Below are 42,449 nucleotides of genomic sequence, written 5' to 3' on the forward strand. Positions count from 1 at the left end.
GCGGCTGTTCTAGCAGTCACTTCAGCTGTGAAAAACTCTAACAGCCTTCGCTGTACTTTTTTACTTATTTTACAACGGGTTATCTTCATAAAAGTAGTCTAACATAGTGCTTATCTACTACAGCCCCTAGAATATTACCACCAAATGGGATCATCGTCTTCTATCATGGTTCGCCTTGTCGTCTCAACCGTGACCTCATCCGCAGATAGCTCAGCGATAAAACGTGACGGTTTGTCAAAGTATCCAGAATAACTAGAGAAGTAGTTTGGTGCCGTCAGATATAATTGCGTCTTTGCACGACTACAGGCAACATAAAACAGCTTACGCTCTTCTTCTAATGCTTCAAAGTCATCCAAAGAACGATGATGCGGCGTGATGCCATCTACTAAAGAATTCACAAACACGACTGGCCACTCAAGCCCCTTAGCACTATGAATGGTCGAGATAGTAACTTTGTCATTGCTACTGTCTTGTCCATTATCCGAATTGCCCATGACAGCCACCGAGTCATTAGGTGGGTCTAAAGCGAGATTTTCTAAAAAGCTATCAAGGCTTGTGTGCTCTGTCGCTAAATTCTTTAATACCCGAAAATCTTCGGTACGCTCACGCCAATTTTCTTCAATCAGCTTTAATACTGGAATATAAAACTCAAGAATATGTTCAATAGCTGTATCAACCGATTCAGCTTGCTGTGCCTTGGTAAGCGCATGATATAGAGGTTCTAGCTGATCACTTTTTTTCGAAAATGGCGCTGCCAGTAAAGATTCAAACGCATTATTGTCAGCAGTAATGGCTTGGGTTAAGCGCGTCGCCGTCACTGCACCCACCCCTTTAAACAAGGTTAAAATACGATGCCAAGCAATCGTGTCATTTGGGTTATAGAGTATTTTGACAAAGGCCAATACGTCTTTGATATGCCGTCTTTCAATGAACTTGATACCGCCCACCACGATAAAGGGAATATTGCGCGCCATAAACTCTAGCTGTACGTAATTAGACTGAAATGACGTACGGCATAATACCGCAAAGTCGTTGTAGTCATACTCTGGCTTAAGCGCGACAATCTTATCAGTGATATAGCCCGCTTCTTTTGGCTCATCACTGAGTCGTCGAAATACTGGTTTGTGTCCTTCTATCGGCGCATCAGAATACAGCTGCTTTTGATAGCCTAGCGTGATTTGCGCTGACAACGCGTTGATATAGTTTAAAACGGATGGCGAGCTGCGATAATTTTGCTCAAGCTTAATAAGTTTGGCATGAGGATAAGTTTCACCGAACAGAAGAATGTTTTCATAATTGGCACCGCGAAACGCGTAAATACTTTGATTGTCGTCACCAACTACCATCAGCGATACCGAGTCAGGCTCACATATTAAGTCGATTAGCTGCTTTTGCGGAATATTGGTGTCTTGGTATTCATCAACCATAATGTAACGATATTGGCTTTGCAGCAGCTGTCGAAAAGTATCATTGGTTTTTAAGTGGCGTACGACTTGGCTGATGATGTCATCAAAATCATATAAGTGATTGGCGCGCTTATACTCATGGAAATCAACTGCCAGCTGCTCGATAATAGGAATATGTACGGCAATATCTGGGTAGTTACTTTCGATTAAGTCGCGAATATGTATACGTCTGTTTCTAGACGTCGAGATGATATTTTGCAGCGTTTTTTTACGTGGAAAGGCTTGTGACTTGGTCTGATTAGGATACTTTTTTTCTTTATGCACTAAGTCGATAGCATCTTCACTATCACCAGTATCCAAAATCGTAAACCTTGGATTGATACCGAGTAGCCCTGAATACTGACGCAGTAGCATATTGCAAAACGAGTGGAACGTGCCACTAGTGATGCTATTTAATGCTTTATCAGTTGGCAGCTTATCCTCAGCCAGCTCTTCATCTGATAGTTCTTGATTTGAAAGACTGCTTGCCAGCAAGGACTTAGCTCTATCTTTTATTTCATTTGCAGCTTTACGCGTAAAAGTCAGTAGCAAAATCTCTTTAGGCGACACCCCGGTTTCTAATAGATAACTGGTCCGATAGGTCAAGGTTTTGGTCTTGCCCGAACCTGCACCAGCAATGACCAATACTTTGCCTTCGATCGTAGTCGCGGCCATTAACTGGTCAGGATTTAGCTCACTGGCATAATCGACCTTTAACCCCAATCCACTATCTAGCCTCTGACTTAACAATTTAAGGTTTGTCGTCTCAGCAGTATCGATTAAGTTCGCTTCTAGTTTTTTAATAGCCTGCTCAAGCCGAGTCAGTTTAGGCTTCATCTCAAGGAAATTCTGCGGGTATTTATAGTGGCGTGTGTCAAAAATCGAGGTTGTCATTGTCTAAAATTGCCTTACATTTTATTTTGGCGATATTATCAGCTTATGTCTGACTGTTTCTAGCTTTAGAATAAGTATGATTTGCTAAAATTGGCAGAATATCTGTGCTGAATTTATGTGAACTTTCAGCCCTTATCTATGAGTGACAGTTTAGCATATTAAAAAATAGGGTTTATTAGCTCACATAAACTATGTGTCACTCGTATTGATTCGCCTTATTCATTTTTAAGCTCCTAATATGACCTGCTTTTATCATAAAGCTGCTTATTATTATCAGGTAAAAACCTGAGCATATACCGTAACAACCTCACCCCTATTCAGGTAAATTTGCTACAATGTGCCCAATTTTGATTTATCATTTAACCAAACTTTATACCAACTGATTTTATTAATACATTGAGAGAATGTTATGGGTTTTAATTGCGGCATCGTCGGCCTACCAAACGTGGGTAAATCCACCTTGTTTAATGCGTTGACCAAAGCGGGTATCGCCGCTGAAAACTTTCCATTTTGTACCAAAGATCCCAACACGGGTATCGTACCAGTACCAGACCCACGCCTAAAACAACTGGCTGACATCGTCAATCCTGAGCGCGTATTACCAACGACGATGGAGTTTGTCGATATCGCAGGTTTGGTTGCAGGCGCGTCAAAAGGCGAAGGCATGGGTAACCAGTTCCTAGCGAACATCCGTGAGACCGATGCAATTGCTCACGTTGTACGCTGTTTTGATGATGACAATGTGGTACACGTTGATGGCCGCGTTAGCCCGATTGATGATATCGAAACTATCAACACTGAACTGGCACTTGCAGATTTAGAAGCTGTTGAGCGCGCAATCCACAACCAAACCAAAAAGGCTAAAGGTGGTGATAAGGACGCGCAAGCATTGCTTGATGTGTTCAAAAAAGTTGAACCATTATTAGCAGAAGGTAAAGCGGCTCGTGCAGCTAATCTAGACGCTGATGAGAAAAAACTGATCAGAAGCTATGGTTTAATTACGCTAAAGCCAACCATGTATATCGCTAACGTCGCTGAAGATGGTTTTGAAAATAACCCATACCTTGATGCTGTTCGTGACTATGCCACTGGTGAAGACTCTATCGTAATCGCGCTATGCAATCAGATCGAATCTGAAATCGCCCAACTTGATGAAGACGATAAAAAAGACTTCCTAGCTGAAATGGACATGGAAGAAGCCGGTCTTGATCAGGTAATCCGCGGTGGTTATGACTTGCTTGATATGCAGACTTACTTTACCGCTGGCGTAAAAGAAGTACGTGCTTGGACTGTCGCTATTGGTGCGACAGCGCCGCAAGCAGCTGGCGTAATTCATACTGATTTTGAGCGTGGTTTTATTCGTGCTGAGGTCATTGCTTATGAGGACTTTATCGAATATAACGGTGAGAAAGGCGCTGCTGCTGCTGGTAAATCGCGTCTAGAAGGTAAAACTTACATCGTACAAGATGGCGACGTGATGCACTTTAGATTTAACGTATAACTTTAAATAGTATAGCTTGTTTAAAGTTAATTAGCCGATGTTGGATATTCTCCATCATCGGCTTTATTTTATCTATCAATTGTTATATTATAACATATCTTTATTTTTCTTATTTGAGGGTTCATACTGTGACTAACTATTTTTCTAGACTTGCAGGTATTACGATATTAGGAACTGTGATAGCAGGCTCTTTACTGGGCTGTCAGCCAAACAACGATACCGATGCAGTGGCATCTGAAGAAGCACCAATAGATAATCACGCCGAGCATGAACAAGGTCATGAGATGCATGACGATAAAGAGCATGAAGAGCATGAAGAGCACGGCCACGAAGAACATAGCGATATGGAACATGGTCATGAAGGGCCTAATCATGAAGGACACGATCATGAAAGTCATAATCACGAGGAACATACGTACGCAGGTCATGATCATGCAGCTCATACCAGCAACAGCACTCCTTTCTCTTGTGAGCCTACTGCTACTATTGGCGTTTCTTATCATAGCGACAGTACACCACAGACAGCGCATTTGCTCATCGATGGTATCGAATACGATTTAACAGCTACTGCTAATAGTGAAACTGATGCTGATAAGGGCATCTATACCAGCGATATTGGATTAGACGATACCCACGGCATCATATGGCAAGTAAATGGAGACAAAGCCACATTGCTCAATAAGACACTGGACAGCGATATAGCTATCGACAAAGAAGACGTACTTTTTAGCTGTCAAAAGTCTTAATATAGTTAATTCAATATAATTTGAATACAAGCAAGGCGAGTGAAAGCACTACCAATAGTAGGCTAAGCAAAACTGGCACCGTACCCAATTTATAGGGCATCAACTCTAGTCAAAGAAGTCTAAAACAGGTACAAGGCAGCCGACTGCAGATTGTACAAATAGTAGCTCTAAGAAGGGGAACGCCGTAGCCGTTTAGTAGTTCTCTGACTATATAGCTGTACCAAGGGCGCTATTTTGCTATGCTAGAGGCTCCCTTGGTTCCGGATGTTTCAATATGCTAAATAAACCAACTTCCTTGTCGTCCCCTACCACACAATGGCCACATCTCCTAAACTCACAGCGTCTTGGTGCTTCCAAAAAATTTAACGCCAATACCAGTACTCGTTCTCAGTTTCACAAAGACTATGACAGACTGGTATTTTCTCACTCTTTTCGCCAGTTAAATCAGAAAACCCAAGTCCATCCATTGACCAATCAGCTCGGTATTCATACGCGTCTGACTCACTCGTTAGAAGTGTCTTCTATTGGTCGCTCTTTGGGAATGATGGCTGCCGAAAAAATTCATGATGCACTAGGTAGCGGCCTACCAGCAGGAGTTTCACCTGCAGACGTCGGTGTGATCGTACAAGCAGCTTGTCTCGCTCATGACATTGGCAATCCGCCTTTTGGCCACGCTGGAGAGTATGCGATTCGTGATTGGTTCAGACAGCCTGAACCGCAAGCAGTTTTACAAAACTTAAGCAGCAACGAGCGACTGGATTTACTGGCATACGAGGGTAATGCTCAAGGGTTTCGCCTATTGGCACGTAATGAGCATCATCCTGACAAGGGTGGTATGCGGCTCACCTGTGCCACGCTAGGCGCCTTTATGAAGTATCCGTGGTTGGCAACTCACAGTAACGATGTCAATGACAACCATTATAATGTGCAAAAATTCGGCTGCTTTTATAGCGAGGCGTCTCAACTAGAAGAGTTAGCTGCGTGTTTGCATTTACCGCGCTCAGAGCAACATGATGGCTTTGCGCGCCATCCATTGGCTTACCTACTAGAAGCGGCAGATGACATCTGTTATGCGCTAATCGATTTAGAAGATGGCATCAATCTGAATATGCTAACCTATAGCGAAGTTGCCACGATATTTTATGAGCTGATTGGTGAACGTCCAAGCAGCGTAAACTTGCCAGCGCATATGTCTGTCAGACAAAGCCTAGCCTCCCTGCGGGCACGAGCCATGATGCGTTTGGTCAATACCGTCACCGATGCTTTTGCAGCCAATAGTGATGCATTGCTAACTGGAACGCTGCAAGGCAGCCTATTTGCCCATTGCGATACCAGCGTACAAAATGGTATTAATCAAGCTAAGCAGCTGGCACGCGAAAAAATATTTAACCATCCGAGCAAAGTAAGAATGGAGCTAATGGCCAATCAGTGCCTGCATAGCCTATTAAATGCCTTTATACCGCTCGCTTGGACTGGCTCTGAACCTGCTACTATGCAGCCGCCGATGTCTTTTGAGCAGCAACGTCTGTTAAGATTACTACAGCCCCATCTTGACGAACATCGCCGCATCTTGTCTGACGATATCTATCATAATGTCTTAAATATTTTGGATTTTATTACAGGCATGAATGACCATGAAGCTTATCGACTGGCGCAAGAATTGCAGGGTCATTGGGGCACAGTGGTTTAAAAGACCAGTACAAGTTTAGTAAATTAACACGAATGGCGTATTTCAGTCGTATTTATGCGTTGAAATGAGTATGATAAACACCTACCGGACAATTTTGAAATATTATGAGCAGTCGCGAACAAAAGAAACTTCAAACTCGGCACGCCTTTTTTAATGCTGTGCTCGATTTATGTATGACAGGGCAATCTTTTAGCTCTATCAGTCTTAGACAAGTAACACGCGAGGTTGGTGTTGTGCCGACTGCGTTTTATCGCCATTTTGATGATATGGAGTCACTCGGGCGCGCTTTGGTCATTGAGGAATTAGGTGGTACGTTAGCCACATTAAGTGATAGCCTACAGATTGGCCGCAAGCGTAGTTTCGATCGTCAAATCGCAAAAAGTATTCAGCTATTCTTGTACATGGTCAGCGATCAGCCTTATTACTGGCAGTTCTTGGTCAGTGAGCGTTATGGTGGGTCAGAAGCAGTACGAAAAGCCATCAATGAGTTGATTAAGATGCACGCTCAAGGTTTGGCCGACGACTTAGCGTTGCAGCCAGCGTTTACCCATATCAATGCTTATGATCGTCGCCTATTGGCTGAGGCTGGCGTAAATATGTTCTTCTCTTGGATTATTGATTGGCTAGAGCTGACCTATACAGAAGATCATGATGATGAGATTGATCTAAACGAAATCGAAGAAAACAAACAGCTGATGCTGCATAACTGTACTCGTCAAGCACAGATGCTTTTTTACGGGGCTTATAATTGGAAGTCTAGCGAAGAAACACGCCTCAAAGACTAAATACGATCTCAATACCATCTGCTAAAAGCTCGGACGAAATGCCCATAGTCGCTGTGTCACTACTTTGACTTCCTTGGGCATTTTACCGTTTACCCCACTACTGTTACTCGCCTGATTATTACTAGCTGTCTGACTACTATTAACTGCTTGATTATTATCAACGACAGTTTTACTAATCAAAACAGTGGCAAAACGCTCTCTCGCTTGACCGACAGTTGCATTATCAGTCGCTGTGATAAGCGCCATAAATGCTTGGCTATCAACGGCCAGTATTGGCATTAACGCTTTTCGTTGCTCATCATTTACACTGCCGAATATCGGCAATTGCCATACTGCATCAATAGACGTCAGCGCCTGTTGCGCACGCATATCTACCAGAGCCTGCATCTGTTGGCTGTTAGCACCATCAACTAGTGCGGCTAACAATACGGGACTGGCAGTATTGATATTAATCGGCACATAATAAGGCACCGCAGTAAGATAAGGTCGTAATACGGCTAGAGTTTCAACGCTCACTCCTTTCACTTCTAGTAGCTGATCGATACTGACAAAAGGCTGATTTGGCAGAGCATCTGTTGCTACAGCATTTGACTGGTGCGCATATACCGTACTTTCATCACCGCCATCTTGATATACCTCGCCGTCTGCATCTTGCCAATCAAGTACGGCAATAGCAATATCAGGCTCTAGATTTAGTTGCGTGAGTAGTCTTTGGAATACTGCTAAAGCAGTGGTATTTGCCGTCCCATCTTGATACAAGTTATTAATATTAAAACGACCAGACTCATCGCGTAGCTCAATGCTGATACTGTGACTAGCCAATACATAAGGTGGTATAGGCTGCGCCCAGATATCTTGCGCACTATCCGTATCATTGAGGTTGCCATCAGCGCGAAGCATGGTCACTGCCAACTGCTGACCTGCATCGATATCTTGCAGCAACTGATTTTGATCGAACAACAGCCCACTACGCCTAATTGCAATTTTTTGGCTAGCAAGCATTGATCCTGCAACCACAGTAATACTCACTACCAGTAATAAGATAGTCAGCAGCGCAACACCGCGTTGAGAGTTTGCAGTCATCGACATACATAGCCTTTGTTATTGAGCAATTGATGCATTTTAACTACTACCTTCTCAATTATTCGTTCCTAAATTGCTATTATCCGCACTACTATTATTGTCACTACCGCTGTCGTCGTTATTAGCGTTATCATTGCTGCTACTATCTGTATCATTGGCCATGCTTTGACTATTGCTAGGCGATATCGGTTGCGGGGCGAGTGCCCATTGCCAAGTGATTGGCATATCTTGGTATGTAAAGCTAACCGCGACTCCTTTCGGTAATAAAACAGCTGTTGGCTTAGGACTCGCTGTATTTGTACTACCGCCACTGTTAGCGTCATCGCTCGGAAATCTGGTACTTAGCTCTGGTAGATATGCTTGCCAGCTCCCTGCTGTGACACCTTCGAGCAATACGCTGTCCAAGCTGACGCTATCACGCCCGCCTTCCATACTGGTATACTGGCGACGTATCAAACGCTCATCCGCAAAAATATATTCGATACGTTGGAGGCTATTGCTACTCTGATATCTTGGATCAGGATCGGCAAAGCGTACAAAGCTGACATGCTCGCCATCTAAGCTCATAAATGGCTCAGGTGCCATTTTGTTTATTTGCTCGCTTGATTGGGAGCTAGTGTTCGCGTTAGTACTATCGCTTGGACTGTTATTCGCCGCACTGACACTTTGAGTAGTCGGCGCTTGATAAGGGATAATTTGACCCATGTCTTGCTGTAACTGTAAATAAGCGTACTGCAGAACAGCCAGATTGTCAGCATGAAATTGCGCGCGCTCACGGGCACGGTTGACCCCATCAAATACCTGCCAGCCTGCAACGGCTAGCATCGCAAATATTGCCATCGCAACCATTAGCTCAAGCAGTGTAAAACCACGCTGACATTTCACAGACCGCCCCCAGCCTGCTCGCTATTGCCTGTTGTGCTTAGACCACTTAAATCCAAACTGCCCGTATCTTGCTCAGCATTACTTAGCATCACAGTGATATCAGTGACCGATGTGCGCGTCTGTCCATCTATAATAGGCGAAACTTCGATATTTACTTCTTTTAGAGCAGGTGTAATGGCGTCACCGACTGTCATTGATATTTGCCAATCACGCCCTTGAGCGTTCACGGTTTGGGTGCGGTTGGCTGTCAGCCACGTCTCTTGAATACGTAAATCAGCGGCGGCATTTTGGGCAACGAAGTGAGCAAGCGTACGAGTACGCAATATATCAACCGAACTCAGATACGCACTACTGGCACGGCTCGCCGCGACTGCTACTACTGCCAAAATAGCCAGAGCAACCATCACTTCGATAAGGGTAAAGCCGCTCTCGCGCCCACACTTGAGTGATATGGATTTTGATGACATAGGCTGGCTTGTCATAGGAGGTTTATATAATTTAGTCACTATACCCCCTGTCCGATTCGCATACTGCCATCTGGCATTATAGTAATCACCTCGCCCACTAAACGCGAATCATGAAGCACTTCAATGGTGACAGGCGTTGCTTGTCCCGTACCAAACCACAAGACTTGTGGTACGTTTTGGTCGCTAAACCAAGGCTGTAACGTTTGGGTTCGTCCCATATTTTGTAAACTACTAGAATCTAAACTTTGAACTCTAATACTTACGCCAGTAGGCGGTTCAGGCAAATTGATGCCCAACTCAACCTCCCAACTTGGCGTTGGTTTTTTCTCATTAGTAGAGCCTGATAGACCAGCCACCTCTGCCGACAGCTCCATAGCATTCTTAGGCTGACTGTCGGTGCTATCTGACATCATCTCTGTTGTCTGGTACGCGACATATGGATTTGATAGGGTAACAATGACTGGCTCTACTTGACCTTGCTTATCTGCCTGCATACGCAAACCCATCGGCTGCATACGTTCAGCCGATAATAGGCGAACGTAGCTCAACGAATCGGTCAAATGCTCATAAAAAGCGCGGTTTTTGCGGGATTCACTGCTACCGACAGACAAACTCATTATGCCAGCAAATATAGATAAGATAACCACTACCACCACGATTTCTACCAATGTAAAACCAGTCTGTGTCCGACTGTTTATTGGTGAGACTGATGATAAGAGATGAGTATCAGTTGATATGCAGGCACAGCTACGACAATGGTCTGTAGGTCTTGTATCTAAGCAGATTGACTGAGACGTTTGACTAATTAAAGTGAAAGAGCAAGTAGCCGCTGAACTGGACTGAGTCTTGACAGTGACCGGCATATTGCACCTATAAGCCCAATTTTAATTGTCGCAGAATGAGAAAGGGTTTTAAAGAATGTAGAAGATATATGAATTCGTGCTGCAATAGTAAGCATTACAACACGATTTATTAAAGCCGAAAAAGGTTCACAACCCAAAAATTACTTGCTACTTTATTAATAACTACTTTAGTAGTTGGTATTACGGTGCTCTTCTGATTCAGTATCGATTTGCTCTACCAGCTCTTGCATATCTTCATCCATGACCTCTTCATCGTCAGCAGGATAATGACTTGGCAACTCTAGTACTTGCTGAACAAAGGCGTAACGCAGCGTATCACGACGACCTAAATAGCGTTGGTAAAAGCTTGAGTTTAGTAGTCCCGCACCGCCCTGACCAATCGCCCAAATAGACGATAGATAATCACGAGTACTCAAATTACTGTGCTCATCTTTTAGGTATGCGCTGATGATATCAATCAAACGCTTCATGCGCTGGCGACGGATATCATATAATTCACCAAACAAACGATTGAGCCCAGTCACTGATGCTGCCAGACGCTCTTCAATTTGGTTCAATAGCATCGCTTTTTGCGGGTTGAATAACTGTTGGAAAATCATACGGGCAACGCCTGCCGAAGGGCAGTCATCAATACGGTTAATCTCAAACAATTGCTCTTCGTAACGAATAATAATACGCAGATAAAGCTCATCTTTACTGGAGAAATGCTTGTACAGGGTGCCTTTAGCCAAATCGAGCTGATCTGCCAAACTGTCTAAAGTGATATCACCATCGCCTGACTCAAGTAGCAATTGTTCTGCCATCGCTAAGATGTTCTCTTCTCGTGCCTTGAACTGGTGCTGACGACTCATAATCTCTCCTAAAACATGACAAGATTAAGCATATGACCATCAATTATGTGCGTACATTTGGCAATGAGCGTATAAAACTATACAAGAACTGCTGAAATACCATAAAAGGGATATGCTTATATTTACAAATAGTCATTGATAATCATATAGTTACATTTAGTAAATCAAATACTAAAGGGGATTGAACTATACGACTATCACATAAATGACTGACTGGTCATAGCATAACCATTTTAGCGATACTGTGCCAGTAAATTTTCAAAGTTTTTTGCGGTTAACGCTCCGACCTCGTTACTATCACAACCATACATATCTGCGATAAAGCTTGCGACGTAGGGTACGTAGGCGGGCTCATTGGGACGACCACGCTTAGGCACAGGCGCCAAATATGGACTGTCAGTCTCAATCAAGATCCTATCTCTAGGCATGTGCCTTGCAGCGTCTTGAATATTTTGGGCGCTTTTAAAGCTAACAATGCCTGAGAAAGAGATATAAAATCCTAAATCTAAAGCACGTTTTGCGGTCTCCCAATCTTCAGTGAAGCAATGAATAATACCATGCTCAGCACCTTCACTCTTTAGGATATCGATCGTATCTTCTTTTGCATCGCGCATATGTATCACAAGCGGTTTTTTTAGTTGCTGACTGGCATGGATATGACGTGCAAGACTGGCTTGCTGCTCTTTTTTATTTTCTGTAGACCAGTAGTAATCTAGCCCTGTCTCGCCTATTGCCCATACATGCTCTTTATCAGCAGTCTCGATTAGACGCTCAACCGTCGCTGATTTCAGTATATCGATATCCTCACAAGGATGAATCCCTACACTCATCCCTAGATTTAGCGTCTCGTCACCATAGGTGCTCACAATATTGGCAATCTCGTCATACTCCGCAAAATCACACATGATTGCCATTGCACGGGTAACATTAGCAGTTTTCATGGCGTCAATCGCGCCAGATAATTTACCATCGTATTTCGTCAAATCTAAACGGTTAAGGTGACAATGAGTATCTGTAAACATAAATAATCTCGTTGTTAAAAACTTTCTCAATTAAAAGTCTGGGAATTAAAAATTTGAATCTTGTTTGCATTGATTGCTGTGAAGGAAGCTGTTTTCAAGTATCGTTTAACGGTACACTACATTAATGGCTATCAAAAATACTCTAAATAGAATTTATTCTAAATAAATAGATGATACGAGCTTAAGCAATACATCATAACAGTCTTTTAAGAGCCGAAGCTTCAAAACCTTTATTACCTCTCATAAGTGCCATAATATGAATCATAAAAAAACTATCACTTTACCGCATATATTCAAAACATTGTTACCGAAGCAACTCTATAGACAACGGTTTTTACTACAAGATAAAGGCCATAGTAATTACATTGAAATAGCTAACGACGTACGTATCATTGGCAACTCCACAATTACCATTCGTAAAGGTGATAACAATCGAATTACCATTGGTAGTCATGGGAAACTTAATAAATTAAAAATCGACATTAATGGTAATCACAATCAAGTCACTATCGCAGAACATGTTAAATTCTCTGGTCAATTATTAGTCGTTGGTAATCATTTACGCATTCATATTGGTGAGCATACCACTGCCATTGATTGCTATATCTTGGCACGTGACAAGAGTGTAACCATTGGTAAGTCTTGCATGATATCGCGTGGTATTGAAATTCGCGCTACCGATGTGCACAAGGTCTACGATATAGATACTAACGTACGAGTGAACAAAGCACATTCTGATGTCATTCTAGGAGATCATATTTGGATTGCGGCTAATGTGACTATTTCAAAAAACGTCTCTATCGCTGATGGATGTATCATCGCAGCAGGTGCCTTCGTCAATAAACCAGTCACTATACCAAACTGTATGGTAGCAGGCACACCAGCAAAAATTATTCGCCAAAACGTACGTTGGGAACGCTAAACACGACTTCAAATACAATAGTTAATTAAGAGGCACGACTCGCATCACCTCTTCTATGGTTGTCACGCCTTCACTAATACGTTTTGCCCCTGATAAACGCAATGGCTGTAGACCTTCACGATAGGCTTGTTGTTTGAGCACATCTAAATTTGTATCGGCTGCGACCAGTTTTTTTAATTCGTTAGACAACGGCATGATCTCGTATAGGCCGACTCGTCCCTGATAACCAGTGTGTCGACAATGCTCGCAGCCTTGAGCCATATAAATTTGTGCTGGGGCAGGCGCACGCCAAGGTTGTACCAACTCCTGCCATTGAATGGCAACCTCGCTGTCTGGCACAACGTCTACCGCTTTTTTGCAATGCGGGCATAACGTACGTAATAAACGCTGTGCCATCACACCTAAGATAGTCGCTGATGTCAAAAACGGTTGAATACCCAAATCATGCAAGCGAGTGATTGAACTTGGCGCATCGTTAGTATGTAGTGTCGAGAGCACTAAATGCCCTGTCAATGAGGCTTGTACTGCCATATTGGCTGTTTCAGCATCACGAATCTCCCCTACCATAATGATGTCAGGATCTTGACGCATCAAGGAGCGAATGCCGTCAGCAAAGTTTAAATCGACACCTGGATTCACTTGCATCTGATTAAATGCAGGTTCAATCATTTCAATAGGATCTTCAATGGTACAGACATTGACTTGTTCAGTCGCTAGCTGCTTGAGGGTACTATACAAGGTCGTGGTTTTACCCGACCCTGTAGGCCCAGTGACCAAAATAATCCCGTTTGGATGAGCAGTCAATTCATGCCACGTTTCAAGCTGCTTGCCGGATAGACCAAGCTGAGCAAAGGAACGTACCAGTACTTCAGGATCGAACACCCGCATGACCAACTTTTCACCAAAAGCGGTTGGCATAGTCGATAAACGAAGCTCTGTCTCTAGTCCCTTCGGCGTTCGCGTCTTTAAACGACCATCTTGCGGCTTACGCTTTTCTGCAACGTTTAGTCGCCCTAGAATTTTGATACGCGCGGTCACCGCGACGATGATTGCCAATGGCATCTCATACACCGTATGGAGCACACCATCGATACGGAAGCGCACCTTACCTGTTTCACGGCGTGGCTCTAAATGGATATCACTAGCTCGTTGCTCAAAGGCATATTGCAACAGCCAATCAACGACTCTAACAATATGTTGGTCATTGGCATCGGGATTAGTATTGTCGCCCAATTGCAATAATGCTTCGACATTGGTCACGTCGGCAGCTGCACGCTTATGGACACTATTTGCGCCTGCAATCGCTTGGGTAACTTGATAGAACTCTTGCCGGAAGCGTTTGATCTGCTCAGGATTGATATAGACTGTGCGATAGCTTTTTGACTTGATCAATTTTTCAATACTTGAGTGCCAGTCAGTATAAAAAGGTTGATCTGTTCCGATAACCACTTCGTCTACAGCGACCTCAATCGGTAAAATATGCTGTGAACGTGCATATTCAAATGACATCAATTGCGTCACTGCAGGGACATCGACTTTTAGAGGGTCAATACGAACGAAAGTCATATCTGCTTTAGCCGCCAACCACTGGTTGAGCCAAGCCAATGTTAACTTGTTTTCAGTGCTATTGTCCGTCGCATGGCCATTAGGCAAGCCGAATTCACTAATCGTTAATAGAGGATGCTGCGCTTTGTCACGACGGCTAGTGATGACTAGGTTATAGCCGCGTTGGTCAATCACTTTATCTGCCAATAGCTCATCTAGACACCAACGCAAATCAATTACTATCGAGTACTGTTGAGCAGACATATCTCTCTTCTTCTATTATTTTAAAATGTGTTGTCAAAAACGCTATCGATGCAAGCCAGTTATATTGCAACTACAGCGATTATCTGTAGGTGTCCTGATTTCATCAACTGAAAACTCACATCAACCGATTTATAACGCATAAAAAATGACGTAGCGATCTCTGTCCGTCGATAAGCTGGACGCGGGTCTTGGGCAATTAATTCTTTAATAATGCTCATATCTGAGCCTACTAATTGATTTTGTATACGATGAGTCGTAGATGCAACTGTCGCATTACTCAATCCAGTGTTTGCATCTTTGATACTTGTATCATCATTATTATCATTACTAGGCTCGCCTGCGCTTACTAGCATCATAAACTGTTCGTTAGCAGCATCGGTCATCGTCACTTCTAATAGCGTAGGAGCCGTAGGTGCAAAGCCACTCTCTGTCTGAATTAACGCATCACTATAGGCCACATATGGCTTTATATCGATGATTGGCGTGCCATCTATCATATCAGCACCTTTGATAATCAATAATACACGACCTTGAACTATTTTGACTTGCTCGAGCTTGACGACAGATAGGCCTAGTCCCGAAGGACGATACATGCTTCGACTGGCAAACACCCCTATTTTTTGATTACCACCCAATCTTGGTGGGCGTACTTGAGCGCGAAAACTAGTACTGGTTTCATTGTTATTTTTATATCGATAATTATGATGAAACTGCCAACTCACCCATATATGACTAAACTTGTCCAAACCAACAAATGCAGCTGGCGTATCATATGGCGCTAACATCTCAATGACACTAGTCAAAGCGACTAGGTTTGGCTGGCGCGGCACACCGAATTTTTGTGAAAGCGGGGCACGGTGATAGCCAATAACAGGAGCTTGATGGTAGTTATCTAACAGGGAATTCTCGTCAAGCATATACCAACTCCAGTAATACAAAACTGCCCTGATAAGGCAGTTTTGTCAAATGATACAAAATTACTCACTAACGATATTCCATTTTATCATGCTAGACAATCACTGCTAGACGGATTTTTATTTTAAAGTTTGGTATTATGAGCAAGAAATTTGATGAGAGTCATTTACATTTGGGCGATATGACCAGTAATGCTGTCATCGTTGACGCAAATCTACTATGTCTAATGCCGTAATAGATAGCTGTATATAAGCTGATAAACCAGCTGTATTACGCTTACTCATCATTTACTCGTTCATAAAAATAGCAGTTTCGACAACGATTAAAAGACTGATACGTTTTTACAATGTTCAATTTAACATTGTAAATTCTGATTTAATACTTATTCAAACTTAACACACAAATAACAACTTATTAACGAGGACTTTATGTCAAAACTTCGCACCGAAACGGTAACAGAGGTTCATCACTGGAATGACTCTCTATTTAGTATCAAAACCACTCGTGACGATGGCTTGCGCTTTCGTAATGGCGAATTTGCGATGATTGGACTTGTTGTTGATGGCAAGCCACTACTACGCGCTTATTCAATTGCTAGCCCTAACTATGAAGATCATTTAGAATTCTTCTCTATTAAAGTTCAAGATGGTCCGTTAACTTCACGCTTACAGCATATCAAAGTAGGTGATGAGCTGTTAGTCAGTAAAAAGCCAACAGGCACACTAGTATTGGACGATCTGTTACCAGGTAAGAACCTTTACATGCTCTCTACTGGTACTGGTCTTGCTCCGTTCTTGTCACTAGCACGTGATCCTGAAGTGTATGAGCGTTTTGACAAAATCATCTTAGTACATGGCGTACGTCATGTTCATGATTTGGCTTATCGCGAGATGTTTGAAAATGAGCTGCCTAATGATGAAATCTTTGGTGAATGGTATCGCGAAAAATTCATCTATTATCCAACCGTTACGCGTGAAGAATTCAGAAACCAAGGTCGTGTCACTGATTTGATGAAATCAGGAAAATTGTTTGAAGATATTGGTTTACCGCCAATGAATAAAGATGACGACCGTGTCATGCTTTGTGGCAGCATGCCATTTAATGCTGAGGTTTCTGCTATTTTAGATGATTTTGGCTTGACTGTTTCACCACGTATGGGTGTGCAGGCAGATTACGCAGTTGAGCGTGCCTTTGTCGGCTAGAGTGATGCTATTTAGTATCATTAGAACAAATGAAAAATTGTATAAAATAATGCTTGACGCAAGTAAATAGGCTGCTATAATACGCAGCCTATACAGTCAACACTGTAGCCCAATTAGATAATATTTAGTCAATAACTATTATCACCTAACATGCCAGTGTGATGGAATTGGTAGACATGACGGATTCAAAATCCGTTGCCTTTAAAAGCGTGTCGGTTCGAGTCCGACCACTGGTACCAATATTTAGTACAAACTAGCCTCCTTTATCGGAGGTTTTTTTGTGCTTATTATATTCGCCCTATCAAACTCTTAATTTATTTATATCGATACTTCAAATGGCATGACAGCGCTTATCTTAATCGGTACCGCATAACTCCATGGCATGCCAGCACTACAATAAAAATATCCATCATTAAACGACACAATATAGGCTGTAAAATCATTACCACACTGATCCATCATCGCTTGTTCATCGCTTTCATCACACACTGCGCACCATATTTTTTTATCACCCCGCGCTAGCATTGCTCGTGTCAAATCGCTCCCTTTTAATTCATGACTCATCATCAGCTCCTTAATTATCTTGAACTTTCTCATTACTATTTTTTTAGAAAGTTAATTTACCAGTACTCAATTCATAAGTTTGGTATGAGCTATAAACAATGTCTTATCAGGTAAATAAAATTCCTATAAAAAACTATTTATTACTTTCATAACTATTGATTATCGTGGTTAATATATTGTAAAACGATAGCATTAGAACTGTAACATATAACTATAATATTCATGATGGAAGGCTATTATATTCAGACAGACGGTATAGAAAATCTGAAAAACTTGAGGTATGCGCCATACAGAATATATATTAGTGAACATATGTTAACCATATTTAATTTATTAGTATTTTAACGCCATATATCTCTGACTATTAACCTTACACTATATTTAATTATTGATATATAAATTATTCGCATATTGCCATATTTTTATGGTTCTATATTCGAAAAATCTCTTTATAGTTTAATAATCGATACTGAAACAGAAGTATTGAGTGATGTAAAATATTAATCATGAAAACTCCTACAGCATCCAGTCCACGTAAAATCATTCATATAGATATGGATGCGTTTTATGCCAGTGTAGAACAACGTGACTTCCCAGAATTACGGGGCAAACCACTAGTGGTTGGTGGAGACCCAAATGGACGCGGTGTTGTAGCAGCGGCTAGCTATGAGGTTCGTCAGTTTGGAGTGCGCTCAGCTATGTCTTGTTATGAGGCTCGCAAACGTTGTCCAGAAGTCATATTTGTCAGACCACGTTTTGAAGTATATCGAGCTGTTAGCAGCGATATTCGCAATATTATGTACAGCTTAACGCCTCATGTTGAGCCGTTATCGCTAGATGAGGCTTATCTCGATGTCACTGGTCTTACTGTACATAAAGGCTCAGCGACATTAATGGCAAATTGGTTAAGAGCACAAATATTGCAACATACAGGATTGACTGCTTCTGCTGGCGTGTCCTTCAACAAGATGTTGGCCAAGATTGCCTCTGATATCAATAAGCCTAACGGCACCGCTATTATCACACCAGAAGACGCTGATGCTTTTATTAGTACACTGCCTATTGAACGATTTCACGGGATAGGTAAAGCAACGGCAAGACGATTACATGCGATGGGCGTGACTAACGGTGCTGATCTACGCCGTATGTCAGCCGAAGTATTGATTAATGAGTTTGGTAAGCGAGGACAGTTTTATCATGATATCGCTCATGGTCGCGATGAACGCGCTGTCAAGTCTGAGCGCCTGCATAAGTCTGTTGGTTCGGAGACTACTTTTAGAGAAAACCTAAACGATGACACGGCGTTACGTATACAAATCTATGAACAAAATGCGGATGCCTTCTCGCAACTGCACAAAAAAAATCTCATCGCTCATACTATAACGCTCAAGGTTAAGTATGCCGACTTTACTCAGATTACCCGTACGCACACGCTGACTACCGCTTTTAGTAGTGCTGAATCTGCTCATTACTGGTTAGACAAATTATTCTTAGATATTCCGCGCCAGCTCCCTATCCGATTAGTCGGGGTCACTTTTTCGTCATTGACACCTGCAGCTCAACTATTGCCTCAATTAAATTTATTTGAGTAAAATAAACAAAGACTAACGTAATAAACATGAGAACAGTTAAAAACTATTACTTTTGCTTAGGCTATTCAAATATGTTTTGTGCACGGTGACTACTTAGTAAAGCAACCTTTTATAGCAGTATTTCTGCTACAATTATGCCAAAATTTCTATCCATTTAAAGACTAATTATGACCAACACTCACACTGCATCTTCCGATTCTAATGCCCCACTTACTACCAATAACAACAGTGACGTCTTAGATTATCTAAGCGTGGAAGATTACGACTATGACCTACCAGATCGTTTGATTGCGCGATATCCATTAGCGCAGCGTTCTGCTTCAAAACTTTTGTACTTGCCTGCTCACACTGACACAAATGCTACGCCTGTAGAAGACTGTTTGTTTTCTGAGTTGCCTGATTTATTAGATGCTGGAGACCTGATTGTATTTAATGATACAAAGGTGATGAAGGCACGCCTATTTGGTCAAAAAGATACTGGCGGTAAACTTGAGGTTTTGATTGAGCGATTGGTTACTGTCTCAGACTTAGATATAACGACACTGCATTTAGAAGATTCAAATAATGAATCAGTCAACCAAGAACATATTGCCCTTTGCCATGTAAAAGCCAGCAAAGCACTGAAACTTGGTCAACGTTTTCAACTGGCCGATAGTCATATGAGTGGCGCGATGATTGGTCGTCAGGACAACTTGTTTATTTTAGCCTTTGATGCGCCAATTTTGCCTGATTTAGAACTTTACGGCGAGCTACCTATCCCGCCTTACTTTGAACGTCAGGCCGATGACACTGATACTACTCGTTATCAAACGGTGTTTCATGATCCCGCTAAGCTTGCAAGTGTCGCTGCACCGACAGCAAGTTTGCATTTCGATGACTTGGTGCTCAATAAGCTGGTGGAAAAAGGCATCAGTACTGCTTTTGTGACATTGCATGTTGGCGCTGGTACCTTTGCGCCAGTTAAAACAGACAATCTACTCAATCATACTATGCACAGTGAGTATGCACATCTGCCACAAGCAACTGCTGAGCTGATTAATCAGACGCATGCAAATGGCAATAAGGTTATTGCTATTGGTACCACGGTGACTCGCGTCCTTGAAACGGCGTATCAAAAAACAGCTATCAATGGGCAAGCACTTTCTAGCTGGTCAGGGGACACGGACATTTTTATTTATCCAGGGTTTAAATTCGGTGTCATTGATCGACTGTTAACAAACTTTCATTTACCCAAATCGACGTTGCTAATGTTGGTATCAGCTTTTTCTGGCAAAGCATCGATTGAACATGCCTATCATCATGCTATTGAAAAAGAATATCGATTCTTTAGCTATGGCGATGCTATGTTACTTGATAAGAAAACAAGCTGAACATTAAATAAACATTTATGCATTGGACGCAACAGTTGTGAAATAAACTGGTAAACTAAACCGTACTTTGTTATAACAGCAAAGATAACTTATTTTGTAAAGGACTATTCATGTCTTGTCATTTATCTCGTCGCTTGACTCCTGTGCATCGCGCGGTATCGATGGCATTACTTTATTCTGTAGGTTTGGCCGCTATTATTCCAAGCGCGCAAGCGGCAACTATCGGTAAGACCGTGGTTAGCTCAGCTCAGCATGAACCGTTGAGCGCAAGTATCGTGGTCACTGACATACGAGCGTCTGATTTTTCAGCAAGCTTGGCCAATCCAGTTATCTATCAACAGATGGGATTGACGCCGACTGATTCAATGCAGGTGCGCTTTCAAGCAACTTCAGCGACTAGCGGTCAAGTATTAATCAGCACATCACAGCCTGTGTCCAAGCCCTTTGCTGATTTGGTGTTATCGATCAATGATAATGGGCAGCAAAATGTCGTACCAAAAACATTATTAATGCCGTTAAGCGATAGTCTACCGATTAATAATGCTTCCAAGAACAGTGTTAAAGGCACTCAGAAACTCAATTTACCAAATGTTTCTGCAAGCGCTGCAAAACCGTTAACCGTAAGAAAAGGTGCACCGCCGCCACTAATATCGGTATCTAACGCTGCTGCAAATAAACCAGCTCTAGCAAACATAGCAACAGTTGACTCTTCTATTTCTAGATCAGTGTCTAACATACAAGCACCGACAGTGACAGCTACTTCGCAGACTAGCAACTTTACTTACGCGCCTAGTCGACTTGATAATGGGCGCTTAAATAGTGATTCTGATATAAAAAACACTATCAGTAATGCAAAGAATACTGATAACGGCTTTAGTTCATCGAACCGTTTAGATAGCAGTGCTTTGAGTGCGAATAACAGCACTGAACCTACGAAAGTTAGTGCCAATGATAACGCCAAAGCAAGTATTAAGAACACTCCTATCTTAGATAAAGTATTGATTGATAAACCACTCGACACTCTAAATATTCAAGTCACACGGCAGATACAGCCGAGTCGTAAAAAAATAGACGCTGACGCATCACCCGTACCTACTCCGACTACTAGCATCATAGCAAGCAATACTGAGAAAAATGATACTAGCGTCTTGGCGGCTTCTATTGACAATACAACTTCGAAAACCGCTAATAGCGCTATCAATAATGCGTCTTCAAATGATAGAGCAATAGATAGTACGACAACTAATCAATACCAAGTACAACGTAACGATAGCCTATGGATTATTGCTCAGCAGATCGCGCAAGAAAATAATCTAGATACTTCCATTGTGATGAAGCAAATTCAGTCACAAAACCCTGATGCCTTTATCAATAAAGACGCAGATCAATTAAAAGCAGATGCTAAGCTTATTTTGCCTAGTTACGATGTCATACCATCGCAAAAAAACTTAGAAGCAGCTATCGATGCACAAAGACAATATATTCGCAGAGCAAATACAGCAGCGATGCAAAAAACAGCTCAAAGACCTTTTAAAAAACCTTCTATAAGTACACAAGCGGTCAAACGCCCTGAGAAAGCCACGACAACTAAAACACAGACTTTATCAAAAGCACAGTTTTCTGTGCTTGCGCCCGGGCGAGATGGTAATGCAGATGGCACTCAAGCAAAAGCAGCATCAAGTACAGGGAATGGTTTGAGCACAGATATATTAGCGACACTCAAAGCATCGCGGCAGCAGGCAGCATCACAGGCTCAGCGTCTATCAAGTACCAGTAGCACTCTTAGTAGTTATACTAAAAAAATTCAATTACAAAACCAAAAATTGGCTGAGCTGCAGGCTCGTCTCGAAAAATTACGCAATCAATAATTGCCTAACTGATTCATACATTAGATTGTGATCACAGGCGTAGGAATAACTATGGACAATATGCTATATATCATCGCCGGATTGGCGCTTATTCTGTTAGTGGCTGCTTTATTCTTGCGCAAAAATAAGGCGCAAAAATCGTCATCATCGCCTATTAATGCAAGAAAAGATACGTCTACTACATCACCAAAAGTAGATTATGGTACTCCTACCCACACTAATGTCAGCAATAGCCATAAATTTGACCATATCACTATTGCTCAGCGTTTTATGGATCAGCAGCGCTATGACAAGGCGATCGAAACCATTAAACGTGGTCTAAGTGAAAAACCTCATAACAGTGCATTGTCTCTTAAACTACTCAGCATATACGCGACGATAAATCAGCCAGAAGATTTTAATAATATTTATGAGTCTATAAGAAATCATAACGACAGTCAGACTATCGCTCAAGCAGACGAGATAAGAAATCTATCGTTTGATGAATTAGAACCTGCCGCTGCGCAAACACTGGCAACGGACAATGCCAAAGATGATTTTGACGCTATCGACTTCGATTTGCCTATTAGTCAGAATGATAGTACTAATACAGTAGATCACCAGTCAATTGAAGAAAGTAATAACGATACTGCAATAAATGAACCTATCGACAGCTTAGAGTTATCAGACAAAGTCGATAATGTTAGTTCTATTACCGAAAATCCGAATGATAGCTTTGATCTGACTCTCAGCGATTTAGAGAACGATTTCGCTGCGCCTAATATGACAAGTGAAACGCCTGTCATACCGTTAGACAATGTAGATAACGACGTTTTAGAGAGCTCTGCTAACGATAATGTTAGTAATAACGAAGATAACGATCTTAGTGACTTTGAGTTTGACTTTGATTCATTTGATGATACTTCGAATGAATCATCTATAGACACTAACCTCTCACATGATGACAATGAGAAAGCAGTACTAGAAGAAGACTTTATATTAGACTTCGATGATTTAGCAGCCGATGCAGACAAAGACGACGTCGTCACTAATGACATATCTACGAATTCAGAACCACACTCTATTGATACTATCCAAAACGGTGAAGATGACTTTGCTTTATCTTTGGGCAGTCTAGATACATTAGATGATATCAATACTGTCTCCAATGACGACCTATCTACGACTGAAAACGACAGTAGTTTCGACAATTTCATTCTGGAAAATACTGATTTTGGAAACAGTACTTCTGAGAGCACGACCTTTGAAGAAGACAACTTTGCAAATATTAATCTCGAGGAACCATTACTCAATGATGATATCGAGGTTAATGATTTTAGCGATGTTGAAGAATCGAATACCGCACCTACTGCATCATTGAGGTTTGATGATAATACGCTGATAGACGATGATTTTAATATTGACGATGCTGATTCTCTATTTGACGCTCCATCGGCCACTACCCCAGTCTCTATAGCTGCGCCAGTTGAGAGTGACACTTCTATCACGCCTCAAGAGGCTGAATCAGCAGAAGATTTTTCATCACGTTTCGCAGCAGATTTTGATTTTGTAAAGTCGTTAGACAGTAATCAAGTGACATTAGACTTGGCAGATCAATATCTACAACTGGGTGAATATGACAGTGCAAAGCGTCTACTCAATGAAGTGATAGCTCAAGGTACCAGTGAGCAGAAACAGCAAGCACAGCTATTACTTGAGCGTACTGCGTAGTTAATAGTCTAATCTCTCATCAGCAAGTACCTCCTAATCACGGGATGCTTGCTGATTTTTTTGCATTTAACTCTAATACTATCTATTATTAAACCCTTCAGCCATCGTTGCTCCATCCTCTAGCACCTCTTTTCTTCCATACTTGTTTACTGTGTTGATACTATGCCATCTTCTGTTATGCTCAAAAATCTATCCGATCCTATTCAACTGATTTATGCTGGTGGTACCTTTGGTAGCTACGGCAAACCTTTAGCGCCATTATCAGCAGAAGTGTTTTTGCCTACTTTACAAAAGCTTTTGTCTGCACAAGACAGTACAAACAATTTACCAATAGTCTCATGGTTAGAAAACACCCTGATCAAAGACAGCAGCCAACTTACCCCTAGCGACTTTGCGCATTTCTATCAACTACTCCTGAATGCTTATGCCAAAGGTGATAGACGCTTTGTACTCATCACTGGCACAGATACGTTGAGTTACTTAGGTGCATTTTTAGCAGAAGCTTTTGCAGGTAGTGATATTTGTATTGTTCTGACCGCAAGTATGCGCCCATTATTAGACAGTGAGATATTGCATTCCTATAACATCGACGAACATAGCGATGCTTGGGGCAATCTCAACGACTCATTAAAACTAGCCGCTGCTGGTGAATCAGGTGTGAAGATTAGTTTTGGCGGCGAATCATGGCCTGCTCAAACAGTACAGAAAATTCACAGCCATGATCTGATGGCATTTACTGGTCATTCTCGCGCCGCTTATCCAGCCAATAGCTATATAAAAAATCTACCTGACACGCGTAGGCAACATTGGCTCGATGACCAACAAGACTTGCTGTCCAGTATTAAAACACGTGCTGAAAACGCAAGTGTTCATGCGCTATATTGCCTACCTAACGATGTTTCGATGATAAACAACCAGCTACAAGCTTTATTGTCGCAGCCACCATGTGGCATTATTCTATTAGGATTTGGCGCCGGTAACATCCCTTATTCAGCTGCATTAGCAGAGACACTGTCCCTTGCGCATGAGCGTGGACATATGGTGATATCAGCCAGTCAATGTCCGTTTGGCGGCGTCAGCGATAGCTATGCGGCGGGCAGTTGGCAGTACGAGCATCATGTCATTGCTGGTAGACGTTTGACCATACCTGCTATTTATGCCCGATTACTATGGTTGCTACTTCGCTATGACAGTCCTGCCAGACGTAGACAGCGTTGGTTGAATAATGTCAATCAAACTGGCACTAGCATCAAAAAGCGCTAAGCGACTTTTAATTAATTCCCATTTTATAAGTTTAGAAACCCTAATGTCTGAGACTGAAATTATCGAAACTGAACCAACCTACACTTTAGCGATTGCTATTGAGTTCTTAGGAACTCATTATCATGGCTGGCAACGGCAACGAGAGGTTTTGGGTGTACAAGAAGCCCTAGAGACAGCTATCGGCAAAGTGGCTAACGAGCCTGTAGAAGTCATCGCAGCTGGGCGTACTGATGCCAGCGTCCATGCGAGTAATATGATTGCCCATTTTACAACTCATGCGTATCGCCCTACTCATAACTGGTTACGCGGTGTGAACAGCCTACTCCCTGATGATATTGCTTTACGCTGGATACAACCCATGCCAGTTGACTTTCATGCGCGTTTTGGTGCTATTGCTCGTCGCTATCGTTATATTACGCTCAACCAAGCACAGCGCCCTGCCATACTAAATCATCAAGTAACTCATATCTATGAGCCGCTTGATTTGAAAGCCATGCAGCAAGCAGCAGCTGATATCGTCGGTACACACGATTTTAGCAGTTACCGTGCTGCTGCTTGTCAATCCAATCAACCAGTGCGTACGATTAGCCATGCAAACCTTTTTGCTCATGGTCAATTTATCGTTTTTGATATACAAGCAGATGGGTTTTTACATCATATGGTTCGCAATTTGATGGGTACATTGTATGCCATTGGTAGACATGAGCTAGAGCCAGCAGATTTCTTAAATATTCTACATAAAAAAGATCGAACGATTGCACCGCCCACCGCTTCAGGTGATGGATTGTATTTTATCAATGCCTATTATCCTGAACGCTTTCAAAGCTTATTGCCAAATGCGCCACTAACACCTGTCTGGTTAAATCTACCTAACTAAATCAATATCATTTGGCATACATATCACTTACATGCTGTCAAGTCAAAAGCAGGTTCGTATTGCTTTAATCCGCTAACTTACGTATAATATGGGCTTATTTTTTAATTGATTGATACAAATTATGGCAAAAGACGATATTATTGAATTTGAAGGCGAAGTCATTGATACCCTTCCTAATACTTTGTTCAAAGTTCGTTTAGAAAACGGGCACGAAATCATTGCGCATATCTCTGGTAAGATGCGTAAGCATTATATTCGTATCTTGACAGGTGATAAGGTTAAAGTTGAAATGACGCCTTATGACCTATCTAAAGGCCGTATCACCTACCGTGGTAAAAACTAAATACTGACTGACCAATATGGTTATGAAAGTATTAGCATTGGTAAGATACAGCCAATAGCCGAATAGCTACGTTATCGCTGATAGCTGATATGACGCTTGGGTAGTGAAACTGATAATAATAATGAAAATGCTAATCTGCTCATTATTGCCTATCAATATTTTAGTTATTTAGTATTGACTGTTTCTACTTACCACAAAAAATACCGCTAGATTTTAGCGGTATTTTTTTGTCCGTTTTTTATGACTTAGTATTATCGTATTTAACTAAATTCGACAGTCGCGCCGTTTTTTATAACTCCGAGCAAACTAAGCGCATCCCAGTTGGTCAAACGCACACAACCTGCTGATGCCTGACGACTGATACGAGCAGGATCTGGCGATCCATGAATGCCATAAGTAGGTTTGCTAAGTCCAATCCATACCGAACCAACTGGATTGTTAGGACCTGGTGGAATGATAGACTTGCTGCCGTCATTGGCCGTATAAGTATAGTTGGGCTCGTGCACCTTTACCTTGACAGTATGCGTACCTGTTGGTGATGGTGTCGCTGTACTGCCCACTGTCGTCGGATAGCTAGCAATCAAATTGTTGCTCTCATCATATGCGTAGAGTGTTTCAGTGGCCTTATCAGCGACAACGCGATGCACCGGCTTGGTATTAGGATTACCAGGGTTGTATACCGTGATGATTTCACCAGCAGTAAAACTGGCATCAGGATTAAGCGATTTTAAGTATTTCTCACTAATATGAAACTTCTCTGCCAACGCTTCAGTAAGACTTTCGTAGTACATCCCTTCAAGCTTGGATTTGGCAACAGAGTCAGCAGGTATGGTTATAGTTTTAACATTCACATCTGCTTCAGTGAGCTGATAACTGACTAATACTGGTTGAGTCGTAAGCTTCTCATTTTTGGTCAGTGCTTGCCACGTTTCAGCATTTAGCGTATCGGTTATATCTAAACCATTTGCTTTTTGAAACGCTTGCATGGCTTTGCGAGTATTTTTGCCCCAGTAGCCATCAACAGGCCCTACTCCGTTATGATGCCAGTTCAATAGAGCCTGCAGCTTGGTTCCTATATTACGATCGATCTCTGCATCTGCCGTCCAAGTGACATTGTTTACTTTTTTTGAATTGTCAGATAGGTTCTCGGTTGTGTATTTAATAGTAGGCAGTAGCTTATTCAATGAAGTCGCAGCTTTACTATCTCCTGTTAATTTTTGACTTACGCCATTAGTCACCGGACTGACTTCTGCCGGAGCCTTGACGCTATTATTTGCGTTCACACTATCCGTTGTCTCTGCTGCAATGCTTTGTCCCATCAGTAGCAAGCTAGAGAGACTAACCACTGTTAATGCTTTACTGATTCTTGTTAATTGATACATGTAACACTCCTCATTTAAGAAATTCTATTTTCATTTTCAGTTTTCAGTTTTCAAATACTACAGTTTTTTAGATTTTAGAACTTGCCTTTGGCATCTAGTTTTTGGATATTTTACTTTTGCTAAAAGCGAAATATTTTAGCTCCTTTATAAGCTACTAATATTGTCATATTACCTTGTGAGCATATAACAGCTTTGTGTTAAAAGGAGCTTTGTTGTACAGCGTCTCTGTTAATACAATGCTTATAGATAAGCTTTGCTAACAGATAAACAATAAAAAAACCATAAGCCACTTGGTAGCTTATGGGTATATAACACGCAAAATAAGACTGTGGAAAATGCTATATAGGAATAGCCCTTAAACGCAAGTTAACTTATATTAGTTTGGCCAAAACCGCTTGACCCATTTCTTTACAGCCTACCTGCTTAAGTCCAGCTTCACTACTATCTAAGATATCTAGCGTACGTAAACCATCATCAAGCACATCACTGACTGCCTGTTCAATTGCTTGTGCCGCTTCTTCTTGCTTGAAGGTGTAACGCAGCATCATAGCAACAGACAAGATAGTCGCTAATGGGTTGGCTTTATCTTGTCCTGCGATATCAGGCGCTGAGCCATGACACGGCTCATACATGCCCTTACCTGACTCATCTAAGCTCGCTGATGGCAACATACCGATAGAGCCTGTCAACATTGCAGCTTCATCAGATAGGATATCGCCAAACATGTTTCCCGTCACCATGACATCGAATTGTTTAGGATCTTTAATCAACTGCATGCAAGCATTGTCAGCATACATATGTGATAACGCCACATCACTATAGTCAGCTTGCTGCATCTCGATCATCGTCTGTTTCCACAGCTCGGTGACTTCCAATACATTGGCTTTATCAACTGAACATACCTTAGCTGCTGTGCCTGCTGCTTGTGCACGCGTTTTTGCTAATTCAAAAGCAACTTTACCAATACGCTGAATCTCACTTGTACTATACACCATCGTGTTATAGCCTTGCTGCTCACCGTTTTCTAGTGTGCGAATACCACGAGGCTCGCCAAAATAGATACCGCCTGTCAGCTCACGAACGATCAATAGATCTAGACCTGAGATAATTTCAGGCTTGATACTTGAGGCATTAGCCAACTGTGGATAGAGCTTGGCTACGCGTAGGTTGGCAAATAAACCAAGCTCACCGCGGATTTTTAATAGACCGCGCTCAGGGCGTTTACTACGCTCGATCGCATCCCATTTAGGACCACCGACCGCACCTAGCAATACGGCATCTGCGGCGCGAGCACGAGCCAATGTCTCATCTGGCAAAGGCTCACCAGTTGCATCAATAGCCACACCGCCAATCAATCCAGACTCAAGCGTTAAATCAAGTGAGAACTTATCATTGACAGCCTTGAGCACGTCAATGGCTTGGGTCATAATTTCAGGGCCAATACCATCACCCGCTAATGTTAAAATCGTTGCCATACTGATCCTTTTGGAAATATTTTTATTGGTTGGTTATATTGTCGAGCTTTTCATACTCATATTTTATGCTGCCATTTTTTTGGCTTTAGGTGCTGATGTTACTGCTTTAGCCATACCCGTCTCTACAAACTCGCCTTGATGCTCAGCGTCTAGTTGCTTACAGAATCGGCGCTGTACTTTAGTACCTTGCAATAGCTCAATACATAAAGGCTCAGGTGATGCTGTGTCTAATAGACTGCCTGATTTTTCGGTGTTCTTTTTTTGATAAGCGCGCAACTGATAAGTACCTGCTTCAGTGAAATCATGAATCATCGCAAAACGCTCAACATAGCCCATGTTGTTTTCTGGATAAAAATTAACATGGACCTCGTGTTTTGCAGGCATGACTCGTGCATAGTAGTTAATCAATCCTGGCATACTCGAAGGCGCTAACGGCACCACCTTTATGGCATTTTTATTGACGAGTGGCGTCATATCCATATTCATCGAGGTTTTTGCCATACCTTCTTGACGTGGTAAGGTTGTCATAACCTGAGGATTGATTGGCTCGTGACTGTTGGGCGCGATAATGAGTGTTTTATCTATCTGCACAATTTCGCAATGATATGTACCCACACATGCAATATTTACTTCACCAGCAATAGGTTTAATTTTACCCACCCATGCTTCAGCACTCTCTGCTTCATCTATTTTTTGATAGCCTGTCAATAGCTGACAGCCTGACAATAATAAGCTTGCAGCAACGATTGTACTTGTCCATAGAGCATAACGTTTTGTATTCATAATGGCGGCTACTATTCAAGAGAGATAATAAAATGTAGTGAAAAACTATTCTTCATTTTAGACAGTTCACCGCCATAACTCAACGCTGCGTTGCGACTACTCGCAGTTTTATAAGCAGTAGATTATAGAATGACCCTCTACGCTCTTACGTCGTTAAATATCCACGGTGTTTTTTGCATCATTTGTTGCTCATAATTTTTGATAGCATCACTTTGTTGTAAGGTTAAACCAATGTCATCCAATCCGTTTAACAAGCAATGTTTGCGAAAGGCATCCACTTCAAAGGCATACTCTTCACCAGTTGGTGTGATAACGACTTGACGCTCAAGATCTGCAGTCAATTCATAGCCTTCGTTATCAAAAGTCGCCTTCATTAACGTATCGACAATCGCTTCATCCAACACAATCGGCAACATGCCATTTTTGAAACAGTTATTGTAAAAAATATCTGCAAAACTAGGCGCAATTACCGTACGGAAACCATACTCTGAAAGTGCCCAAGGTGCATGCTCACGACTAGAGCCACAACCAAAGTTTCTACGTGCTAGTAAGATAGTAGCACCTTGATAACGTGGTTTGTTTAATACAAAATCTGGATTGATGACTCGTGTGCTGTTGTCTTGACCAGGATAGCCTTCGTCAAGATAGCGCCAATCGTCAAATAGATTTACGCCAAAACCTGTACGTTTAATAGACTTTAAAAACTGTTTTGCGATAATTTGGTCGGTATCGACGTTTGCGCGATCTAACGGGCAAACGATACCTGTTTGGGTGTTATAAGCTTGCATAAAATTTCCTATCAATTATATTTTTGCTGGCTGATGATCTTGATAAGCGTATTGAACAGTAAATAATTTTTTACCATCTTTGACGTCATGCTCATATATTTATCGTTGATATAAGCATAATATCAGTTACTTATTATCAGACTTAAAACGTACGAACGTCTACAAAATGACCTGCCAATGCTGCTGCAGCTGCCATTGCTGGGCTTACCAAATGCGTACGACCACCATTACCCTGACGACCTTCAAAATTACGATTAGACGTTGAGGCACAGTGCTCTTGCGGCTCAAGCTTGTCTGCATTCATCGCAAGACACATTGAGCAGCCCGGCTCACGCCATTCAAAACCAGCTGCGGTAAACAAGGCATCTAAGCCTTCTGCTTCTGCTTGCAGTTTCACTTGTCCAGAGCCTGCAACAACGATCGCTTCCTTTACGTTATCAGCAACTTTGCGACCTTTGATTACCGCTGCCGCATCACGTAAATCTTCGATACGTGAATTGGTACATGAACCAATAAATATACGGTCAAGTTGAATATCCGTAATTTTCTGACCAGCTTCTAGCCCCATATAAGTATAAGCGCGTAACCAGCCTTCTTCTTGAGCTTCATCAATGGCTTGATCTGGTGTCGGTACAGATTGCGTGATATCTACCACCATCTCAGGCGATGTACCCCAAGATACTTGCGGTGCGATCTGACTACCGTCGATTTCCACTACAGTATCAAATACCGCGTCATCGTCTGAATATAGTGTACGCCAGTAGGCTTCCGCTTGTTCCCATTGTGCTTCGCTTGGCGCATATGGACGACCTTTAACATAGTCAATCGTCGTTTCATCGACCGCAACCATACCGACACGCGCGCCTGCTTCAATCGCCATGTTACAGACGGTCATGCGACCTTCCATACTCATGTCTTCGAACACTTGACCTGCAAATTCAATCGCGTGTCCTGTTCCACCTGCTGTACCGATTTTTGCAATAATAGCTAACACCACATCTTTTGAAGTGACACCAGCACCAAGTTGACCAGTGACACGGATCTGCATATTTTTTGATTTCTTTTGAATCAAACACTGCGTTGCCAATACATGCTCAACTTCGGAGGTTCCGATACCGTGAGCCAAGCAACCAAGTGCTCCGTGGGTCGCTGTATGCGAATCACCGCAAACAACCGTCATACCCGGCAAGACCAAACCTTGCTCTGGACCGACCACGTGCAAAATTCCCTGACGCGCATCATTTATAGTAAATTCAGCAATATCAAACTTGGTGCAGTTATCGTCCAACGTGACAACCTGCAAGCGTGATACTTTGTCTTTAATCCCCGGTACTCCTTCTAAGCGCTCTTTTGTGACGGTCGGCACATTGTGATCTGGACTAGCAATGTTAGCCGATAGACGCCATGGCGCTCTGTTTGCTAATTCTAACCCTTCAAATGCTTGTGGACTCGTCACTTCGTGCAACAGATGGCGGTCGATATAAATCAGGCTCGAACCATCGTCGCGCTTGGTGACTTCGTGAGCGTTCCAAAGTTTGTCATATAACGTTTGACCAGCCATGTTGCTATCCTTTGTAGTTTACTAATTACTTAATTTTTTACTTACTTGCATATTGCCAAGCTAAGATTCTATGTAAATGCTATGTCTATCTACAATGTTTAATAATTACTGTCGTATCTAAGATTTAAATATTATTTCTTTATGAGACCCAACATATGACTAAAATTAACGCTTAAAATACGTTTTAAATGGCAAATAGCCAATTTTTTAGAATAAATATGTCACAATACGCCTCGATGTCTTGTGATTATAGCAGGCAAATCCTATAATAATAATTGATGATTTTTAACCAGACGCAAACTTTTATTTCTAATACGTTGTGATTGGGTCAGCCAACTTTTATTTATAGCTCGTAAAGTAGCTAAGGACATTCGTTTGAACACCACAAACTTGACGACATTCGTTACCGTTATGCACACTGGCAGTATCTCAGGCGCCGCAGAAAAGCTGTTTATCACGCAGCCTGCTGTCAGTAAACGTATCAAAAACTTAGAAGACGAGTTTAACATTACCTTGTTTGATACGGTAGGACGTGGAATTGTACCTACTCAAGCTGCTAGTGAAATGCTACCTCATGCCAAACGTTGGCTAGAAGACTATGAAAACTTTAAAATCAACTTACAGCATTCTCAGCACATCGTCTCTGGCAAGTTAGTCATTGGTACTAGCCATCATATTGGCCTACATCATTTAGCACCTGTCCTTAAACACTTCATTCAAGCTTATCCAGCTGTTCAGTTAGAAGTACACTTCGTAGATTCTGAAAAAGCTCATAAAGCAGTACTAGATGGTGATTTGTCTTTGGCCTTTGTTACGCTTCCACCTGTCTACGATAAACGCTTAACTTATCACACGCTCTGGTCAGACCCTCTTTATTTTATGACGGGTACGCTATCACCTTTGGCTACTAAATCTAATGTGACGTTGGAGCAGTTAGCGCGCTACCCTGCCATTTTGCCTTCTGCCAATACCTTTACCAGTCAAATTACCTTGGCTGAGTTTGCCAAGCACAATCTGAAGCCTTATGCCACGATGAGCACCAACCCTCTTGAGTCTATCCGTATGCTGGTATCTGTTGGTCTTGGTTGGTCAGTACTACCACAAACGATGGTCAGTCAAGATTTGGAACGTATCAATATGGCTGACAATATTGAATTACAACGCTATTTAGGTGTGGTCATCAATCCAAAATTAACTCAATCTAGCAGCGTGACCGCCCTACTAGACTTACTTGCGCCTATTGAATAAAAAGAGCTCACTATAACAGTCTAAGAATTAAGCTATTCGCATTTGTGACTCTCATGCGTTATAATACGCTTGACGTTGCTTTTATAACAAAAATTTACCACAAGGACACTGATAGTCATATATTGAATACTTCTAGTAAGATATGATGGTTAACAGTAGGTTTAATGGTTTAGATTGATGATGTAGGTTGCTAATACTCATATATAAATAGCAGATGCGAGCAATAACAATAGATAAGTGGAATGCGATGTTCCCGTTGTTCTCTATCTCTATATGAGTGCTAGCCATAGAACAACATCAATCATATAAAACTACAGAAGATACTGAAAAAAGCCATTATGTCTCAATTAATGGCTTTTTTTGTCTTTAAATATTGTTTTGGACATCGCCTTGTAGGACAGAACTTTTATAGTTAAAAAATAATTACAGCCAACCATGTTGGTTAAGGACAATTTATATGAACGGAGTTTCTAGTGGCGTGCTGATATCACTCGGCGCCTATTTCTTAGTGATGATTGGGATTGGTGTTTACGCTTATTTTAAGCAAGCCAATGATACTGAAGGCTATATGTTAGGGGGTCGTAACTTAGGCCCAGCAGTAACCGCACTTTCTGCAGGTGCATCAGATATGTCAGGTTGGTTACTACTTGGCTTACCTGGTTATATGTTTGCCGATGGTGTGGTCAGTATTTGGATCGCGCTTGGTTTGACATTAGGTGCATTGTTAAACTATCTCATCGTAGCACCTCGCCTTCGTGTTTATACCGAAGTGGCTGACAACGCTATCACCCTACCAGATTATTTCGCCAACCGCTTTGAAGACAAGTCGCACATGCTACGCGTCATCTCAGCAGTGGTCATTATTCTATTCTTTACCGTCTATACCGCTGCAAGTCTTGTAGGTGGTGGTAAACTCTTCGAAAGCTCACTTAACCTATCGTATAGTACTGGCCTATGGGTTACCGCTGGTGTGGTTGTGGCTTATACGCTATTCGGTGGTTTCTTAGCGGTATCTATGACCGATTTCGTACAGGGCGTCATCATGCTGTTTGCCATGGTAATCGTACCTGTCGTTGCCTTTACTGATCTTGGTGGTATTTCAGCTACGACAGAAGCGGTGAGAAATATCGATCCGACCCTTTTGGACGTTACTAGCGGTATGAGTGTCATCGGTATTATCTCACTCATGGCATGGGGCTTAGGTTACTTTGGCCAGCCGCATATTATCGTACGTTTTATGGCGATTCGTTCAGTGAGAGATGTACCGACTGCACGTAATATCGGTATGAGCTGGATGGTTGTGAGTCTTATTGGTTCACTAATGACTGGTTTTGCTGGTCGTGCCTACGTACAAAAAACTGCCATGACGCTGGACGATCCTGAGACTATCTTCTTAGTATTTACTCAGTTCTTGTTCCATCCATTGGTTTCAGGTTTCCTATTAGCAGCTATTTTAGCGGCAATTATGAGTACTATCTCATCACAGCTATTGGTTGTATCAAGCTCTCTAACTAAAGATGTATACAAATTGTTCTTTGATAAAGATGCCCCAGAAGCTCGCCAAGTATTGGTTGGTCGTATCTCAGTTATCATCGTTGCTATCGTTGCCATTATGCTAGCGTCTAACCCAGATAGCTCAGTATTGAACCTAGTTTCTAACGCATGGGCAGGATTTGGTGCTGCGTTTGGTCCATTGGTTATCTTTAGCTTAACATGGCGTGGTATGAACCGTAACGGTGCTGTTGCTGGTATGGTTGTTGGTGCATTGACTGTTATCCTATGGATTTATGGTCCTTTCCAAGTTGATGGTATGGCACTAAATAGCTGGTTATATGCTATCGTTCCAGGCTTTATCTTAAGTACTATCGCTATCTTTGCCGTTAGTATCATGACTGGTGGCCCAAGACCTTCAGTTTCTGCTAAGTACAAAGAGATGGAGCTAAACTTGAACAAATAAGTTTACGTAATGTCTTAAGATTATTGCTATAAAAAAACCTCGTCATTATTGGCGAGGTTTTTTTTATGAGTAACGATTTAGTATATGCAATCTACTACAGTATCAAACCAAGAGAACTTATGGCAAGTAAGACTAGAGTATGGACAGCGATAGTAGTATCTAATAGCTCTGTGATGGATATACTAAGCCAGCTTATCCTAGCCTATTTGGCATTCCAACTGCTGCTCACTTTTACGAAGTAAGCCTTTATCAACAATACTTCTTTTCTTAATATCACATTTGATTATCTATTTAGATCTTTTCCTTGTGTACCTCAAGTATGCTACGTTATTAACAACTCATTCGGTAAGGTACGAGTGCGTATAGGTTCTTAAATGCAAGGGTATTTGCTGTATATGGACACTAAGCTAAACTAGGCAAATAAAATGTAGTCGTGCTATATGAATTAATACTATAAAGATTATATTTGCTGTTCTATCTATATTTGAGAACTTACAGTCAAATAGGTAATAGAAAGCCCATAAAAAAGCGACCTATGATAGGTCGCTCTTTGTTAGGTTGCTATTATAAAGTCAAATTATCTCGCTTGATAAGATAGCTTCACACCAGCGATAAAGCCGTCATTGTCTTGGAAATCGCCAACGATTTTATCACTAGGTAACTGACCTTTTGCATCACCGAACCATAAGTATTTGCCGCCGGCAGACACTGCCCAGTTCTCAGTTACGTTATACTTTGCGCCTAGACCGACACTATAGTAGCCTTCGACTGGACCTAGCGAGGTCGTTGGATTACCAGCGCCACTGTCCCAACCAACGGTACCGCTAATAGCAAGTGCTGGTGCAACACGTTTCGCTAAGCCTAGCTCCACCTGCCATTGGTCATCATCATACTCGACCAAGTCCAAACCATCAGGGCCGTAATTACGTTTACTAACGTCATTATATAATGGTGGTGTGATGGCAAAATCGCTCCATGGTACCCAACGGACTTTTGCCGTTGCTAAAGTAGTCGGATTGATACCTGTTTGGAAATCAAAGTTGACTGATTTAGGGGTTGTAATCTCATAATTACTGTTCCGGTTAGCAGCCGCAGCCCCTATAGCCGCTGCCTGTGCTGGAGTCGCTCCTTGCTGCAAAGCAGCTCCTTGAGCCAAAATACCTGCTATAGGATAATTCTCAGAGATATCTATATCATGGTCAATCTCAGAACGATAAGTCAACGCTGCTTTTAGAGCAATTTCAGGCTTGCTATAGGCAATACCTGCTATATAACCGTAATCCATATCAGGATTGCTGTTTGAGGTATAACCACTAGCAGGCCCATAAGCTAAGCCACGCAGCTTGGTTTCAGATTGGATACGCTGAGCAACTGGACCACCATAAATTTGGAAGTTTTTATTCGCGCCGAACTTCATACCAAGGATACCCGTTAGGCTTTGGCTACGAACTTCTACATTGGTATTTTCACCTGCAGTACTTGCTTCGGCTAGTGCTATGGCACCTGCAGTCTGTGGGTCTACACCATCACCTACCAAAGCCCCTCCTGAAGCATTCCTGTCTTCACTTGCCACAAAATTACTTTGCGTGTATTCAGCAGCAGCACCAAAAGGCTCATCATATAGTACACCCACACTGAACGTGTCGTTGATATCAGTTTTTACGCCATAGCGGAAGAAGTCATAAGATTCAGCAATGTCGCCCGTTTTATTGCCGCGCTCATAGTCATTTTGGCCAGGGTTGACATTCGCACTATCGTAGCCGCTTACATCAGCGTCAATATAAGTATAGACCGCTTCAGCGTAAGTGCCATCTTGAAAAAAGGCAGTGACATCTTGACCTGAGCGATCAAGACCAGCAGCGTTGGTTACGCTAGCAACAGAGAGAGTAGCAATAGCTACTGCGAGGGTTTTCAAATGAAAGGTAGTGCGCATTGTGTATCTCCAACGGTCCTTGTTGTATTAATACTTTAATAACCATTATGTAGCATTGCTATGCTCGATATTGATATTACTAAAGTCTTGTCCTAAGTTGAATACTAATGTCTTTTTGACACTAAAACAACATTTAAAGTGCTTTATTTCTCAATTATGACTGAACAGTACATATAAGATATAAATAAAATGCTGTGGTTTACTTTTTGTCTTTAATGTGATTTTTAAAAATACATAATAAAAAAGCGACCCTTAAAGGATCGCTTTTAATATTAATAACAAACAGCATCACATAATTTATTTGTGATTTACTGAGCTTGGTAAGATACCTTTACACCCAATACAAAACCATCGTTACTTTCGAAATCACTAACAATCGTCTTAGTTGGGATTTGACCTTTGGCATCACCGAACCATAAGTATTTACCGCCAGCAGATATTGCCCAGTTCTCGGTAACATTATATTTTGCGCCAAGGCCAGCACTATAATAGCCTTCGATAGGACCCAATGAAGTTACAGGGTTACCAGCACCACTATCCCAACCGACAGTACCACTTACTGCCAATGCTGGCGCTAAGCGTTTAGCCAGACCTAACTCTACTTGCCATTGGTCATCGTCATAGCTGACTAAAGATAAACCTTTATCATCATTAGTTGCTTGCTTGCTTACTTCATTATAAAGTGGTGGAACGATTGCAAAATCACTCCATGGTACCCAGCGTACTTTGGCAGTCGCTAAGGTTGTAGGGTTAATACCAGTTTGGAAATCGAAGTTAACTGATTTAGGTGTAGTAATATCTAGCGTATTACCTTGATTCGCTTCACCACCTAAAGCTGCTACTACTGGATATATCTCATCGATATTTGAGCTGTGGTCAATTTCAGAACGATAGGTCAAAGCCGCCTTTAGAGCAATTTCAGGTTTACTATAAGATATACCAGCGATATAGCCATAGTCGGTATCAGGACTAATATGAGCGGTATAGCCTGTAGCAGCACTATAGGCACTACCACGAAGACTTACATCAGCTTTGATACGCTGCACAACAGGACCACCGTACACTTGGAATTCTTTGTTTTGACCAAACTTAGCACCTAGGATACCTGTGATGCTTTCGCTACGGACTTCAACATTTGTGCCTTCATCATTCGCAAGGCGACCATCCGCAAAACCTTCTAATTTCTCAAGTTGATTTAACTGTGCTTGACCTGCTGCTAGCTGCGTTTCGCCAGCGGCGATACCTGCTAAACCAGCATTAATCTGTGGACGCAGTGCAGGCTCAAGTGCAGGGTTTTGATTAACAGCTGCTTGAGCTTGTCTTACTTGCTCTCTAACTGCATTTAAACGAGTTTCAGCAGCAGTTAACTGGTTTTGAGTACCTTCAACTAAACCTTTCAACTCTTCTACATTATTAACGCCTAACCCACCTAGACGCGATGCAATAATATTATTAACAGCATCAGTTGGTGCGCCTACAAAGTTATTATTTCCAGTGTAATCGGCTGCTGCACCAAAAGGCTCATCATATAAAATACCAACACTGAATGTATCGTTGATATCTGTTTTTACGCCATAACGGAAAAAGTCATAAGACTCTGCGATGTCATCAATTTTATTACCTGAGGTATCTTTACCAGTAACATCAGCATCGATATAAGTGTAGACAGCTTCTGCATACGTGCCGTCTTGTAGGAATGCGGTGATATCTTGGCCTGAGCGATCAAGGCCAGCAGCACTAGCGACGCTAGCAACAGAAAGAGTAGCAACAGCTACTGCAAGAGTTTTTAAATGAAAGGTGTGGCGCATTTTATATCTCCAAACATCCGCATTGTTTTACTGTTTTACCTAGTTTTAATAGGCAATCAGCATCCGAGGTGGAAGATAGTAAAGACTTTTTAACACTAAAACAACTACAAAAACACATTATTTCTATGTTATGACCACATAGTCATCAGACAGTATCTATATATAAAAATACGTATATATCTTCCGCTATTAGATGCTTTCTTTCCAAATTCTACTCATTAATAATGTGGCGGTCTGTCTGCCATTACATCAAATGGTGCAATACCGCTTTCCGTATCTTGACCTTCAATCTGTTTATAAATCAGCTGTAATTGACGTTGCAGCGTATGAATATCTCTGTCTTGTCGCGTGATTACGTCATCCAGTCGTTCGACGGTCACTTCAAGATGCGCGAGGCTCATTTGCAAATCGATTACTTGGGCTTGCAAATCATTTTGAATATCAGAAGTATTATCTGTAGTTTTAGGTTGGTTCATATTTTTCTCTAAATTATAGTAAGTATTAAATTGAAAGAATGAATTGTTGAGAGGTACTGTAGATTAGTGATAAATCTACAAACATAGTCATGGAATAGGAGCAGTTAGTAAAAGCAATAAATAGTACTGATAAAACTATTTACTCGCACTACAGTGACGCGGTGGCATGTTATACTGCAGGCAATTTTGCAACAACCCCTACCTCACTATTATATAAGCTTAAGATACTCTATGGCACTGATTCATTTAAAAGACATTCACTTAGCCTTTGGCGTCGCGCCTGTTCTTGATGGTATTGATTTTTCTATCAATACAGGCGAGCGTGTGTGCTTGATTGGCCGCAACGGCGAAGGTAAATCTACTTTGTTTAAACTGATCAATGGCTCATTGCAGCCTGACAGTGGCGAGATTATTACCAACAGTAGCATGCGTGTAGCGATGCTAGAGCAAGATGTTCCTGAGACCAGCGGTCGCATATTAGACATCGTTATGGGCGGTAGTCGTCGTACGGCTGATTTGCTCATTAACTATAATAAGCAAGTCGATATGTGTGCGAATGGCGATATGGATGCCTGTGAGCACATGGCGACCCTACAACATGATATCGATGCGGTACATGGTTGGGACTTAGAACGCGATGCCATGCGTCTGATTACGACCATGGGCCTTAATCCAGAAGATGACTTATCATCTCTATCTGGTGGTCGTAAACGCCGCGTGTTACTTGCTCGTGCGCTAGTTACTAAGCCTGATGTACTACTATTAGATGAGCCAACCAACCATTTGGATGTTGAAAGTATCGAATGGTTAGAACGCTTTTTGCTTGATTGGCAAGGCTTGACGTTGTTGTTCGTGACTCATGATAGAGCATTCGTAAATAAGCTATCGACTCGCATTATTGAGCTTGACCGTGGCCAATTGACCAGCTATGACGTAACACAATGTGAAGGTGGTTACGCGCGCTATCAAGAGCTAAAAGAGCTACAGTTGCAGGCTGAAGAAAAGAATAATGCCAACTTTGATAAAAAACTGGCACAAGAAGAAGTTTGGATTCGTCAAGGTATCAAAGCCCGTCGTACCCGTAACGAAGGCCGTGTACGTGAACTAAAGGCCTTACGTGAAGAGCGCAGCGATCGCCGTGAGCAAGTGGGCAATGTAAACATCACAATGGGTCAAGGCGAGAAAAGCGGTAAGCTTGTCTGTAAAGTTAAAAACTTACATCTTGAATATGACGGCAACGTCTTGGTAGATGATTTTACGACCACTATTATGCGTGGCGATAAGATTGGTATTGTCGGCCCTAACGGTGCTGGTAAAACTACGCTTATTAAAGCCCTACTCGATATGTCTGATGACGAAGTCACTAAGTCTGGTAGTGTCGAATTAGGTACTAATCTGAAAATCGCCTTTTTCGATCAGCTGCGTGATCAGTTAGATCTTGAAGCAAGCGTTGCGCAAAACGTTTCGGAAGGTTCTGACTTTGTCGAAGTTGGCGGTCGCAAGACGCACATCATGAGCTACTTGCAAGATTTCTTATTTGCCCCAGAGCGCGCACGTACACCTGTCAAAGCCTTGTCTGGTGGTGAGCGTAACCGAGTACTACTTGCCAAACAACTATTAAAACCTGCCAATATTTTGGTACTCGATGAGCCGACTAACGATTTGGATATGGCAACACTTGAGCTATTAGAAGAGTCAGTCGCCAGCTTTGGTGGTACGATTTTGCTAATCAGTCATGATCGCTCATTCATGGACAACGTCGTTACCTCTACGTGGGTGTTTGGCGAAGATGAAGATGGCAAAGGCACTGTTAGTGAATATGTAGGTGGTTATCAAGAGTACCTCGTACAAAAGAACCGCGAAGAAGCATCTCGTGCTGCAAAAGCACCTGCCAACAATGCAGCAAGCAACAAAGCGACAAACAAGCCTGACGCAGCAGCGAAACCAAATAAGGCAGCCAAAAAGCTAAATTATAATGATCAACGCGAACTGGATAATTTACCAAAAGAAATCGCTGCACTCGAAGCTGAACAAGCTCAATTGCAAGAAAAGCTGGCCGATGGCTCTTGGTTCAATACTGACTTTGATGCGGCGACAGCTGCTAGTGAGCGTCTCTTAACCATCGAAGATGAGATGATGCACAAGCTTGAACGTTGGAGTGAGCTTGAAGGCTAATAGTGGCAACTCTCTATCTGAGTTTATTAGAATATCGCATGTGTATTTTGCATTGCGTATTTCGATAAACAGAGAGTTTCCCAAACTTTGTGTAACTGCTTATAATCCACTAACAGGAGAATAAGCAATGACTAACCAATCTGACATCAAGAAACTGGCTGAGCAAATGGCCAGCAGCATGAAAAGCTTCGATGAC

General features: G+C 41.9%; 34 protein-coding genes, 1 tRNA gene and 2 pseudogenes. 18 read left to right on the forward strand and 19 right to left on the reverse strand.

The window, feature by feature from the left end:
- Positions 1–89 (reverse strand): annotated as a pseudogene (locus tag JMX63_RS11395) (IS1595 family transposase); the annotation flags it as partial.
- Positions 90–134: 45 nt separating this feature from the next.
- Positions 135–2,339: an ATP-dependent helicase gene (locus tag JMX63_RS11400; RefSeq protein ID WP_201572449.1), complete on the reverse strand. Its 2,205-nt coding sequence runs from the start codon at positions 2,337–2,339 to the stop codon at positions 135–137.
- 409 nt (positions 2,340–2,748) lie between these two features.
- Between JMX63_RS11400 and ychF the strand changes: the two genes are divergently transcribed.
- From ychF to JMX63_RS11420, 4 genes are all read left to right on the forward strand, one after another.
- Entirely contained in the window at positions 2,749–3,840 is a 1,092-nt protein-coding gene (ychF, locus tag JMX63_RS11405; RefSeq protein ID WP_201572451.1) for a redox-regulated ATPase YchF, read from the forward strand.
- A 128-nt stretch (positions 3,841–3,968) separates the two neighbouring features.
- Positions 3,969–4,586, forward strand: a complete 618-nt coding sequence (locus JMX63_RS11410) for a hypothetical protein (protein WP_201572454.1) — start codon at positions 3,969–3,971, stop codon at positions 4,584–4,586.
- Positions 4,587–4,860: 274 nt separating this feature from the next.
- Entirely contained in the window at positions 4,861–6,276 is a 1,416-nt protein-coding gene (locus JMX63_RS11415) for a deoxyguanosinetriphosphate triphosphohydrolase (RefSeq protein WP_201572456.1), read from the forward strand.
- Between the two features lie 104 nt (positions 6,277–6,380).
- The gene (locus tag JMX63_RS11420; RefSeq protein ID WP_201572458.1) at positions 6,381–7,061 is read left to right on the forward strand and encodes a TetR family transcriptional regulator; all 681 of its coding nucleotides are present in this window, start codon (positions 6,381–6,383) and stop codon (positions 7,059–7,061) included.
- A gap of 21 nt (positions 7,062–7,082) precedes the next feature.
- Here JMX63_RS11420 and gspK read toward each other — a convergent pair whose 3' ends face one another.
- The 6 genes from gspK to JMX63_RS11450 form a co-directional block, all read right to left on the reverse strand.
- Complete coding sequence (gspK, locus tag JMX63_RS11425) at positions 7,083–8,150, reverse strand: type II secretion system minor pseudopilin GspK (protein WP_227673327.1); 1,068 nt, start codon at positions 8,148–8,150, stop codon at positions 7,083–7,085.
- Between the two features lie 48 nt (positions 8,151–8,198).
- Positions 8,199–9,029 (reverse strand): type II secretion system minor pseudopilin GspJ, encoded by an 831-nt coding sequence (gene gspJ / locus JMX63_RS11430; RefSeq protein ID WP_201572460.1) that lies wholly within the window; start codon positions 9,027–9,029, stop codon positions 8,199–8,201.
- Positions 9,026–9,496, reverse strand: a complete 471-nt coding sequence (gene gspI / locus JMX63_RS11435) for a type II secretion system minor pseudopilin GspI (protein WP_227673328.1) — start codon at positions 9,494–9,496, stop codon at positions 9,026–9,028. Before gspI ends, gspJ begins: the two co-directional genes overlap by 4 nt.
- A 38-nt stretch (positions 9,497–9,534) precedes the next feature.
- Positions 9,535–10,164, reverse strand: a complete 630-nt coding sequence (locus JMX63_RS11440; protein WP_406947851.1) for a prepilin-type cleavage/methylation domain-containing protein — start codon at positions 10,162–10,164, stop codon at positions 9,535–9,537.
- Positions 10,165–10,526: 362 nt separating this feature from the next.
- Positions 10,527–11,210, reverse strand: coding sequence for a TetR/AcrR family transcriptional regulator (locus tag JMX63_RS11445; RefSeq protein ID WP_057759351.1), 684 nt, complete (start codon positions 11,208–11,210; stop codon positions 10,527–10,529).
- A gap of 233 nt (positions 11,211–11,443) precedes the next feature.
- Positions 11,444–12,232: a TatD family hydrolase gene (locus JMX63_RS11450; RefSeq protein ID WP_201572464.1), complete on the reverse strand. Its 789-nt coding sequence runs from the start codon at positions 12,230–12,232 to the stop codon at positions 11,444–11,446.
- Positions 12,233–12,488: 256 nt separating this feature from the next.
- Between JMX63_RS11450 and JMX63_RS11455 the strand changes: the two genes are divergently transcribed.
- Positions 12,489–13,154, forward strand: a complete 666-nt coding sequence (locus JMX63_RS11455) for an acyltransferase (protein ID WP_102094914.1) — start codon at positions 12,489–12,491, stop codon at positions 13,152–13,154.
- A gap of 21 nt (positions 13,155–13,175) precedes the next feature.
- On the opposite strand, the gene JMX63_RS11460 is transcribed toward JMX63_RS11455, so the two are convergent.
- Complete coding sequence (locus tag JMX63_RS11460) at positions 13,176–14,963, reverse strand: GspE/PulE family protein (RefSeq protein ID WP_201572466.1); 1,788 nt, start codon at positions 14,961–14,963, stop codon at positions 13,176–13,178.
- 59 nt (positions 14,964–15,022) lie between these two features.
- Positions 15,023–15,880 (reverse strand): tRNA (N6-threonylcarbamoyladenosine(37)-N6)-methyltransferase TrmO, encoded by an 858-nt coding sequence (tsaA, locus tag JMX63_RS11465; protein ID WP_201572468.1) that lies wholly within the window; start codon positions 15,878–15,880, stop codon positions 15,023–15,025.
- Positions 15,881–16,306: 426 nt separating this feature from the next.
- On the opposite strand from tsaA, the gene JMX63_RS11470 reads away from it, so the two are divergent.
- Both JMX63_RS11470 and JMX63_RS11475 read left to right on the forward strand, forming a co-directional pair.
- On the forward strand, positions 16,307–17,080 hold the full coding sequence (locus JMX63_RS11470) for a ferredoxin--NADP reductase (protein ID WP_101205461.1): 774 nt from the start codon (positions 16,307–16,309) through the stop codon (positions 17,078–17,080).
- 152 nt (positions 17,081–17,232) lie between these two features.
- Positions 17,233–17,319 (forward strand) — tRNA-Leu (locus JMX63_RS11475).
- Positions 17,320–17,398: 79 nt separating this feature from the next.
- On the opposite strand, the gene JMX63_RS11480 is transcribed toward JMX63_RS11475, so the two are convergent.
- Entirely contained in the window at positions 17,399–17,644 is a 246-nt protein-coding gene (locus JMX63_RS11480) for a hypothetical protein (protein ID WP_201572470.1), read from the reverse strand.
- Between the two features lie 506 nt (positions 17,645–18,150).
- Here JMX63_RS11480 and dinB point away from each other — a divergent pair.
- The 7 genes from dinB to infA all read left to right on the forward strand — a co-directional run bounded on the left by dinB (position 18,151) and on the right by infA (position 26,667).
- Positions 18,151–19,236, forward strand: coding sequence for a DNA polymerase IV (gene dinB / locus JMX63_RS11485; protein ID WP_102091282.1), 1,086 nt, complete (start codon positions 18,151–18,153; stop codon positions 19,234–19,236).
- Positions 19,237–19,403: 167 nt separating this feature from the next.
- Complete coding sequence (queA, locus tag JMX63_RS11490; protein WP_201572472.1) at positions 19,404–20,606, forward strand: tRNA preQ1(34) S-adenosylmethionine ribosyltransferase-isomerase QueA; 1,203 nt, start codon at positions 19,404–19,406, stop codon at positions 20,604–20,606.
- 110 nt (positions 20,607–20,716) lie between these two features.
- The gene (locus JMX63_RS11495; RefSeq protein WP_201572474.1) at positions 20,717–22,474 is read left to right on the forward strand and encodes a FimV/HubP-related protein; all 1,758 of its coding nucleotides are present in this window, start codon (positions 20,717–20,719) and stop codon (positions 22,472–22,474) included.
- 51 nt (positions 22,475–22,525) lie between these two features.
- The gene (locus tag JMX63_RS11500; protein WP_201572476.1) at positions 22,526–24,184 is read left to right on the forward strand and encodes a FimV/HubP family polar landmark protein; all 1,659 of its coding nucleotides are present in this window, start codon (positions 22,526–22,528) and stop codon (positions 24,182–24,184) included.
- Positions 24,185–24,346: 162 nt separating this feature from the next.
- Positions 24,347–25,447 carry an asparaginase gene (locus JMX63_RS11505; protein ID WP_201572478.1) on the forward strand — a complete coding sequence of 367 codons (1,101 nt, stop codon included), beginning with the start codon at positions 24,347–24,349 and terminating at the stop codon, positions 25,445–25,447.
- A gap of 43 nt (positions 25,448–25,490) precedes the next feature.
- On the forward strand, positions 25,491–26,324 hold the full coding sequence (truA, locus tag JMX63_RS11510) for a tRNA pseudouridine(38-40) synthase TruA (protein WP_179798790.1): 834 nt from the start codon (positions 25,491–25,493) through the stop codon (positions 26,322–26,324).
- Positions 26,325–26,445: 121 nt separating this feature from the next.
- Positions 26,446–26,667, forward strand: a complete 222-nt coding sequence (gene infA, locus JMX63_RS11515; protein WP_021814850.1) for a translation initiation factor IF-1 — start codon at positions 26,446–26,448, stop codon at positions 26,665–26,667.
- Positions 26,668–26,927: 260 nt separating this feature from the next.
- On the opposite strand, the gene JMX63_RS11520 is transcribed toward infA, so the two are convergent.
- From JMX63_RS11520 to leuC, 5 genes are all read right to left on the reverse strand, one after another.
- Complete coding sequence (locus tag JMX63_RS11520; RefSeq protein WP_201572480.1) at positions 26,928–28,049, reverse strand: L,D-transpeptidase family protein; 1,122 nt, start codon at positions 28,047–28,049, stop codon at positions 26,928–26,930.
- Between the two features lie 371 nt (positions 28,050–28,420).
- Positions 28,421–29,524 carry a 3-isopropylmalate dehydrogenase gene (gene leuB / locus JMX63_RS11525; RefSeq protein WP_201572482.1) on the reverse strand — a complete coding sequence of 368 codons (1,104 nt, stop codon included), beginning with the start codon at positions 29,522–29,524 and terminating at the stop codon, positions 28,421–28,423.
- 63 nt (positions 29,525–29,587) lie between these two features.
- Positions 29,588–30,307: a hypothetical protein gene (locus JMX63_RS11530; RefSeq protein WP_201572484.1), complete on the reverse strand. Its 720-nt coding sequence runs from the start codon at positions 30,305–30,307 to the stop codon at positions 29,588–29,590.
- Between the two features lie 137 nt (positions 30,308–30,444).
- Positions 30,445–31,095, reverse strand: a complete 651-nt coding sequence (gene leuD, locus JMX63_RS11535) for a 3-isopropylmalate dehydratase small subunit (RefSeq protein WP_160020917.1) — start codon at positions 31,093–31,095, stop codon at positions 30,445–30,447.
- A 142-nt stretch (positions 31,096–31,237) separates the two neighbouring features.
- Positions 31,238–32,656: a 3-isopropylmalate dehydratase large subunit gene (gene leuC, locus JMX63_RS11540; protein WP_160020916.1), complete on the reverse strand. Its 1,419-nt coding sequence runs from the start codon at positions 32,654–32,656 to the stop codon at positions 31,238–31,240.
- A gap of 375 nt (positions 32,657–33,031) precedes the next feature.
- Between leuC and JMX63_RS11545 the strand changes: the two genes are divergently transcribed.
- Together JMX63_RS11545 and putP are read left to right on the forward strand one after the other, a co-directional pair.
- Positions 33,032–33,904 carry a LysR family transcriptional regulator gene (locus JMX63_RS11545; RefSeq protein WP_201572486.1) on the forward strand — a complete coding sequence of 291 codons (873 nt, stop codon included), beginning with the start codon at positions 33,032–33,034 and terminating at the stop codon, positions 33,902–33,904.
- 457 nt (positions 33,905–34,361) lie between these two features.
- A complete protein-coding gene (gene putP / locus JMX63_RS11550; RefSeq protein ID WP_160020915.1) occupies positions 34,362–35,861 on the forward strand; it encodes a sodium/proline symporter PutP in 1,500 nt (499 codons plus the stop codon).
- Between the two features lie 577 nt (positions 35,862–36,438).
- Here the strand turns inward: putP and JMX63_RS11555 are convergent.
- The 3 genes from JMX63_RS11555 to JMX63_RS11565 form a co-directional block, all read right to left on the reverse strand.
- Positions 36,439–37,794, reverse strand: coding sequence for an outer membrane protein transport protein (locus tag JMX63_RS11555; protein ID WP_201572488.1), 1,356 nt, complete (start codon positions 37,792–37,794; stop codon positions 36,439–36,441).
- A gap of 308 nt (positions 37,795–38,102) precedes the next feature.
- Complete coding sequence (locus JMX63_RS11560) at positions 38,103–39,602, reverse strand: OmpP1/FadL family transporter (protein WP_201572490.1); 1,500 nt, start codon at positions 39,600–39,602, stop codon at positions 38,103–38,105.
- 218 nt (positions 39,603–39,820) lie between these two features.
- Positions 39,821–40,078 (reverse strand): SlyX family protein, encoded by a 258-nt coding sequence (locus JMX63_RS11565; protein WP_201572492.1) that lies wholly within the window; start codon positions 40,076–40,078, stop codon positions 39,821–39,823.
- Between the two features lie 231 nt (positions 40,079–40,309).
- Between JMX63_RS11565 and JMX63_RS11570 the strand changes: the two genes are divergently transcribed.
- Both JMX63_RS11570 and JMX63_RS14735 read left to right on the forward strand, forming a co-directional pair.
- Complete coding sequence (locus JMX63_RS11570; RefSeq protein WP_201572495.1) at positions 40,310–42,253, forward strand: ATP-binding cassette domain-containing protein; 1,944 nt, start codon at positions 40,310–40,312, stop codon at positions 42,251–42,253.
- A 127-nt stretch (positions 42,254–42,380) separates the two neighbouring features.
- Positions 42,381–42,449 (forward strand): annotated as a pseudogene (locus tag JMX63_RS14735) (transposase); the annotation flags it as partial.

It is taken from the genome of Psychrobacter nivimaris (assembly GCF_904846365.1).
GTDB lineage: Bacteria > Pseudomonadota > Gammaproteobacteria > Pseudomonadales > Moraxellaceae > Psychrobacter > Psychrobacter nivimaris_B.

What these genes read in the sequence shown, in the direction of transcription:
- JMX63_RS11500 (WP_201572476.1), top strand. Translation starts at nt 22,526, where the DNA reads ATGGACAATATGCTATATATCATCGCCGGATTGGCGCTTATTCTGTTA.
- JMX63_RS11445 (WP_057759351.1), bottom strand. Translation starts at nt 11,210, where the DNA reads ATGAGTCGTCAGCACCAGTTCAAGGCACGAGAAGAGAACATCTTAGCG.
- JMX63_RS11570 (WP_201572495.1), top strand. Translation starts at nt 40,310, where the DNA reads ATGGCACTGATTCATTTAAAAGACATTCACTTAGCCTTTGGCGTCGCG.
- JMX63_RS11480 (WP_201572470.1), bottom strand. Translation starts at nt 17,644, where the DNA reads ATGAGTCATGAATTAAAAGGGAGCGATTTGACACGAGCAATGCTAGCG.
- leuD (WP_160020917.1), bottom strand. Translation starts at nt 31,095, where the DNA reads ATGCAAGCTTATAACACCCAAACAGGTATCGTTTGCCCGTTAGATCGC.
- JMX63_RS11450 (WP_201572464.1), bottom strand. Translation starts at nt 12,232, where the DNA reads ATGTTTACAGATACTCATTGTCACCTTAACCGTTTAGATTTGACGAAA.
- JMX63_RS11460 (WP_201572466.1), bottom strand. Translation starts at nt 14,963, where the DNA reads ATGTCTGCTCAACAGTACTCGATAGTAATTGATTTGCGTTGGTGTCTA.
- tsaA (WP_201572468.1), bottom strand. Translation starts at nt 15,880, where the DNA reads ATGCTTGACGAGAATTCCCTGTTAGATAACTACCATCAAGCTCCTGTT.
- gspI (WP_227673328.1), bottom strand. Translation starts at nt 9,496, where the DNA reads ATGTCATCAAAATCCATATCACTCAAGTGTGGGCGCGAGAGCGGCTTT.
- leuC (WP_160020916.1), bottom strand. Translation starts at nt 32,656, where the DNA reads ATGGCTGGTCAAACGTTATATGACAAACTTTGGAACGCTCACGAAGTC.
- JMX63_RS11565 (WP_201572492.1), bottom strand. Translation starts at nt 40,078, where the DNA reads ATGAACCAACCTAAAACTACAGATAATACTTCTGATATTCAAAATGAT.
- leuB (WP_201572482.1), bottom strand. Translation starts at nt 29,524, where the DNA reads ATGGCAACGATTTTAACATTAGCGGGTGATGGTATTGGCCCTGAAATT.
- JMX63_RS11505 (WP_201572478.1), top strand. Translation starts at nt 24,347, where the DNA reads ATGCCATCTTCTGTTATGCTCAAAAATCTATCCGATCCTATTCAACTG.
- JMX63_RS11420 (WP_201572458.1), top strand. Translation starts at nt 6,381, where the DNA reads ATGAGCAGTCGCGAACAAAAGAAACTTCAAACTCGGCACGCCTTTTTT.
- JMX63_RS11530 (WP_201572484.1), bottom strand. Translation starts at nt 30,307, where the DNA reads ATGAATACAAAACGTTATGCTCTATGGACAAGTACAATCGTTGCTGCA.
- gspK (WP_227673327.1), bottom strand. Translation starts at nt 8,150, where the DNA reads ATGTCGATGACTGCAAACTCTCAACGCGGTGTTGCGCTGCTGACTATC.
- truA (WP_179798790.1), top strand. Translation starts at nt 25,491, where the DNA reads ATGTCTGAGACTGAAATTATCGAAACTGAACCAACCTACACTTTAGCG.
- queA (WP_201572472.1), top strand. Translation starts at nt 19,404, where the DNA reads ATGACCAACACTCACACTGCATCTTCCGATTCTAATGCCCCACTTACT.
- dinB (WP_102091282.1), top strand. Translation starts at nt 18,151, where the DNA reads ATGAAAACTCCTACAGCATCCAGTCCACGTAAAATCATTCATATAGAT.
- JMX63_RS11520 (WP_201572480.1), bottom strand. Translation starts at nt 28,049, where the DNA reads ATGTATCAATTAACAAGAATCAGTAAAGCATTAACAGTGGTTAGTCTC.
- JMX63_RS11470 (WP_101205461.1), top strand. Translation starts at nt 16,307, where the DNA reads ATGTCAAAACTTCGCACCGAAACGGTAACAGAGGTTCATCACTGGAAT.
- JMX63_RS11400 (WP_201572449.1), bottom strand. Translation starts at nt 2,339, where the DNA reads ATGACAACCTCGATTTTTGACACACGCCACTATAAATACCCGCAGAAT.
- infA (WP_021814850.1), top strand. Translation starts at nt 26,446, where the DNA reads ATGGCAAAAGACGATATTATTGAATTTGAAGGCGAAGTCATTGATACC.
- JMX63_RS11560 (WP_201572490.1), bottom strand. Translation starts at nt 39,602, where the DNA reads ATGCGCCACACCTTTCATTTAAAAACTCTTGCAGTAGCTGTTGCTACT.
- JMX63_RS11415 (WP_201572456.1), top strand. Translation starts at nt 4,861, where the DNA reads ATGCTAAATAAACCAACTTCCTTGTCGTCCCCTACCACACAATGGCCA.
- JMX63_RS11555 (WP_201572488.1), bottom strand. Translation starts at nt 37,794, where the DNA reads ATGCGCACTACCTTTCATTTGAAAACCCTCGCAGTAGCTATTGCTACT.
- ychF (WP_201572451.1), top strand. Translation starts at nt 2,749, where the DNA reads ATGGGTTTTAATTGCGGCATCGTCGGCCTACCAAACGTGGGTAAATCC.
- JMX63_RS11455 (WP_102094914.1), top strand. Translation starts at nt 12,489, where the DNA reads ATGAATCATAAAAAAACTATCACTTTACCGCATATATTCAAAACATTG.
- JMX63_RS11495 (WP_201572474.1), top strand. Translation starts at nt 20,717, where the DNA reads ATGTCTTGTCATTTATCTCGTCGCTTGACTCCTGTGCATCGCGCGGTA.
- putP (WP_160020915.1), top strand. Translation starts at nt 34,362, where the DNA reads ATGAACGGAGTTTCTAGTGGCGTGCTGATATCACTCGGCGCCTATTTC.